Below are 57671 nucleotides of genomic sequence, written 5' to 3' on the forward strand. Positions count from 1 at the left end.
TGCTCGATGAAGCCAAGGATGTTATTGAATTCCTGTGCCAGTGCGGGCAACGCGTCTGGTTCAACCTTGATACGGGCCAGCTTGGCCACCCGTGCGGCGGTGGTCTCGTCAATGGACATGGGCGCTCCTTATCTCTTTGTCTGCCGTTTACCGCCCCCCGCAGCCCCCTGCAAGTCTGGGCGGGCGGTGATTGCCCCATTCCCCGCACTTCAGCTTCATTTTGCCAAATAAACTCCCGCCGGAGGCTCCCAAAATCTGCATCACACGCTACAGTCGGGTGAATCAACCAAAGGGAAGACACATGAATATCATCTGGCTCGGCCACGGCAGCTTTCGCATCGAAATCGAAGATCAGGTCCTGCTGATAGATCCTTGGCTGACCGGCAATCCAATGCTTGAGGAAAGCCAACACAGCGCGGCACTGAACGGGGCCACTGAGATTCTTGTGACCCATGCGCATTTCGACCATATCGGCGACGTGCCTCAGATATCCAAGGATCTGAACGTTCCGGTCTCTGGGATGTATGAACTGGCCCAGTACCTTGAGACCCAAGGTGCCGTTGTAGGTGACAGCTTCAACATGGGCGGCACAATCACGCGCGGCAATGTCAGCGTCTCAATGGTGCCAGCGTCGCATTCCTCAAGCGTGAATATGGACGGCATGCCGAACTACATGGGCAGCGAAGCCGGACTTGTGATCAAGGGCGAAGGCCATTCAATCTATGTATCGGGCGACACAGGCATCATGGCCGACATGGATTGGATCGGTGATTTTCACAAACCTGACATTGGCATTCTGTCAGCAGGCGGGCATTTCACCATGGGCATGGCCGAAGCCGCCTATGCTGCGAAACGTTACTTCGATTTCAAGACTGTGATCCCTTGCCATTACCGCACCATGCCGCTCTTGGAACAATCCGCACAGGTCTTGGATGACGGCCTGCCGGGCGTCAACGTGATCGAACCGCAAGTGATGCAAGCGATCACGTTTTAGCCGCTATGGGTGTCATCCTCGTGGCGCGCGATGCAGACAATATTACCCCCGCGTAGGATTAGATCGTTTCGATACGGCAGCGTCCTGCGCGCGGTTTCCGGGTCAATGGCCAGCTCTGCGCAGACCTCAAAGCTGTTTGGGTCTAGGCGGGTATAGCCATAAGGTTCCTTGGTCACCAGATCATGTTGTTGTGCATCCTGATATCCCGGGCAAGGTACCACATCTGCAAGGCTCTCTGGCAACTCGCGCTCTGACTGGCCCTTACACGCGATCCGGTCCGCTAAAGCTCCAAGATCAGATACCCGTTGGCGGTCCTGCTCGACCATGCGGGCGTAGCCCGGCCCGCCAACCACCCAAAGCCCTGCACCGATTGCCACAGCGACCATCAGACAAAACCCGATAAGCAACACGCGGTTCATTCAGCGTCCTCTTGCCGTATCGCGTTATAATAGAACAGGAATATCCCACCGGCCACCAACCCGACGATCCCCGCCTTTAGCATGAATTGCGCGGTGAAATCGCCGGTCAGCAGGGCATAGATCGTCGCGATCAAATCCCCCAGCAACGTTCCAGCCGCCAGCAAAAGCGCGATATATGTCAGCCATTTGCGGATTGCCGACCGGTGCAGCGCAGGGTCACGGGCCAACCTGCCACGTTCGCGCAGGGTCAGCCACAGGTACAACGGGGCCGTGACGATTAGAACCGAAACGCCAAAGCGAAACCGCCCGAACGCTGCATAGCCGTCCTCCTCGAACAGCAAATCGACAAGCACCTGCAACACGATCACCAGATTGACGGCACCGACCAGCAATATGCCAAAGGTCAGCGCATAGACAAAGAAATCGCGCGCGGACACGGTTTGCACGGGGCGCGGTACCGGCGGGGTGAATGCCGTTTCGGCCCATGCGCCCAACGCGTCGGTGATCTCGGCCTCGCTCCACCCCGCGTGGATCAACGCGCCGGTAATATCCGCGCGGCTTTTGCCCGCGACCAGCGCGTCACGGATGAAAAGGCTCAACTCGTCTCGGCTTGCCATCGGCTATCCTTTTCTTTTGCCTGCGAAAAAATCGGTCAGCATGGCTTGGGCCTCTTGGCCTGCGATGTCGTCATAGACTTCGGGCACATGGTGGCATTGCGGATGGCTAAACACCCGCGCCCCTTGGGCCACGCCGCCCGATTTGGGGTCGCTGGCCCCGTAATACAGCCGCGCAATCCGCGCCGCCGAAATCGCACCCGCACACATCGCGCAGGGTTCCAGCGTTACATAAAGCGCATGCCCGCCCAACCGTTCGGACCCGACGGTTTCGCAGGCGGCGCGGATCACCAGCATCTCGGCATGGGCGGTCGGATCGTTCAATTCACGCGTTCTATTGCCCGCCGCCGCCACGATCTGCCCTTGTGGTCCAACGACCACAGCACCCACCGGCACCTCGCCGCGCAAGGCGGCGGCGCGGGCTTGTTCCAACGCGGCAGACATATATGAAGTAAAGGCCATCCCCGCACTTGGCCGCAAATGCAGGCCTTTCGCAAGGGCATGAAACAAGGTAAGCGCTGAATTATGAGCCAAGATAAACCCACACAGCCCCCCCAATCCGGCACACCCGCCGGTGACCGTATCGCCAAAGTCTTGGCCCGCGCTGGCCTTGCCAGCCGCAGGGAAGCCGAGCGCATGATCGAAGCGGGGCGCGTACGCGTCAACGGCGTGCAAATCGATTCGCCCGCGTTGAACGTGACGGCGGCCGATCAGATCAGCGTTGATGGCAAACCTGTGGGCGACCCAGAACCGCCGCGCATGTGGCTGTATCACAAGCCGACAGGCATTGTGACAACCAACCGCGACGAAAAAGGCCGCGGCACGATCTTTGATGATCTGCCCGAGGACATGCCCCGCGTGATGAGCGTGGGACGGCTCGATCTGAACTCCGAAGGGTTGCTGTTGCTGACCAATGACGGCGAGGTGAAGCGTAAGCTTGAGCTGCCGTCCAACGGCTGGTTGCGCCGCTACCGTGTCCGCGTGAATGGCCGCCCTTCCGACGAAGTGCTTGAGCCCTTGCGCAAGGGCATCACCGTCGACGGCGAAGAATTCCAACCGATGACAGTCACACTGGACCGCCAGCAGGGTGCGAACGCGTGGCTGACCGTCGGCCTGCGCGAAGGTAAAAACCGCGAGATTCGCCGCGCCATGGAAGCGGTGCATCTGTCCGTGAACCGCTTGATCCGCACCAGCTATGGCCCGTTTCAGCTGGGTGAATTGAAACCCGGCGAAGTTGAAGAGCTGAAGCGCAAGGTCGTGCGCGACCAGTTGGGCCTTGAGATCGAGGACAACACCGGCACCGCCGTCAAGAAAAAGCCGAGCCATATTGTGAAGCGCAAGCCGCGCAAGCCCGGCGTTCCCGGCCCCGGTCGCCCCGGCCTGCCCAAAGAACCGGGCGAAAAGACCGCGACAGGTAAAACCATCCCCGGCAAGCCCAAGCCCGGTTACGGCAAATCCAAGCCCGCGCGCCCCGCATCTGACGGCCCAGCCCCGCGCAAGTTCGGCACCCGTGTGAAAAGCACGCGCAAACCCTGAATTCTGCACATAGGGGCACGTTGGGATCCCTGTTCCCGCAGAATCCCTAGCGGCCCGCCGCCTGAGCCCCTATATATGGGACAGAAGGAAATTTAGATGGGTCGATTGTTTCTATTTGCCGCGCTGTTTACGCTAATCCTTGTGATTGGCTACGTACTGTTAACAATTATGGCGCGGATTTTGGGTGCAGGGCAGAATATGTTGCGAGCCCCTTACGGACTAAACAAAGAGGGCCAGATGGTACCCACATCGTTTCAAAAGATCACTTATGCCGCGTTGATTGTGCTGTTGTTCGGCGTGGCGACGGGCTGGCTGGGGGGCCTGTAATGGCGAAACGGTACGGCGGTAAATACAGCCAAGAAAGCGACACAGCGCAATCAGATGGCCAGCCGACCCAGCACCGCTCCGGTGCAAAACGGGTCGAGGTTGATCCCGTGGGCGGTCGTGCGAATGTTCTGTTCATCCCCGCGATCCCGCTGGTTTTCATGTCCCTGAATGATGGTGCGCAAGGGTTGGCCTTGGGCCTGATCGCGGCCGGGTCGCTGACCGGCGCAGCGCTTATGCTGCGCGAGGGGCTCAAGGCCGAAGCCGCGTATATTGCCCGCAAAGTCGCCGAACGCCCCGCCCTGCCCCGCAAGATGATCGCGAGCGTTCTGACCGGATTTGGCGTTGGCTTGGCCGCGTATAAAAATGACCCCGGCATTGCGGCTGCTGTGATCTACGGGCTGGCGGCCTTGGGCCTGCATGTATCGGCCTTTGGCATTGATCCGCTAACCTCCAAGGGGATGGAGGGGATCGACAGTTTTCAAAAAGGCCGCGTTGCCCGTGTGGTTGAAGAAGCCGAAAAGCATCTGAACGCGATGAGCACTGCCATCGCACGCGCGGGCGACCGTCAGGCCACGGACCGGCTGGCAGACTTCCAGACAACCGCCCGCACCCTGATCCGCACCGTCGAGGAAGACCCACGTGATCTGACCGGCGCGCGAAAATACCTGTCGGTTTATCTGCAAGGTGCGCGCGATGCGACGCTCAAGTTTGCTGATATCTATGCCAATACCCGTGATGCGCAGGCGCGCGCCGACTATCTGGCCCTGCTGGATGATCTGGACAAAAACTTTGCCGCGCGCACGCAAAAATCGCTATTGGAAGACAAGACAGACCTGAACATTGAGATTGATGTGCTGCGCGAGCGGCTTTCCCGAGAAGGCGTGCGCCTGAAGTAACGCGCCTTGACCACAGCAAAGAGAGATATACCCACATGTCCGACATCGTTCGCGAAAAAGCCGCCCAAACAGAAGCCTTGGTCGAAGAGGTCAACGCGCTTGTGCTGGCCGAACCCGCGCCCGCCGACGCCATTGTGCCGCTGGACAAGGCAAAAGGCAAAGTGAGCAAGGAAATCAAAACCCGCATGGCCGAGATCGACATGACCGAGACCCAGTCGATTATCGCGTTCGGCTCCGCCGCACAGGCCGAATTGCAAGAAATCAGCCAAGCGATGCTGCAAGACGTGCGCAACAAGGATGTCGGCCCCGCCGGTGACAGCCTGCGCAACATCGTCACCACCATCCGTGGCTTTTCCGTATCCGAATTAGACGTCCGCCGTGACCGCAGCTGGTGGGAACGCCTGCTGGGCCGCGCAGCACCCTTCGCCAAATTCACAGCCCGGTTTGAAAAGGTCCAAGGCCAGATCGACCGCGTCACGGACGAATTGCTGAGCCACGAGCACACTCTGCTCAAAGACATCAAATCCCTTGATCTGCTCTATGAAAAGACGTTGCAGTTCTATGATGAACTGGCGCTTTATATCGCAGCGGGCGAGGCCAAGATGGCCGAACTGGACGCCAAGGATATTCCTGCAATGGAAGCCGCGGTAGAGGCCGCAGATGAAAACGATCAGGTGATCAAAGCGCAGGAATTGCGCGATATGCGCGCCGCCCGCGATGATCTGGAACGCCGCGTGCATGATCTGAAACTGACGCGTCAGGTGACCATGCAGTCGCTTCCGTCGATCCGTCTGGTTCAGGAAAACGACAAATCCCTGGTGACCAAGATCAATTCGACCCTCGTGAACACCGTACCGCTGTGGGAAACGCAACTGGCGCAGGCCGTGACGATCCAGCGGTCGCGCGAGGCGGCTGTCGCCGTGCGCGAAGCCAATGACCTGACCAATGAATTGCTGACCTCGAACGCCAAGAACCTGCGCGAAAGCAACAAGATCATCCGCACCGAGATGGAGCGCGGCGTGTTCGATATCGAAGCGGTCAAGCAGGCCAATGCAGACCTGATCGGCACCATCGAGGAATCGCTGCAAATCGCGGATGAAGGCAAAGCCAAACGTGCCGCTGCGGAAAAAGACCTGCAAGAAATGGAAGCAAACCTGCGCGATACACTCGCTGCGGCCTCGGCTTCCAAAGCTGCGGTATAATTCAAGGGCGCTTAGATGGCATTGAAGGGCGGTCAGTTCAAACGCTGGATGGTGACAGGTGCGGCAGCATTACTGCTAAGCGCCTGCGCCTTTCAAACAGGCGTGAACCCGACCCTGAAACCCATTGGGCGGCCCGACGCGGCCGCCCTGCCCCTTCCGGATGTGGCCCAGCCCACATCACAAGAAAGCGCGCGCCTGCGCAGCTATTTCAATCAAGTCCAGCAAGCACAGTTAAGCCAAGGTTTGCTGCGCAGTGACGGTGGGGGCCCCGACACGCCCTATACCGCTGAAATGCTGGCGCGCAACTTTGAACAGATCGCGTTTTACAACGAATATAACGCCAGCTTTTCCGGGCGCGGTGAAAAGACGTTGATGCGCCGTTGGGATCAACCCGTGCGCATGGCCGTTGTATTTGGCGACAGTGTCCCGCCATCCACCCGCGAAACCGACGGTGCCGCGGTGCGCGCTTATGCGGGGCGGCTGTCAGGGATCACCGGCCATCCGATCACCCTGCGTGGTGATCCCAATTTCATGGTGATCATTGCGGGCGAAGATGACCGCGATGCGGCACTGGTTCAAGCAGCCCAGCGCATTCCCGGTGTCACCCCCGCCAGCCTAAGCGCGCTGCGCAACCTGCGCCGCGACACCTATTGCATCGTTGCGGCCTATGCGGGCGGGCCCGATCCCAGCACCTATACCGCCGCTGTCGCGGTGATCCGCGCCGAAAATCCGTCGCTGATGCGCCTGTCGTGCATTCACGAAGAGCTGGCCCAAGGTTTGGGCTTGGCCAATGACAGCCCCACCGCGCGCCCGTCAATCTTTAACGATGACGATGAATTTGCATTGCTGACCCGTCACGACGAAGACCTGCTGAAAATCCTATACGATCCCCGCCTCAACGCGGGGATGAGCGCCGAACAAGCCGCGCCAATCGTCCGCACCATCTCCCGTGAATTAACGGGCGGCCCCCTTTAGACTGCTGCCACCTTACCGAAAGGACCAACCCTATGGGTATTCTCGATTTCCTATCTGGCCAATTCATCGACGTCATTCACTGGACCGATGACACCCGCGATACCATGGTCTGGCGGTTCGAACGCGAAGGCCACGAAATCAAATACGGGGCCAAGCTGACCGTGCGCGAAGGTCAGGCCGCCGTGTTTGTCCACGAAGGGCAGATTGCCGATGTCTTCACCCCCGGTCTTTATATGCTTGAGACCAACAACATGCCGATCATGACATCGCTTCAGCATTGGGATCACGGTTTTAAAAGCCCCTTCAAATCCGAGATTTATTTCGTCAACACCACGCGTTTCAATGATCTGAAATGGGGCACCAAGAACCCCATTATCCTGCGTGATCCGGAATTTGGCCCGGTGCGCCTGCGCGCCTTTGGCACCTATTCGGTCAAAGTATCCGATCCCGCGCATTTCCTGACCGAGATTGTGGGAACCGACGGCGAATTCACCATGGACGAGATCAGCTATCAGATCCGCAACATCATCGTGCAGGAATTCTCGCGCAGCATTGCCATGTCGAAAATCCCGATCCTTGATATGGCCGCCAACACCCGCGAGCTGGGCAAGCTGATCAGCGGCGAAATATCGGCAACCGTCGGCGAATATGGTTTATCGATTCCCGAACTATATGTCGAAAACGTCTCTCTCCCGCCCGCCGTCGAACAGGTGCTCGATAAACGGTCGTCCATGGGGATGATTGGCGATCTGAACCAATACACCCAATTCCAAGCCGCTGAGGCGCTTGGCCGTGATGGCGGTGCCGGTGCGGCGATGCAGGCAGGTCTGGGTGCCGGGTTGGGCATGCAGATCGGTGCCGCAGCGGCCCAAGCCGGCCCTTGGGGCCCGCGCCCGACCGCCGCACATACCCCGCCGCCCCCGCCGGTTGCCGACAAGGTCTGGCATCTGGCCGAGAATGGCCAAACCAAGGGACCGTTTTCAAAGGCAGCTCTTGGCCGTATGGCGGCAGATGGCGCAATGACCCGCGAAACATTCGTGTGGACACCGGGCCAAGACGGCTGGATGAAAGCCGATGATGTGGATGAGCTGGCCCAGCTCTTCACCGTCATGCCGCCCCCACCACCCCCGGCCGGATAAGGCACCCGTTATGACGCGGCAGGTTATCTCTCCCCCCGAACTGGCCCAGCTTGTTGCGGCAACTGGGTTCTCACCTGCTGTGCGCGCGGGGGATTTCCTGTTCCTGACCGGTGCAACAGGCGGCGATGCAAAGGGCGTGATGCCGTCCGACATTGCAGCGCAGGTGCGAAATGCCTTGGGCAAGGCGCTGCATATCATTGGCGCGGCTGGTGGCACCGCCGACAGCATTGTCGAACTCACCAGCTATCACATCGGGTTGAAATATCATTTCGATCAGGTCGACCATGTCATGCGTGACATGCTGGGCCTGCCCCTTCCCGCATGGACAGCGGTTGAGGTCGCAGATTTGCGCCGCCCCGGTGCCTTGATCGAATGTCGCATTGTGGCCCATCTGCCGCCCGCCAAACCTGACCGTAAATGACCCACGCACCATGGCCCCGCTTAATATTCGCACCCGGCAGACCTAAAGGATGCAGTGATGTCTGACACCCCATCCTTTGCCGCGCCGCCCCCACCGCCAGCCCCGGTGGAAGAACATCGTTTTCCCTGCGACAGATGCGGATCGGACCTGCGGTTTGATCCGGCAGAATATAAGCTGGTCTGTGACCATTGCGGCAATTCCGAACCCATAGCGGGCAAGCGGTCGTATCAAACGATTGACGAATTGGATTTTAGCGCCGCGCTGGCGCATGCCCTGCCCCAAACCGAGATGGAGCAGACCCGCGTCACGACCTGCCCCAATTGCGCGGCACAAGTCGAATTTGACCAGGATAAACACGCCACCGAATGCCCCTTCTGCGCGACCCCCGTCGTGGTCGACACCGGCCTGAACCGCCATATAAAGCCGCGCGGCGTCTTGCCTTTTGCGCTAACAGAAACGGTGGCCAAGGACGCGATGACAAACTGGCTGGGCAACCTGTGGTTCGCGCCCAACGGTCTAAAGGACTATGCCCGCAAGGGCCGCCGGATGCAGGGCATCTATGTCCCCTATTGGACCTACGACGCCGATACCAAATCCAGCTACACGGGCGAGCGTGGCACGGTCTATTACGTGACAGTCACCGTGATGCGCGATGGCAAACGCGAACAGCGGCAGGTGCCCAAAGTGCGCTGGCGGTCAGCCTCGGGTCGGGTGGCGCGGTTCTTTGACGACGTTCTGGTACTGGCCTCAAAATCCCTGCCCAAAAAGTTTACCGATGCACTGGCACCTTGGGACCTGTCCGCGTTGGAACCCTATGCCCCTGAATACTTGGCCGGTTTCCGCGCCGAGGCGTATTCCGTTCCCCTCGAAGACGGCTATGCCGAGGCGCGCCAGTATATGGATGCGATGATCGAACGCGACGTGCGGTTTGACATCGGCGGTGACCGGCAGCGCATCCACAATGTGCAAACCCAAGTGAGCGATGTCACGTTCAAACATATCCTGCTGCCCGTCTGGCTGGCCGCCTATAAATACCGCGGCAAGACATACCGCTTCGTGGTCAATGGCCGCACCGGAAATGTCCAAGGCGAACGCCCCTATTCCGCAATCAAGATAACCCTTGCCGTGATCCTTGGCCTTTTGGTCGCCGGGGTGGTTGGCTATTTTATGGCGCTGCAAAAATGACCCAAATCGACACGCTCACCGACATCTTGCAGGCACGTTATTCCTGCCGCGCCTTCAAGCCTGATCCCGTCCCCGATGATGTGATTACGCAGATCATCGCCACCGCCCGCCACGTCCCCAGCTGGTGCAACGCGCAACCATGGCAGGTCACCATCACCAAAGGGGCCGCAACCGACAGGTTTCGCACCGCGCTGACGGAGGCCGCTGGCCAGGGGACGCCCCCCGACCCCGACCTGGATTGGCCTAAGGGATACTCGGGTGTGTACGCCGAGCGCCGCCGCACCTGCGGCTTTCAGCTATACGATGCAGTGGGCATCGACAAATCGGACCGCGAAGGCCGCAGCGCACAGATGCTGCGCAACTATGCCCTGTTTGACGCACCGCATGTGGCGATCATCTCTGCCCCGGCTGAACTTGGCCCTTATGGCGCAATGGACAGCGGCGGTTTTGTAACCGCCTTTACCTTGGCCGCGACTGCGCTTGGCGTGGCCACCATAGCCCAAGCCGCCATTGCCGCCTATGCGCCGCTGGTGCGCGATCACCTCAATATTCCGGATGACCGGTTGATCCTCTGCGCCATCTCCTTTGGCTATGCCGACCAAGACGCCCCCATCAACCAGTTCCGCACTGAACGGGCGGACCCGGCTGACATTATCGATTGGAAATCCTGACATGCGCGCTGTGCTTCAACGGGCCAAAGATGCCTCTGTCACTGTCGACGGGCAGATCATCGGTAAAATCGACGCCGGCCTGCTGATCTTTGTCTGCGCCATGCCTGATGACACCCCTGCCACCGCCGCTGCGCTTGCCGCCAAAATCGCCAAGCTGCGCCTGTTCAAAGATGAAGCGGGCAAGATGAACCTAAGCCTTGCACAAACAGGCGGCAGCGCGTTGATCGTTAGCCAGTTCACCCTTGCTGCCGACACATCGCGGGGCACACGCCCCGGTTTTTCACGCGCCGCAAAACCGGACCAAGCCAACGCGCTTTACGAACACTTCATCGCCGCTATGAAAGCCCTCGATATACCCGTTCAAACCGGACAATTCGGCGCGGACATGTCGGTGGCCCTCACCAATGACGGCCCCGTCACACTTTGGATAGACACAGCCAACCCCTAATTTCCAAATGGACTAAAATCCTCGGGGGTCCGGGGGCAGACAGCCCCCGTTCCGACCTCAAGGCTCGCGAAACGCCTCTTTGGATTTATAAAGCGGCTTCAACAAATACTGCAAAACCGTCTTCGATCCGGTATGCAGCTCAACACTCGCCTGCATCCCTGGCCGTATCTGCAAAGACGCCTGACGCGCTGTCAGATGGTCCGTATCCACCTGCAACGTGACCTTGTAATGCGGGTCGCCATCCGGGCTGCGCGACCGGTCATCTTTGAACGTATCTGCGGAAATCAACGTTACCGTGCCCTTCAGCGTTCCATAAATCGTATAGTCATAGGCCGACAGCTTGATCGTGGCCTCTTGGCCCGGGCGCACCCCTGCTATGTTTTCGGGCTTTACGCGGGCCTCGACAAACAGCTCTTCATCTATCGGGATGATCTGCAAAATCTCTTCACCGGGGCGCACGACGCCGCCGATGGTTGTCACGTTCAGCGTGTTCACAATACCGCGAAGCGGGCTGGTCAGGATCGTCCGGTTCAACTGGTCCATGCTGGACCTCAGGTTCTGCTTTAGGGTGGCGAGCTCTTTCAGCACGTCCGAATATTCCTGCGCGCGGTCCAGCTCGGTGCCCGTGGTAATCTCGTCCAGCTTGATCCGCGCATCCGCATGCACCTTGCGGGCGCGGGTGACTTCGATCAGGGAAACGATCTTTCTCTTCAGCATGTTTTCCAGCAGCTCGCGTTCTTTGGCGGCTTGGGTCAACACCCGCTGCGCCCCGTCTGAGCGTGAGGTGAAATCGGCTTGCCGCGCTTTCAGTAATACCTGCTCAGACGCCACAATGTCTGGGGAGCGCTGCGCGAACCTATCTGGCACCTCAAACTCGGACAGCCCTGCCATCTCGGCCTCAAGACGCAGACGGCGAATTTCAAAGGCGCTGATCTGATCTTCTAGATCATCGACCGAGGATTGGAACTGTGTCCCATGTAGCCGCGCCAGAACATCGCCTTTTTCAACGATATCGCCCTCACCCACGGCCAGCTCGGCCAAAATGCCCCCTTCGAGGTTTTGAATGATCTGCGGGCGCGAGCTTGAGATCATCGACCCTTCTGCGCGCACGATTTCGTCTATCCAGGCAAAGGCGGCCCATAGCACAAAGATCAGCACCGTGGCACCGCACAGCCAGACCACCATTGATGGCCCCCGCAGCGTCTCGTTCATCTGTGCGCCCAGAGTGGTGGTGCTGCGGCTGCTCATGACAGATGCCCTGTTTTGCCAGCCAGATGCGCGAGTACTTTTTCCTTGGGTCCGTCCACGGTCATGCGGCCATCTTGCAAAACCAGCGTGCGGGTCGTCAGGGCCAATATAGGCGCGCGGTGCGTGGCGATCACCGCGGTGCGCCCTTCCATCCAGGTTTGCAAGCGTGAGACCAGTGCCGCCTCAAGCCGTTGATCCAAGGCCGCAGTCGGTTCGTCCAGCAGGCAAATTGCGGGGTCTTGCAGCCACAGCCGCGCCCAGCCGATGGACTGGCGCTGGCCAACAGACAGACCTGCGCCTGCGTCTTTAATCTCGAGGTCCAGACCCTTGTGATGGTTTTTCACGAACGGCCCAAGCCCTGCAAAATCAAGTGCTGCCAGCAGCCTGTCGTCATCCCGTTCCAACAGGGTCAGGTTCAGGTTATCCCGCAAGCTGCCCGAAAACAGGCGCACGTCTTGGCCCAGATAGCCGATCAAACGGCGCAGGTCGCGGGGTTCAATTTGGGCCATCTCGGTGCCGTCAATCAGCACGCGCCCGTCGGTCGGGGCGTATAACCCGCTGAGCATTTTCAGCAGTGATGATTTACCCGACCCGTTGGCCCCCAGCACGGCCACATGTTGGCCCGCCGGGATCATCAAACCTTTGATATCAAGCGTCGGCGCGCCATCATCGTCATAGCGGAATGTCACATCGCGCACTTCGAACTGACCGCGAAGCTTTTCGCGGCGCAGGTATGTGCGGCCTTCTGCGGTGTCTTGGGGGGCCGCGACGATGGCATCCAGCCCGTCCAGCGCCCCTTTGACATTGCCCCAGCGCGCCATCGTTCCCGACAGCTGCGTGAGCGGCCCCAAGGTGCGCCCCGTCAGGATACCCACCGCAATAATCGAGCCGACAGTGAACTGCCCGGCAAACACCAGATAGGTCCCAACGATAACGGCTGCGACATAGGTGGCCTGCTGGATGCCTTGGCTCCAGAACGTCAGAAAAGATGCCAGTTTGCGTTGCTCGGATGATTTGACCGCCGACAACGTGTTCAGCTCGGTCCACAAACGCAAGGTGCGGTCCTCGGCGCGTTGGGTTTTGACGGTATCGAGTTCAAAGATCGCCTCGTGCAGCAGCCGCGATGATTTTGCGGATGCACCTTGGGTTTCCTGCGTCAGTTTGATCGCTTTCTTTTGCAGAAAGAACCCCGGCACCAGCATCAAGATACCGCCCAGAACCAGCACCCAAACCACGTTGCCCGCAATGCTGGCCACGAGAAACAGAAAGACAAAGATAAAAGGGATGTCGGCAATCGTGCCGATGGTCGCTGCGGTAAAGAATTCGCGGACCGACCCAAATTCGCGCATCGCGGAAAACAGCTGGTTCGGCGCCTGGCCGCGCGCGTCTGACCGCATGCCCAAAAGCCGCTTCATCAAGGTGTCTTGGACGGCCAATTCAATCTGCCGCCCAGCCCCGTCCATCAGCCGCGCCCGCGCCATTTTTAGGAAAGCTTCCATGAGCAGCGCCAGACCCGCACCAATCGCCAGCACCCACAAGGTCGCTTCGGACTGGTGGGGGATTACACGATCATAGACCTGCAAGGAAAACAACGCCACCGCGACGGCCAGCAGGTTGGCCACAAACGACCCCATCGCGACCTCGATCAGCTGGCGGCGATAGCGGGGAAATTGCCCCCAAAACCAATGCGCACGGATGCTGTCGGTTTTATGGGTGTTCGCGACGGTCTTTAGGGATGCTTCGGCCCGCACGACCAGCCCCGCAAAGAACGGTTCAAAATCGCTGATTGGGACCATGGCGCGGTTGTCGGTGCAGGTGGTATCGAACACGATCAGATCGCCGCGCGATTGCCCCAGCACCAGCAGCACCTGACCGGATGTCATATAGGCAAGCGCAGGCCACAAGTTTTTGGTCAGCCCTGTCACGCGGCTAACTTGCGTCAGAAAACCTACGCTTTGCAGGGCCTTGGCGATTGCATCTGCTTCGCGGTCGGCTTGCGTGCCCGTGGCGGGATGTGCGGCAATGGTTTCGAACAGATCACGGGCGGTGATTTCAACGCCCAACACCCCTGCGTATGTCGCCGCCAAAGACGCACGCGCCATCAAGCGGTCTTTGGGCCGATTGACGTTTTGCGCCTTGGGCTGCGGGGCATCCGCAGCTTTCAGGCGGCCCTGATTGCCGTTGGTGATCGTCAAGGTAAAGCGCGGGTTGCTGGTCAAATCGCGCTCCCGTCTGCCAGAACGCCCTGAATTTGCGCCATCTCGATACGCAGGCGGATCACGTCATATTTCAACGCCACCTGCGACTGCTGTTGACGGGCATAGGTCTCGTAGACGCCAACGACATCCATGACCTGCCGCTGCCCCGCGTCATATTGTTCCTGAAAGACATCAAGGTTCCGCTTGGCCTGCGCGGCAAGGGTGGCGGCCTCGGCGGCTTGGCGTGATTTGGCGCTGATCTGCCTTTCCAAGCGGCGCAGGTCGCGGTTTGAATCCTCGACCGATTGGCGCAGCTTACGGGTCGCGGTCTCATCGGCCAGCGCGGTGGCGTCCAGCGACGCTTTGGTGCCCAGCCCTAGCAGTTGATCTGAACCGATGTTCAAGCCGAATGTGCTGCCTTCACCGAGTGTGCCGCCTGCGGATAACCCCGGCAATTTGCCAGCACGTTCGACCTTGGCAGCGGCGATGCTGCGGGTCTTTTCGGCCTTGGCGCGCACCACGATCAAAGGTTCGCCTGCAAAGGCGGTCACGGGAATATCGGGCAAGCCACGCAGATCGGTCAGTGGATGGATCGACATGGCGTTTAGTTCAGACAGCGATGTTGCCTCACGCTCGACCGCGGCGGCATACCTCGCGCGGATCTCGGACAGTTTTTGACCCAGAATGGTCAGGTCAGACATGTCCGACACACCGCCCTTGACCCGTTCGCGCATGACCCATTCGAAATGCGACATATCCTTGAGCGTTGCCTGCCCAAGACGCGCATTCTCGCGGGCTTCAGCGGCCGTCGTGTAAAGGGTCAGCGCTGTGGCCACGCGTTTATTGGTATCTTGCGCCAGCGACACGGCGGCCACTTCGACGTCAGCAACCGCGAATTCACGTTCACCTTTGCGGCGACCATTGTCGAACAACACCTGATCCACGACCAGATTGGCGGCGACCGAGCCCAAGGAGGTCAGGCTGATCTGCGGCCCAATCTGGGGCAGCCAATTCTTGCTGGCGGCCTCGGATCGCAATGTCGCTGCGCGCAATTCGGCCTCGGCCGTGCGGCTGTTCGCCGCCAGAACCGACGACGCGACCATGTCCGCAACACTGCCCTTGGGCAATACCGACGACCGCTGCGCCAGCCCTTGGATGATCTGGCTGTCTGCGGTCATTTGTTCTGCGTATGTCGGTTTGACGGATTGCGAGGCATCGGGCGTTTTGAACCGCGCCACCATATCGGCCGGGGCAAGGCGGCCCCCGATGCCGGGCGCGCAGCCGGACAGGGCCAGCGCCAGCGCGCATATGCCTCCTGCCCTTAGTCGTTTTTGCCCCATGCGCCTGCCCTTAACGTGCCGGTTTATTATTGTATCGGCGTGGGATGGTCGTTGCCCCCGCGCCCTGCCTTGACGGCTTAGACGACCACGTTGATATCGTCATCGATCATCAACGTCCCTTCGGTGCCCAGCGTATAGATGTCGTAGGTCTGGCTGTCTTTCGCCTCGGTTCCCGTGCGCGTCGCGCCGGTGATCGTAACGGTATCGTCAGTATGACCATTCACAATCACAGCGTTGGTGTTGCTGGATAGATTGACCAACGCGGCTTCTGTGATGCTCAACTGCGCTTCTTCAGCGAATTGAAGGTCAATCGTTTCGATATTGTGGTTGGACAGGTTGGGATTGGTCAGCTCAAGCATGGTGTTGGCGCTTTCATCGTCCAACGCAAGATATGTGCCTGATGAATTGCCCGCCGCATCGGTCGCGGTCACGACCAGATCGGACCCGTCCGGTACATCCGAGCTGAAGTAGAAATTCATCTCGTTCAGAGCATCGTTTTCCAGCGTACTGGCCGCGACCTCGGTGATGGTTGTATCAGACTGAATCTGATGCACGGCCAAAGCATCCTCGCTTTGCTCGACCGAGATTGCCCGAATGCCGTCACCGTCACGGGTGTAGGATTCGATCACGGGGCCATCGGGCGCATAGGTGTCGATTGCCAGCGAATCGCTGATTGCATCAACATTGCCCACATGGTCCGTCGCCCTGACAGAAATATCCGCATCATAGGTGCCGCTGCGAATGTCGTCGGCCGGGATGGTCACATCCCAATTACCTGCCCCGTCCACGTTGGCGTTATAACGCGTACCGTCAAAGCTAACCTCGACCCTCGATCCGGCCTCGACCTGACCATTCAGATCAATACCCGATGCCGCTTCACGCGCGCTGATAACATCGTCACCGCCGCCGGGTTCGTTCAAGCTTACGGGGTCAACAACCGTGTCGATCAGAACCGCCTGGCGCGTTGTGGCTGTATTGCCCGCAGCATCCGTGGCCTCGACCACGGCTGTTGTGTTGGTGGTACCCTCTGGCACCTGATCGGGTGCAAAGGTCACGGCCCAGTTGCCGCCCGCATCAACCGCGCCATTGGCCGAGCTGTCGCCAAGTGTGACTGATACGGACCCGCCGGTTTCCGAGGTGCCAGTGACCAGCACACCGCCATTGGTCAGGCGTTCTGCCCCGCTAATGATATTGTCGCCTTCGACCGTGTTCAAGGACAGACCATCGACACGGGTATCAACCCGCACGCTATCGGTCTCCGTGCGGGTATTGCCCACAGCATCCGTAATCGTCGCGGTGATATCGGCAGTATAGACACCTTGCGCCACGTCCCCTGCGGCGTATTGGGATGTCCACTGGCCATTCTCATCCGCGCGGGTTGTGGTCACCGCACCGGCAAGGGTCACTGTCACCACCGCACCTGCATCCGCAGTGCCGGAAATAGCGACGCCGTCGCTTGCCTCCACCGCGTTGACCACATCGTCGCCTTCGACGGGATCGGCGCTGATCGTCAAATTGCCAGCTTCGGTATCGATCCACACAGATTGCGTAATGCTGCGGGTATTGCCTGCTGTATCCGTCGCGGTTGCCACCATGGCGCTGGCATAGGTGCCCGCGGGAATGTCGCCCGCCGCAAAGACCGCCGACCAGTTGCCATCAGCGTCAACCGTCGCTTCGCGCACCACATCGCCCAGCGCGACCGAAACGGTCGAACCCGCCTCGACCGTACCGGTCATCACGACGCCGTCGGCGGCCTCGACAGCATTTACGGTCGCGTCTGATCCGCCCGCCTGATTGCGAAAGGCCAATTCGTTGACCAAGGTATCGACAACCAAACGATCCGTTGCGGTGACGAGGTTTCCGTCCTGGTCGACGGACGTGGCCCTGACCTCGGTCTCGTACTCGCCGTTTCTGAACGTGCCTGCCGCATAGCTCACGGCCCATGTGCCATTTGCGTCAACGGTTGATGTCCGGCTCACGCCCTCAACGGTGACGTCGACGATTGATCCAGCCTCGCCCGTGCCAGTGATCGTGGCCTGCTCGTCCCCGCCGCCCTCGGCAAGGGTCACCGCAATAGCAGGTGTGGCCGCAGCCCCGCCGCCAGAGCCGCCGCCGCCGAGGATCGCAGCACCGCCAGCAACCACCGCAGCGGTCACAGCACCGCCGCCACCAATCATGCCCGCCCCCAGCAACGGGGCCGCAAGCATTGAGACTTCGTTTTCGTCAGTCATCATTGCGCCGGTGATCGTGGCCGTGTCCGTGCGGCCGAAATAGATCAGATCGTCTGAGGGGCTCCATTTGCCCCATTGCTCTGTCGGGCCGTATTGCGCGTGCAGATCGCCGCCCCCTGCCACGACAAAACCCATTTCGTTCAGGTATCCATCGGACGAAATGAACAGGCGGTTTGGCACCCCTGAATCATTGAAATAGTTATCAATCGTGATGACTGTTCCATCGACCAGCGTCAGAACCAGATCATCGCCATCGCGTTGGTGCGACAGGAAATCTGCCTGACGCAAGTTAAGGGAAATCTCTTGACCGGTTTGCGCGCGTATAACGTGGGATGTGGAGCCTTCGGAGACCATACCACGTTGCACTGCGCCCGCCTGATCGCGAACGACGAATTCTATCGTCTTCATAATACTACCGCTCTACCTCGGTGTCCGTTCTGTGCGGATCACTTGGTTATTCTTGTTGCCCACCGGGTCGTTAAACCGGCCCGTGTGGAGTATTTTTAAGGCTCTCCTTAAAGGTGAATAAGGTGATAGTGGCCACGCTACATTTATAACGAATGTAAATTCAACGCTAAACGCAATCGCCTCATTGCTGCCTTATTGTACCTATGCATCGGCGCCACAGTTTGACCAAAGCCCAGATGGTTTCGCCTGCGATCAACGCGCCGATGGCGTCAAAAACGGGCGGTTCTATTTACGCGTGTATCAAACAGCATCGCGCACCGTAGCATTCTGTTGACAAGCCGCGGCACCCCCGCAACGTTGCCACTATGACATCCAGCCCAAATGCCCCGCTCGCGATACTCGAAGACCCTGATCTGGGGATCACACTTTCTGACGGATGCAGGCTTTCTGCGCGGATTTGGCGGCCTGAAAATTCGGGCGACGCCCCCGTGCCGGTGATCCTGGAATATCTGCCCTACCGCAAACGCGATGGCACCACGGCACGCGACGCGCTGACCCACCCGTGGTTTGCCGAACGTGGCTATGCCTGCGTGCGGGTCGATATGCGCGGCAATGGCGACAGCCAAGGCCTGATGGAGGACGAATACACCCCGCAAGAACAGGCCGATTGCATCGAAGTGATCGACTGGCTGGCGGCGCAAGACTGGTGCAATGGCCGTGTTGGCATGATGGGGATCAGTTGGGGTGGCTTTAACGGTTTGCAGGTCGCGGCACATGGGCCTGACCCGCTTAAGGCGGTGATCACGCTATGTTCGACCGTGGACCGTTTCGCCGATGACATTCACTACAAGGGCGGCTGCCTGCTGAATGAAAACCTTGGCTGGGGGGCGACGATGTGGGCCTATTCCAGCCGCGCGCCCGACCCTGCCCTGCGTCCCGACTGGCGCGAGATGTGGTTGGAGCGTCTAGAGGCCGAACCGTTTCTTGCGTCCCTATGGCTGCGCCACCAATCGCGCGATGCCTATTGGAAGCAAGGGTCGGTGATCGAAGATTATACCGCGATCAAGGCCAAGGTTCTGGCCGTAGGCGGTTGGGGCGATGCCTATAAAAACGCAGTTCCGCAATTGGTCGAGGCGCTGCCGGGGGCCAAGGGCATCGTCGGGCCTTGGGTGCATAAATACCCGCATTTCGCTATTCCCGAACCGCGCATTGGTTTCCTGCAAGAGGCGCTGCGCTGGTGGGACCGCTGGCTGAAAGACATCGACACAGGCGTCGAAGACGACCCTGATTATCGCGCCTATCTGATGGACGGCATGCGCCCTGCAACGTGGGTGCTGGAACGCCCCGGCCGCTGGATCGCCGAAGACACCGGTGCCACATCGCATTTGCCCACCCAATCGCTGTATTTGACGGATGCCGGGCTTGCCCCCGCACCCGCCCCCCTAAATGCCACCGTCGCGTCGCCTGCCCATTGCGGGGCCAGCGCGGGGGAATACTGCGCCATCTGGTTGGGGCCGGAAATGCCCGGCGATCAGCGTCAGGATGATGCGCTATCGACCACCTTTGACAGCGGACCGCTGAGCGAAGACATGGATATCGTCGGCGCGCCGCGCATCACATTGCGTCTGTCCAGCGACAAACCGCAGGGGCAAATCGCCGTGCGGCTGAACCACATCCACCCCGACGGGGCCAGCGCCCGCATTACCTATGGTGTGCTGAATCTCAGCCACCGCGAAAGCGCCGAGCACCCGAAATCAATGGTGCCGGGAGAGCCCGAGGAGATCGCCTTTGATCTTGATCACATCGCCTACCGCGTGCCAGCGGGGCACCGTTTGCGGGTGTCGATTTCGACCGCGTATTGGCCGCTGATCTGGCCTGCGCCTGCGGCTGCAACGCTTGCCATCACGGCGGGCGATATCGCACTGCCCCAACGGCCCACCCATGGGGGCGACGAATATAAATTCGCCCCGCCCACCGCCGCGGAGCCTTGGCAAACCGAAACCCTGCGCGCCGAAAACCACATCAGACGTCAAGAAACCGACATGGTTACCGGCGACATATCTTTGGTTATCGAAGATGATTTCGGCAAGCTTCGCGACAGCGATCACGGGCTGATCAGCGGGGCGGTTGCGCGCGAACGCTGGACCATCAATCCCGACGACCCGCTCAGCGCGAGGGGCGTTTGTCACTGGACCGAAGAACTAGACCGCGACGAGATCAAATTGCGCACCGAAACCCATTCGAAAATGTGGTCGGATGCGACCCATTTTCATCTGACCGGACGGATCGAGGCATACGAAGACGAAACCCTGATCTACGAACGCGACGTCGCGGATAGCATTAAGCGACACTTCATGTAATAAAGACGGCAAGGTCGCCGGGGTATTAACCCTTGCGACATAAAGGAAAATGCGCAAACTTTAATGTGGGAAAAACAAAATGCCGCAAGATCGGCGCATAAATAATATCACCAATAAACGACCAACAGGGAGACATGATCATGAATGATCAACTTGAATATATGACGGGCCAAGTGGCCAAGGGCACAATGACGCGCCGCGAATTTGTAGGCCGCGCTGCTGCTTTGGGTGTGACGGCTGCGGTCGCAAACACCATGCTGGCAAACAATGCCCAAGCGGCATCGCATGGCACGCCGATTCGGGGCGGCTCGATCAAAATCGGTTCCTCGGGTGGTGAATCCACCAACACGCTGGACCCGGCACTGACCGCATCCTCTGTGCCACTCGATAACCTGCGCCACCTGTATGAATCGCTGGTTGAAGTCAGCGCCGAAGGTGACATCGTTCCTCGCATGGCCGAAAGCTTTGAAGCCTCTGCCGACGCGAAAACATGGGCGTTCAAAATCCGTAAGGGCATTCAGTTCCACAACGGCAAAGACATGACCCCCGATGACGTGCTGAAAACCATGCAGCGTCACTCGGACGAGAACAGCAAATCCGGTGCTTTGGGCATTATGCGCGGCATCGAGAACATGAAAATCGATGGCGACAATCTGATTGTCGAACTGGGTGTTGGCAACGCTGACCTTCCCTATCTGTTGGCCGATTACCACTTGATGATCCAGCCCGGTGGCGGCATCGACAACCCAGGTGCAGGTATCGGTACCGGCCCCTACACGCTTGAAGTTGACGAACCTGGCGTGCGCCACGGCTTTACCCGCAACGAAAACTACTGGGATGCCGACAACCGCGGCTTTACCGACTATAACGAAGTGTTGGTTCTGAACGACGCCACAGCCCGTACAGCGGCGCTGCAATCCGGTCAGGTTCAAATGATCAACCGCGTTGACCCCAAGGTTGCGTCCTTGCTGAACCGTGCGCCTAACCTAAGCGTACAGTCCGTCGCTGGCCGTGGGCACTATGTGTTCATTGCACACGTCGATACCACGCCATTTGACAACAACGACCTGCGTCTGGCGCTGAAATATGCGATCAACCGCGAAGAAATGGTGGACAAAATCCTGCGCGGCTATGGCTCGATCGGGAACGACATGCCGATCAACGCGGCTTATCCGTTGTTTGACGAAACCATCGAACAGCGCGAATTCTCGATCGAAAAAGCGCGCGAGCATTACGCAAAATCCGGCCATGACGGCAGCCCAATCGTTCTGCGCGTCGCTGATGGCGCGTTTGCAGGCGCTGTGGATGCAGCATCGCTGTTCCTGGAAACAGCCAAAGCCGCCGGCATCCCGCTGGAAATCAAGCGCGAGCCCAACGATGGTTACTGGTCCGAAGTTTGGAACAAGCAGCCGTTCTGTGCATCCTACTGGGGTGGCCGTCCGGTACAGGACCAGATGTATTCGACAGCGTATCTGTCGACCGCAGACTGGAACGACACCCGCTGGAAACGCCCGGAATTCGACGCGATGCTGCTTGAGGCACGTGCCGAGCTGGACGACGGCAAGCGCAAGGCCATCTACTCGAAAATGGGTACCATGCTGCGTGACGAAGGCGGCTTGATCCTGCCAATGTTCAACGACTTTGTGGACGGTGTTGCCAACAACGTTGGCGGTTGGTCCGCAGACCCGAACGCCGAGTTGATGAACAACAAAGCGCCGATCAAATGCTGGATCAAAGACGCTTAAGGGTACACGCAGATGCACCCGATATTAAAACTGATCGCCCAACGCTTAGCGTTGGGCCTTCTTCTCCTCCTTGCCGCGTCGGTTTTGATCTTCGTAGGCACTTCGATTTTGCCCGGCGACGTGGCACAATCCATATTAGGCCAATCTGCCACGCCCGAAGCGCTGGCAAACTTGCGCCGCGAACTTGGGCTGAATGACCCCGCCGTCACCCGCTATTTTGCATGGCTTGGTGGTGTGTTGCAGGGCGATCTGGGTACCGCCCTGACCAATGGCCGCGACATCGCAGAAAGCCTTGGCGGACGTCTCAAAAATACTCTTTTCCTTGCCTTCTGGGCGGCCGCAATCTCGGTCCCGTTGGCAATCTTCCTTGGCCTGCTGGCCGTACGGTATAAAGACCGCTGGCCGGATAAGCTGATTTCGGCTGTGACGTTGACCACCATTTCGATCCCCGAATTTATGATCGGCTACGTGTTGATCTATTGGGTCGCGATCAAATGGCGCATGTTTCCATCTGTCTCGATCATCAATGAAAGCATGACCCTTGGGGCCAAGCTGAACGCAATTGCCATCCCGGTGATGGTGCTGACGCTGGTGGTGTTGGCGCATATGATGCGCATGACCCGCGCCGCGATCCTGAACGTGATGCAATCGGCCTATATCGAAACGGCCGAGCTGAAGGGTCTGGGCATGCTCAAGATCATTCGCAAGCACGCGTTTCCGAATGCAATCGCGCCAATCGTCAATGTGGTGATGTTGAACCTTGCCTATCTGGTGGTCGGGGTTGTCGTGGTCGAGGTGGTCTTCGCCTACCCCGGCATGGGCCAATATCTGGTGGACCACGTCAGCAAACGTGACGTGCCGGTTGTTCAGGCCTGCGGTCTGATCTTTGCCGCCGTCTATATCGGGCTGAACCTGGTCGCCGACATTGTGTCGATCCTAGCCAATCCGCGGCTAAGGCATCCCAAATGAGTTCAGCACATTTTACCCCGAAAAAATGCGCTGTGCGCGACCAAGCGTTTTTGCAAAGCAAAAGCGCGGGGAGACGCCCGGTCGCCGCATCGCCACTGAACTTTAAAACCCTGTCATCGAAAGGGTTTCGCCCATGAAAAATATTCCCATCTCTGCAATGATCGGTCTTTTCTTCACCGGCATCTATTTCGTCATGGCAATCCTCGCCCCTTGGATTGCCCCATATGGCATGGCTGAAATCGTCGGCGATGTGTGGGAGCCCTCTTCCTCCGAGTTCCTGCTGGGTACCGATAGCATTGGCCGCGATCTGCTCAGCCGGATGATTTATGGCGGGCGCACGACGATCTTTATCGCCACTGCCGCGACCATCCTTAGCTTTACGCTGGGATCCATCATGGGGTTCTTTGCCGCCGTATCGGGCGGTTGGGTCGATCAGGTGCTGTCGCGCTTTGTTGATCTGATCATGTCGATCCCGTCGCTGATCTTTGCACTGGTTGTTTTGTCGGTCATGCCGACCACTGTCCCGATCCTGATTATCCTGATGGGTCTGCTGGACAGCACCCGCGTTTACCGGTTGGCCCGTGCTGTCGCCGTTGACATCACGGTAATGGATTACGTCGAAGCCGCCCGCCTGCGTGGCGAGAAAATCGGCTGGATCATCTTCCGCGAGACCCTGCCCAACGCCCTGTCACCACTGGTCGCTGAAATGGGCCTACGCTTTATCTTTGCGGTTCTGTTCGTCTCGACCCTGTCGTTCCTCGGCTTGGGCGTTCAACCGCCACAGGCTGACTGGGGCGGCATCGTGAAAGAGAACAAAGAAGGCATCAACTACGGCATCCAAGCGGCCCTGTATCCGGCCTATGCGATTGCCACCTTGTGCATCTCCATCAACCTTGTTGCGGACTGGATTTTGAACCGCACCACATCGCTGAAAGGGGGCCGGGGATGACCGAACCACTGCTGAAAGTACGCGGCCTGAAAATCGGCGCGACGGCCTATCCCCCCGGTGAAAAGCCCGTTGCGATCAAGATCGTGCATGGCGTGGATTTCGATCTTGAGGCCGGCAAAGTGCTGGGCCTGATCGGTGAATCCGGTGCTGGTAAATCCACCATCGGTTTGGCCGCAATGGCCTATGGCCGTGGCGGTGTTGAGATCACCGGCGGCGAGGTATGGGTAAACGGGCGTAACATCCTCAAGGAAAACCTGCGCAGCCTGCGTCGTTTGCGCGGGGCCGAAGTGACCTATGTCTCGCAATCTGCTGCGGCATCGTTCAACCCCGCGAAAAAGATCATGGAGCAGGTGACGGAAGCCGCCATCTTCCAGAACAAGTTCTCAAAGTCCGAGGCCGAAGCCCGCGCGGTTGAGCTGTTTGCCAAGCTCGGCCTGCCCGACCCCGAAAACATCGGCAACCGCTATCCGCATCAGGTGTCCGGTGGCCAGTTGCAACGCTGCATGACGGCGCTGGCGCTTTGCCCGGAACCCGATCTGGTCGTCTTTGACGAACCGACGACCGCGCTGGATGTGACAACGCAAATCGACGTGTTGGCGGCGATCAAAGAAGCCATTGCCGCAACAGGTGTGGCCGCATTGTACATCACCCACGATCTGGCCGTTGTGGCACAGGTCAGCGACCACATTATGGTGCTGCAACAGGGCGACATGGTCGAATACGGGACCGTTGATCAGATCATCAACAACCCAAAAGAAGACTATACCAAAGCATTGGTATCCGTCCGGTCGATCAAGCACGAAGAAAAAACGCCAACCGATAATCCCGTGCTGCGCGTCGAAAACGTGACCGCGCGGTACAAGGGCACCAACTTTGACGTGTTGAAAAACATCAACGTGGATATCCACCCCGGCCAGACCTTGGCGGTTGTCGGGGAATCCGGGTCCGGCAAATCAACGCTGGCGCGCGTTATCACAGGGCTGCTCCCCCCCGGAGAGGGACAAATTACATTTGACGGGCGCGTGCTAAGCCCGGACCTCCCCACACGCCCCATCGAAGATCTGCGCGAAATGCAAATGATCTATCAGATGGCCGACACGGCGATGAACCCGCGCCAGACTGTGGGCACCATTATCGGTCGCCCGCTGGAATTTTATTTCGGCCTCAAAGGCAAAGCCAAGCAAAAGCGTATTCAGGAATTGCTGGACGAGATCGAGCTGGGCGACGGTTTTCAAGACCGCTATCCGGCGGAACTGTCTGGCGGTCAAAAGCAACGTGTCTGCATCGCGCGCGCATTGGCAGCCAAACCCAAGCTGATCATCTGTGACGAGGTGACTTCGGCCCTTGATCCGTTAGTGGCCGATGGCATTCTCAAGCTGCTGCTGAACCTGCAAAAGATCGAAGGCGTCGCCTATCTGTTCATCACCCACGATCTGGCAACGGTCCGCGCCATCGCCGATAGCATCGCCGTGATGTACCAAGGCGAAGTAGTGCGGTACGGCCCGAAAAGCCAGGTTCTGTCACCGCCCTTTGATGATTATACCGATCTGCTGCTCAGCTCTGTTCCGGAAATGAAAATCGGCTGGCTGGAAGAAACGATTGAACACCGCCGCATGGAAAGCGCCGGGAATTGAGGGGAACGGATTTTTTCAAAAAATCCGGCTCGGAAAATTTGAAATTTTCCGTCTCGCTCCGCAACTTTAGGACAAGACCATGAAGAACAAACTGCTGTTGATCATCCTTGACGGTGTCCCCTACCGCAATTTCCGCCGCTTGTTTGGAAATCTCGAAGGTTGGGTCGACAGCGGCGATGCCCGCGTCTGGACACAGCGCGCCGTGCTGCCGTCGATATCGGCCTCGTGCTATGCGTCGATCCACACTGGCGTGGCCCCTGCGCAGCATGGCTGTACCGGCAATGGCAATGTTTTCCGTCTCAAGCACAAGGACGTCTTTTCCCAGACCCGTTCGGCTGGCGGTGTGACAGGCGCTGTCGCCCATTCATTCTGGTCTCAGTTCTTTAACCGCGATCCCTTCGACTATGTCCGCGACGTCGAATATGATGAACCGGACAGCGACACGATCAACCATGGGCGATTTCACACCATGACCGGCTATGGCCAAGCCAACCAGATGACGCCGTCTGATGTTGATCTGTTCGGTACGCTGACCAATCTGGCAGGTCGGTTCGGCCTGAATTACGGCATGCTGCACACCTGCACGCTGGACAGTATGGGCCACCGTTTCTTTCACGACTGTCAGGAAATGGACCATGCCTGCTTTGTGATGGATGAGATGTTGGCCCCTTTCATCCCCCAATGGCGCGCCATGGGGTACGAGGTGATTGTGACCGCTGATCACGGCCAAGATGAACGCGGCCACCACGGCGGACGCGGGGCGTTGCAGCAAGAAACAGCGCTCTATTATTTCGGCGATGCAAATGGCCCGTCCGAAGATACCGTGATTGACCAGCTTCAGCTTGCACCGACGATTTTGGGGCGTCTGGGCGCACCTGTGGCCGATACGATGCTGGCGAAATCGTTTCTAAGCTAGGACAGTTCCGCAGGCCAATCCCCTGCCCCCATCGCGGAAATCGCGCCCACAATGCGGTCAAAGCTGGCCGCCGCTTTTTGCGACATCACACGGGCGCGCAAATACCCATGCACCAGCCCCGGTTCTTCGACCCAAACCGCCTGACCGCCTGCGGCCAGAATGGCATCGCGATAGGCCTGGCCGTCACTAGATAGCGGATCGCATTCAGCGGTGATCATGACACTGGGTGGCAGGTCGGAGAAATCCGTATCATGCAGCGGCGCATAGCGCGGATCGCCTTTGGGTGGCTCCCCTCCCGACCGGACCCGCTGATAAAACGCCATATCCGCGACTGTCAACTGGGGCGCGTTGGCATGGCGGATATAACTGCCTTGCTCTGGGTTTCCACCAAGTCCCGGATAAATCAGCACCTGCCCTTTGATACGGCCGTCGATGCGCCCGCGTGCATGATGTGCGACCGCCGCGGCAAGGTTGCCACCGGCGCTGTCCCCGGCCAACAGAATGCCACCGGCATATTCGGCTGCAATCGCCTGAAACGCGCCGTAGGCGTCATTGAAACAGCCGGGAAAGGTGACCTCGGGGGCCAAGCGGTAATCGACCGAGATTACCCTATATCCGCTGCGTGCGCAGATTTCGGCGCAAACGTCGTCATGGCTGTCTAACCCGCCGACGACAAAGCCGCCGCCGTGGTAATAGATGACCGTGATATCGGATGCGCCGACCTCATAACGGCGACATGGGACGCCACCAAAGGTGACGTCCCATGTTTGCACCCCATCAGGATGTGTTTGGTGAAAAGCAGCGCACATCTTATTATAGACCGCGCGCTGGTCTTCGATGCTTAACCCGACCGCGTCAGGTGGATAGAATTCGTCCGATCGCCGCATATAGGCCCAGATTTCATCATCCAGCAAAACGCCATAGTCGGGTTGGTTCATGCAGCTTCCCAGCCAAAGGTGAACGCATTCAGTGTTGCACCGACATCCGCATCAGACGCGCCGTTCATGGTAACTCGCGCCACCAAACCGCGTTTTTTATCGTCAACAACCGATGCCACACGTGCGGGCGAGCCGGCTTTCTCAAGCGATTCATTAAAGATGCGGGTGATCGCCATTTTGCGCAAATCAGGCTTAAAGATTTTGCCAACTGCCGTTTTAGGCAGTTCGGGCATGATCGTCATGTGCTTGGGCTGTGCCGCGCGTTCCTGAACCATTTCCTTGCAGAAATCCATCAGTTCCTGCTCGGTCACCGATGCGCCGCCGACCAGTTCGACAAAGGCGCAAGGCACTTCGCCTGCGTGAGCGTCGGGCTGGCCAATGGCACCGGCAAAGGCAACGGCCTCGTGACCCAGCAGCGCTTCTTCGATCTCTGCGGGGTCGATGTTGTGACCACCGCGGATAATCAGGTCTTTGGCGCGGCCCGTGATCCAGAGGTATTTGTCTTCGTCGATGCGGCCCAAATCGCCTGTGCGCAGGTACTTGTCAAAGTAATACAGGTCTTTGTTCTTCTCGGCTTCGGTATAGGTGTTGCCCTCAAAGATGCCCGGGTTCGAGATACAGATTTCGCCGATCTCGTCTATATTGGCCTCGACAGGTCCACCGGCGGTGCCCTTGATGATCTTCACATCCGTATAGGGGAAGGTGATGCCGATGCTGCCAACCTTGCGCACGCCATCCGGCGGGTTTGCAGATACAAGGCAGGTCGCCTCGGTCAGGCCATAGCCTTCGATCAGGGTAATACCCGTTGCCTTTTCAAACCGCTTGAACAGTTCCAGCGGCAACGGGGCAGAGCCGGAAAATGCCCGTTTCACGGTCGAGATATCAGCATCAATCGGGCGCTGCATCTTGGCCGAAATCGCGGTCGGTACGGTGATGATAAAGGTGATTTTCCAACGCTCGACCAGCTTCCAGAAGTTGTCGAACACGCCATCGCCCCGATACCCTTGAGGCGTCGGGAACACGACATGCGCTCCGGATGTCACCGCTGCCATCAAGATGACGTGGCAGGCGAAAACGTGGAACAACGGCAGCGGACACATGATGTTGTCCTCTTCCGTATAAAGCAGCCGGCCACCCAGCCAGCCGTTATAAACCATGCCGGAGTATTTATGCTGTGCGACCTTGGGCATGCCCGTGGTCCCGCCGGTGTGGAAGTAGAACGCCACCCGGTCTTCTTGCGGATCGTCAAAGGTCAGCTCAACCGGCTGTTTGGCGATCTCGGCATTGAAATTGTGATAGGTCGCTTGGTTGCCACCTGTCTGCTTGGGACGGATCAACGGGACGATCCACGATTTGGGCGCGGTCAGATAGCGGCACAGATCGACCTCAAGCACATGTTTCACATTGGGTGCGAGCGCGACCGCCTCGGCGGTTTTCTGTGCCACATCTGTTTTCGGGAAGGGCCGCAAAGTCACGACAACCTTGGCGTTGGTTTCGCGCAGGATGGCACCGATTTGCTCTGCCTCGAGCAGCGGGTTGATCGGGTTCGCGATACCGGCAACCGCGCCGCCCAGCAATGTGATAACCGTCTCGTTACAGTTGGGCAGCACATAGGCCACGACATCCGTCGGCCCGACACCCAAAGACCGGAACAGGTTCGCCGTCCGCCCGACCTGACCGCGCAGTTGCGACCATGTCAGCGTTTCAGCGTAATCTTTCGGGCCGGAAAATAGTTGATAGCTGATCGCGTTGTGATCCGGGAATTTGCCTGCCGTATTGCTCAGCAATCCCCACATTGTTTTGGCGACGTCGCGGTCCGCCCACGGCATCTCTGCCTCGATTGCATTACGGTCTTCGATCCCGGCAAATGACATAATATTCCTCCCTATGGTGCGGTTTTCCCGCATTCATTTATTCCCCGTCGCAAGGATGATGGCAAAATTCAAAATTCGCAAGCGTCTGAGGGAATATTGAACGTGGCGTCAGCCTAGTTTCACCATGCAAAATGCAAAAAGAGCGGCAGATTGGTTCTGCCGCTCTTGATAATGACGTAATTTGGCGTGCCCGTTGGGCGACGCGCAGTGATTATTTTGCTGGAATGCGCAGCATTTGACCCGGATAGATTTTGTCTGGGTGTGTCAGCATCGGGCGGTTGGCCTCGAAAATCTCTTCGTAGCGCGCGCCATTGCCAAGGGTCTTGGCAGAAATGGCCCACAACGTGTCGCCCTTTTCAACGGTGTGGAACGTGCCGTCGCCGTCACCGCCGCTGATGTCTTCTTCGACGGCTGCAACGCCTTCGACGTTGCCAACGGCCAGAATGACTTTTTCTTTCATCTCTTGGCTGACTGCTTTGCCGCTCACGGTAACTTTGTCACCATCGACCTGAATATCCAGACCTTCAGCATCAAGGCCAAGCTCTTTCAATTCATCCTGCAGGACCGCGCCTGTTACTTCTTTCTCATCGCCGCCGCCGAATACTTTTTTACCGGCGTCCTTAACGAAACTCCACAAACCCATGTTTATCTCCCTGTGGTTATTATTTCGCTTGTTAGTTTCCACCTTAGGCAGAGATAAACAAGCGTTTTATTCAGCAGCAATGCCATCGGTGAACTGTAAGCGTGCCAAACGCGCATAAAGCCCGCCCTGCCCCACCAGTTCGTCATGGGTGCCGGTGTCAACAATACGCCCCGCTTCCAGCACCACGATACGGTCCGCCTTTTTGACGGTCGCCAAGCGGTGCGCGACGATCAAAGTCGTCCGATCCGCGCTTAGCTTATCCACCGCCTGCTGCACCGCGCGTTCGCTTTCCGCGTCCAGCGCGCTGGTGGCTTCGTCCAGCAGCAACACAGGCGCGTCCCGCAAAATCGCGCGCGCAATGGCGATGCGCTGTTTTTGCCCGCCCGACAGCATCACGCCGCGTTCGCCCAGATAGCTGTCATAGCCATCGGGCAAGTCGCTGATAAACTGATGTGCCGCCGCCGCCTGGGCCGCTGCGACAATTTCAGAGTCAGACGCATCGGGCCGGCCAAAGCGGATGTTTTCACGCGCCGAGGTGGCAAAGATAACCGGGTCTTGGGGGACGAGTGCAACCGACTGCCGGAATGCGTCACGCGACACGTTGCGCAGATCGATCCCGTCCAAGGTAATGCGCCCCGATTGCGGATCATAAAACCGCAGGATCATCTGGATGATCGTTGTCTTACCCGCCCCTGACGGGCCGACAAAGGCAACAGTTTCGCCCGGATTGATTGTCAGGTCCACGCCGTCCAGCGCTTGCACGCCCGGCCGCGCGGGGTAGGAAAATTGTACGTCTTCGAACACGATCCGTCCCGCGACGGGGTTCGGCAGTTCAGCAGATGTGTCGGGATCATGTACGTCGTCATTGGTTTGCAACAGCTCCACCAGACGCTCAGTCGCACCGGCTGCCCGCTGTAATTCGCCCCAGATTTCCGACAATGCGGCTACGCCGCCTGCCACCATCACCGCGTAGATCACGAATTGGACCAAGGCACCGGGGGTCATATCACCGGCCCGCACATCGCGCGCGCCCATCCACAACACACCAACAACACCGGCAAAGACCAAAAAGATCACGATGACCGTCATTAGCGCCCGCGTCTTGATCCGGCGGCGCGCGGCGTCATAGGACGCTTCGGTCATCTGTGCGAATTGAGCCCGGCTTGCCGCCTCGTGGGTAAAGGCCTGCACGGTCTGCACAGCGCTTAGGCTTTCGGACGCATTACCTGAACTGGCCGCGATCCAGTCTTGATTTTCACGGCTGATCACACGCAGCTTACGCCCCAGTACAAGGATCGGCACGATCACGGCGGGCACCAGCAGCAACACCATCCCCGTCAGCTTGGCCGAGGTGAACAACATCAAGATCAAACCGCCTGTGAAAATCAGCACATTGCGCAGCGCGATCGACACGGACGACCCGATAACCGACAGAATAAGCGTGGTATCCGTGGTGATCCGGCTCAAAACCTCTCCGGTCATGATACGCTCATAGAAAGACGGGCTCATCCCGATAACGCGGTCGAACACAGCTTTGCGAATATCCGCGACCACCCGTTCGCCAAACCGCGTGACCAGCGCGTAGCGCAGCCCGGTCCCGATTGCCAAAAACCCGGCGATAATCAGGGCGGCAATAAAATACTGATCCAGCAATTCTTCGCCACTGCCAAAGTTATCGATCACACGGCGCACCGCCAGCGGCAGCATCAGCGAAATCATCGCCGTCGAGATCAACGCCAGAACCGCTGCAATCATCAACCCGCGATAAGGCCGAACAAAGGGCACGAGCGCACGCAAAGCGCCAAGCTGTTTGGATTTCTCGCGTTCTTCTTGTGCCGGTGCGGGCGTGGGCGTGCGGGCCATCAGAATTCCTTTTCAAACACAGGTGTCATCGCCTGCACCGCGCATGGGGTCAAGCCCGACAAAAGATCACGGCTTGCGGCAAATCATAGCAGTTTGAATTATGGGAAGAATTTGTTGGAGCGGGCGGAGGGAATCGAACCCTCATCTTCAGTTTGGAAAACTGAGGTCTTAACCATTACACAACGCCCGCTCAACAAAAGGGTTAGTATTTCATACCTGTATGGGCGTCAAGTAAGCCATGAGGCATAAGCAAAAAAGATCTCCGACCCGACAATCTCTTCGGGACCATTCCAGCCACTGTGCAGCAACAGCGCATACAGAATGATCTGCTGAAGGAAGCCCTTAGAAGATAGCGTAAGGTCGCCTCAGAGGCGAGAACCTCTCGGGGCATTGCTACGTCGGTCAATGGATGGCCATGAATGCGGTGGCAGTCCAAAGCCGAAAAGCGCTTTGTTCTACGTTTGATTGCTTAATGGTTCTGTGCATCAATCTGAGGGCCTTTTAGGACTTCCGCTCGTATTTGCATCCATGTCGGTGCCTGCTTGTACACCCCAGAATCCAATGGAAGAGCCAGAAGCAAATTTCTTTCACCCACAAGGACGCCTGTATCAATAAGTTGGTTAATTGAGTTGGCAATCTGTTCACGCGAAAAACTCGGCAACAACGCATCTATGACGCTATCCTTTGCTGTAATGCATGTGCAAAGGCGAACGATATCTGTCTCTAACAGGCTCAGGCGGACCCGTTTTTTTTCTCCGTTTGAACGACTGTCGATCAGAGTCATCTGAGTAGAGCCGCCGTTGTCGATGTAGAATTCGGCATTCGAATGGGAAGAGCGCCACCGTTTTACGGCTTCACCTGCAGAACGCGTGTAGTCCTGAGCATTGTCGATCCCAGCTCCAAACATGAGATGATGATAGCTAAATTTCGTTAGTTCATCGCCAATACCGGCATAGATGTATTGATAGGGTTTGGAGGGTGCCAATTGTATTTGGTAGTCTTCTGGTCTGGTGAAATACGGACTGAATCGATCTGCGCGCACTGGCGCAAACGCAGTTGGGGGCTGTAGATGGTGTAGCGAAGGCATTAGTTCGGCCATGTCATCATAGCTTTGCGGATTTTCGCCCGGAAAGCCGAAAATGAATCCCCAATCGACGAAAATGCCCGCTTGAGCACAAAGCTTCAATGTTTGGATGTTTTGCAAGGCAGAAACACCCTTTTTCATTAGTTTAAGAATGCCGCTATCTAGTGTCTCGATACCCGGTTGGATCTTACGTACCCCGGCCTCAGCCATAGCTTTGATGTGCTTTGGGAAAAGATTTGATTTCACTTCAAAGTGCATCAGGAAAGGCGTTGGATCGTCGCGTAGCATTGGTAAGAGACTGTCGAAGTACGTGTAGTCAAGTATGTTATCAACGACGACAAAGTCTGATCCATACTTTTGCGCTTGGCTTTGAAATTCCGCGAAGGCCCGCTTTGGTGATTTACTACGATATGTCATAGCGTTGCCATTAAGACCGCAAAACGTGCAATGGTTCTTGGCACCCCACCAACACCCGCGTGACGTCTCGATCGTAGGCGCAGGCTGTAACAAATCACTTAGTCCGGGCGTAAGCTCAAACCGTTTATAGAAGTCTGAAAAATCTGGTACTGGCAGATCATCAAGCGCTGTGATCATCGCACCGGGTGCTTTGGAAGGCAGGCTGTTACGCGTCGTAATTCCGGGTACTTCCGGCAGCGGTTTTGAGCGGCAAAAGGCCTCAACAAATGTAGGAAAGGACACATCCCCTTCCCCACTGCATACGGCATCTATGCATTCAAAACGCTCCAGTAAATTTTGCCCGAGCTCTGCTTCGCAATTAGCCCCGCCAAAAACAATAACTGTATCTGGCGCGTATTTCTTGAGTGCTTGGGCAAAAGCAATTGATGCCATATTCTGTTGAAAAGATGTCGTTACACCAATCAGCGACGGTTGTTTTGCTGCGATGTCCTTCGCACATGTGTCGATGAAACCTCTAACTACTTTTCGGGCCTTCAAAGCCAAGTCCGTGATCAAAAGCGACTCTAAAGGCTCGGTAAAATCAGGCAATACGTTCGTCAGATATTCTATATCCAACGTCTCGTTACGTTCAAAAACCAGTTCAGAAAATATCCATTCGCCCAAGAAGGCTTGGTAGAACTTTTCGTGCGACAGCAACAGGTATGCATCCAACCCGATTTTTTCGGCAAAATCAAAGGCAAGATAGCTAATTTCACAAGTCCGCCCACGCGCCCTAATGCCGGTTGCGAGAAGGCTCGCACCCAGGTTGGGATATTGTAGCGATGTGAACGGCAGTGAAACGATGTGAACGTCTTTTGGATCGGCCACCATCATCAGTTTTTCACCGACACATCCCTATTAACCACAGTGAGGACGAATGATGCCGTCCGTGGATTCTAGATAGGAATCTCTGATATTTTTCAGTGCATCCTGTAGCGTTCCACCAGTATTATCTTCCCTCAGCGCTTCGGCGATTGCGTTGATCAAAGCCACTGACTTTTCGTCTACAGTGTCACCGATCTTTGTGCTGATCCTTAGTTTTTCCAAAGTTGCTTCTGGATTGCTCGTGAACTCGCTACGAAATCTTTCATCAACCATTGCGCGACCAATGATCATTTGAATATCGTCTAATGTGAGGTGTTTATTACCATGAGTATGTTCGTTGTCCGCCATGTTTTTCCCCTACTGCAATCAAAATTAAAGATTATAATGAACAGTTAAAAGTCATGACCTCCTCTTGGTCAATAGTGCTTTCGTTCGTCAAAGAAACTGGTACCCTCACATAGATTGCAGTATTAGGGCCTCAAACTGACCGTTTTGTTGAGATACACCTTTCCTGAGACAGTGCTTTGTGATGAGTGAGGCTAATGACCTAGAGGCATTTTGAATTTGGGTGAAATTTCTGGTTCGGAGGAATACCTTGCCCTACCGCTCTAAAAGACCAGGTCAACGTAAGCGCAGCATTCAAATTGAAGCGCGCGAACGAAAAATTTGCACAATTGCATTCATCGACATTGTGCAATCCACGGCACTGATCGAGGATCTTGACCCGGAAGATGCCCTTGATCGGCTGGGCCCCTCTGTCGAGCTGATTATGGACACATGCGAGGAATTCGGTGCTTCGGTGCGATTTGTCGGCGATGGTGCTTTGGCAGTTTTCGGGTTTCCTCATGCTGATGAAAACCATTGTATCCGAGCTGTCGAGGCCGGGTTGGCTGCCATCGAACGAGTGGCTGGAATGGCAACTGATCGTGTTGATATTCGAGTTGGCATTCACAGTGGTCCGGTCTTGTTCGGAAGCTTGTCGCATTCCGATTTCGATGAACTTACTGCAACAGGCCCGGTCGTGCATTTGGCGGATAAAATACAATCCGCAGCGCGAACCAATTCAGTAACGGTATCAAGTGCTGTTGTGGAAACCGTAGGGGAAATGTTTCACACGCAACGCGTACAAAATATCCAAGTGGGCGGAATGGACCAGCCTATAGAACTGTTTGAAATCGTTGGCCGAGATCAAACGATGTCACGCTGGAATGTCCGAATTGGGCGTGGGTTGTCCCCGTTCATGGGGCGCTATCATGACCTTGGAACTCTCGATCAAGCGTGGTCATCTTGCTTGAAGGGAAAAGGGGCAGCGGTTGCGGTGATTGGCGAAGCTGGTATTGGGAAATCCAGGCTGCTGCATGAATTCACCGGTGCAATAGATAATACGAATGCACAGGTTCTTGGGATCAGTGCGACCGCTCTTGACAAACAAGTTGCATATGGTCCGGTTATTCGCGCGATCAAGCAATTCTTGGATATGCTGCCATCTGCCGAGCTTCCTGAAATCACCAAAAAACTGGGTGAATATCTGGACGTCGGATCGGAGAATTATCAGCAAGATATAGTCGCTCTGCAGTCGGTTTTTCACTCGGAGAGCGATGACCCTGTTTGGAGGGCAATGGGCCCAAAGGTACGGCAGGACGCAATTGTTAGGGCCATGATCGCCGTCATCGTCAAAATTGCCGAACAAAAGCCTCTGGTAGTCATCTTTGAGGATATGCATTGGGCCGACAAATACACGCATAAATTGCATCTAGACTTGGTCCAGACGGTGTCTGATAAAACGATGCTGGTCATTTCGACATCCCGAACGGCGGACAGCTTGCCAATCGGAACGGACAGTGATGTTCATCACTTACACCTTGGTCCTTTAGACACCACGTCGAGCCGCGGCTTGATTAATGAATTATTAGGTGAAGATGGAAAACAGGCGGATTTAGGTTCATTCATTGAAAAGATCTGCGGGCAAACACCTCTTTTTATTGAAGAAATTATACTTAATTTAAAAAGGGTTGGTGTTTCTGCGGGTGGCATGGTTGGGCAAAGTTTCAAGGTACCTGATAGTGTGCAACCGTTGATCGCCCAACGTATTGATGCTCTGTCTCCCACCGACAGACAAACCTTGCAGATTGCCGCCGTCATCGGGTCAGAGTTTTCAACGGATCTCTTGAAAAAGCTGTTGCGTCAAGAAGGGTTGGAGATTTCACAATCGCTGCCGTCTCTCGCCAAGCTGGAGCTACTAGAAAATATCGACGGACCATTAGCGAAGTTTAGACATGCTCTAATCCAGCAGGTCGCATATTTGACCCTGCCAAAACGCCGGCTGCGATACCTTCATGGTCAGTGTTTTGAAATCATTAAAGACATGAAACTTAACTCTAATCTGTCAGCAATGAGTTCTCTCGCTTTTCACGCCGAGCGGTCCCAACGCTGGATCGAAGCAGCGAACGCATTCATGATCTGCGGACATCTTGCGCTGAAACGCGCTGCATTTGATGATGGGATACTGCATTTTGAAAAGTCGATCGAATGTGCGGAAAAGGTCGACACGAAGTCTCTCGAGATTACAAAGCTTACTATGCAAGCGCTTCAAGGCTCGCGTGTTGCCCATGTTCCCAAGGCAAATTTTTCCAGAATTCTTGAGATGACCAGTGAAGTCGAAAGCCTTGCACGTAAACTCGGCGATGATGCATCTGTGCTGGGGGCCGGAATTGATCAAGTTATAATGGGGACAATTTTAGCGGATCTCTCCGATGTAATTCCCTCAGGTGAAGAGAAGCTTAAAGCAGCTATCGCGTGGGGTGCGCCAGGCCGGATAGCAACGGCAGCCTTTGCTCTCAGTCAGGCGTATTGGTTTCAGGGAAACTTCGAAAAAGCCGTTCAAGTTTCGACGAAATATGGACACCTTTATGTTCTAGATAACGACCGTCTTACGACTGGAACCACAGGAACCGTTTCAGTCTTAGGAACCGGTACACATGCAAATTCACTTAGCCTAATGGGAAAGTTTGACGAAGCCGCGCTGGTTTGTGACCGGATGAAGGAATTGGCGACACATACGGGCAAACCATACGATATTTCATTTCACGCGATATCGGTCGGTATACGCGCATTGCAAATGGGTGATTTGAAAACCAGTGTCGATAGCCTCGTATTTGCGATGGAGACGAGTGAAACAGCCAATATCGACGTACTGCGCGCATTTTTATCGGCACCATTGGCTAGAGGCTATGCAGGCCTAGGTGACATGAATGCCGCGCAGAACACACTGGATATGGGGCAGAATATCGCCGGTCCAGCAGGCATGTCTGCGTTTCTTGCGCAATTGCTAGCAGCAGAGCTTGCAATTTTTGGCGCACCGGAGAACCAGAGCCGCAATGAAAATCTAAGAATACGCTTAGTCGATTTATGCCGGAGCAACAGCTATGATGGGCTCTTAGCCCAGATCGACAATACCGTTGCGGGCGGAGCGATTAGCGGATGCGTTTAAGGGTCGTTGTTGCTCAAACCCCAGCCTAATTGATATCAGTTACGGGCCGTTACAATCAGGGTGCTGTCGCTGCCGCATAAATTCAACGACGATCGTCGTGACAAAATCCCAAAGCAAGAAACATCGGTTAAAGAATTGAACCAAATTCAATGAGACTGCAGTGTTTGGATTTACGAAGAGGCCCTCGGCTTGTGGTCTGCGGAACGCAGGACGACGCCGAGTGAGCAGCCTGTTTAGTTGGATTTGGCGATTGTGACGTGTCTGTATTGGGCATCCTTTTTCGGCAGTCGCTGCGCCAGCCCTCTCTTAGTTTCCGCCGCTCTTGGACCCAGAACCCTGCCGACAGACGTTCGGCCTTTTGTCGGGTACATCCTGATATGGCAGCAACATCAGGATGATGTTTGCAACATAGAATAAAATGAAGTTATACGGTTAAGGGTAATACACGACGGGGTGCCACTTGGAATACTTACTTGGAAAACTGAGGTCGCAACCATTACACAACGCACACACACACGTCTGAGGTATACCACCATCGTCAAGTGGATCAATAACCAGCAATTTTTGCAAATGTATCAATTTTTCGCTGGGTCGGTGCTATCCGCTCACGATGGCAAAGCTGCCGCCGATTGCCCCAGCCGGCCCGGTATCCGCGCGGTGATCCCTGCGGCCTGCGCCATATGCCACGCCAAAACCTGATTGCTGGAGAGGCACGGCAGCCCCGTTTTCCCCTCGATTTTGTTAATCACACTAAGCGTGCGCAAGTTGGTGCAGCTTAGGAAAATCGCCTCTGCCCCGCCTTGTGATGCCAGATCAACAGCCGCCCCGACGATCGATGCGGCATCAATGCGTACGACTTTGGCTTCCTCTGCCTCGTCAAAGCTGCCGAACACCGGCGTTTCAATGCCCTCGCGGGCAAGGGCATCGCGCAGTTTGGCGGACACCTGCGCGACATAGGGCGACAACAGTGCAAGCCGCGTTATCCCCAGATGCTGACACGCCGCAATCAGCGCGCTTAGCGGGTTGGTCACATGTGGGCTGTCTGTCCCCGCGCGGATGAGACCCGCCACACGGTCAGACCCAATTTCGGCGGCACCGGATGTGCAGCCGTACCCTATGCTGGCGAAACGGGCCGCGTGGGGCAACAGACCTGCCGCCCCCGTAAGATGCGCGGCCATTTCGGCCAAAGTATCAGGGGTCACAGCATCGCCACTGGGCACGCGGCTGACGTAGAGGGCTGTTTCCAGCGGCATCATCGCGCGCATGTCCCCCTCAAGGGTTTCATCCGCCTGTAAGACGATCAAGCCAAGGGCGGGGGCGAGCGTCGGGACCGATTGATAGGGATATCTCATTCAATCACCACCATGTCTGGCCCCGCACGCGGGCTTAGGAACCGGCAGCCATCTTGGGTGATCACGATGTTTTCCTCGTGCACCATGATGCGGCCATCCACGGTATCAATCCCCGGCTCGAGTGTCAGAACCATTCCGGCGGCCAGCACTGTCTGGTCTGCCGCGATCAGCGACATGCCTTCGGTCAGTTGCATGCCCAACCCGTGCCCCAGCCGCCCCGCGTCCGATCCGCCTGCCCCGCCGGTCACGACCTTGTCCATCGCGTGAAACAGCTGCGCCGCCGTTGCGCCGGGGCGCGCGATGTCCGCCGCCGCATTCACCGCGTCGATCAACTGTGCATGTGCATTGCGTGCGGTGGGCGATACAGATCCGATGGCAAAATTCCGGTCGTAGTCGCAGAAATAGCCGTCGAACACCGCGCCCGTATCCAGCATCAATATATCGCCCTGCGCCAACGGCCTGTCTGATGCGGGCGAAATCACATCGCCATAACCATCACGATCCGCGCCGCCTGCCAGATAGGGCACCCAATCGGCCCCTTCCTCAAGCAGCAAGCGTTGAAAATCGCGAAAGACCGCAGACAGCGCGCGACCTTGCGCCGCGATCTGTGGCACACGGGCAAAGGCACGCCCAGCGATGCCGCAGGCGGTTTCTATCTTGGCCACCTCGGCGTCGGATTTGATCGCACGCAAACGGGCCGTGATCCCGTAATCCGATACGAATGTCCCGAAGGTGCCGGACTTGATCCACCCCCAATCAGACTGGGGAACCCGCAAATAAGTTTCGGGGCCGGATGGGATGCCAATGCGCCCCGCCCCCGCCATTTCGTTCAGCGTGTCGGACAACAGGCTGACCCCATCATCAGCAGGATCGGGTGCGCGCCAGGTGCGGATGTCGTCGACCCAAGTTTGCGCCATCAATGCCGCGCCGATGGACGGTATGACGGCAACCGGTTTGCCCATAGCAGGCACCACCAGATACCAAGGGCGGGACGGGCTTTCCCAAAACCGTGTCAAAAAGCCAGTGAAATACCTGATTTCGGCCTCGGTCGTCAGCAACATCGCAGACAGGTCATGGGCCGCCATAAGCGTTTGCGCGCGAGCAAGCCGTTCTTCGTATTCGCTTTGCCCAAAGCCGCGCATCAGCTTGCCGGACCTTCGCTTAGCACCGTCAGCACGACCGATGCTGCGGTGATCCCAAGATCGGCCTTTTGCGCATCCGACAGTGCCAAAAGCCCCGCGATCCCTGCGGCACCGGACGGGCTGGATGCCAAGCCTGCAACCATTGCGGCCCCTGCACCTGCCTGTCCTTCGGCCTCGGATATCAGGGCAAATGCGTCGGCGTCTTGCGCCAGACCTTTCAGCGCGATCAGCGATGGCATCTTGCAATCCAGCCGCCCCATGTCGCTAACCGGTCCGCTGCTTTCCGTAGGTGCGCCCGCCTTAATGGACCCGTGCAATGCCGGGGCCGCATCAGGTTCGACCACAATGATACGCGGCCCGTCGCCCCACGCCTGACGCGCCAAAGCGGCACACGCCCCCGCCAGACCGCCGACGCCGGCTTGCAAGAATATATGTGTGGGCGCGGCGGGCATCTGCGCAATCGCCTCGGCCATTAGAACCAAATACCCTTCCATCAAACGGTGTGGGCGCTCGGTGTATCCGGGCCAAGAGCTGTCGGACAAAAGCGCCCAGCCATTCGCATCCGCAGCGGCCTGCGCAGCGGCCATGCTATCCTCGTATGTTGCCCCTTCACGGATCACCTGCGCGCCTTGTTCGGCCAGCCGCGCGGCAAAGCTTTCGGGGACGGGTTCAGCAATATAGACCACAGATGCCGCGCCAAAGGCCTGCGCCCCTGCGGCGACTGACATGCCGTGGTTTCCTGCGCTCGCCGTGACATAGGTGCGGCCGCGATGATCGCCGCGTTCTTTGTCGCAGGCGATGACATAGGCCGCGCCCAACGCCTTGAAACTGCCAAGCCCCATGCGGCCGCGTTCGTCCTTGACCCACAGTTCAGCAACGCCTGCCTCAACGGCCAAAGCTTCCGCCTGAACAAGCGGGGTTTCTGCCGCAACAGGGCAGCGGGCAACCAGTGTTTGGGCAGCATGTGCATCCACTGACGGCATCGGAATGTCATCAAGGCCGGTGACGGTGGCGGGACGGGTGATCTGTAAAATATCCATGGCCTACCGAACAAGCAGCGCGGTAATAGGTCAAGGGGTTTCGGCACTAGGGATCGTTTGCGCAAGGCGTGCCAGCAGCGGCCCACAGGTTTAGCGCCGTGATCATTTCATCCAGACCAATCGGCGGCGTGCTGCGCCCGGCACCGGGGTCAAAACCCCACGCCACAAAGGCCGAGGTTTCAAGATGCGCGGCCAGCTCATCCATTTCAAAACCATCGTTGGTTTCAGGGTCGCGCAGTTGCACGCAGACGTCTTCGCTGCTTTTCCCCAACCACGCCAATTCAGCCGGTGGCAACCGCCACGCGTCGTCGATCATTGGCGGGGCATGGGGTGTGTCGTTGGCCGATGCCACGCCGATATGACAGGTGCGGCACGGCATCGTTTCGGCCCCCACACGGCTGTCGCCTGCTTGCACATGCATGCCGTGAACCGCGTCTGTCCCATAGGTCAGGCCGTTCCACATCGGAATGCCGCCTTCGCCCACATGACAATTGGTGCAGCGCGGGTGCGAGGTAACAGAATACACATCATCCCAAGCCGCCAGCCCTTGTGCCTTGGTCGGCGTATTTTGGGCGGCCACCGGTCCGGCGATCAGCAATGCCATAACAAGGCCCCTCATACGAAATCAATCGATTTGGACAGGGGCAATTCGCGGATACGCTGACCTGTGGCGGCAAATATGGCATTGGCCAATGCGGGCGCTGCGGGCGGCACGGCAGGCTCGCCAATCCCCCTAAGTTTTTCGCCATTCTCAAGCCCGCGCACCGTGATTTGCGGTGTTTGATACAGGCGCATCCCCTCGTAGGCGTGGAAATTATCCTGCTCTGCAACGCCATCGCGATAGGTCAGCTCGCAATTCATCGCGTGACCTAGGCCAAAGATAACCCCGCCTTGTACCTGTGCCTCAAAATTCACGGGGTCCAGCACACGGCCCACATCGGCGGCGACGAATACCTTGTCGATGCGAATGCCATCGTCTGTGTTTGTGACCTCGACCACCTCGGCCACGGGCACCCCAAAGGCAAGGGTAAAGGCCAGCCCGCGTCCTCGGTTTGGCCCAAGGTCACTGCCCCAATCCGACATCTCGCCAACGGCCTCGAGCACTTTGCGGGACGGATCGTGCCAGCACAGGCGCAGCCGTTCTGCCAGCGGATCGACACCTGCGGCATGGCAGAGTTCATCCATGAAACTTTCGTGCAAGAACCCGTTGCCCGACGCGCCCACGGATCGCCAAGAGCTGATCGGCACCATCGCTGGCGTGCGGTATCCGGTCACGCGATAATTGGGGATCGCAAACGGCTGATCCCACGCGCCTGCGACAATCGCCACATCAGGGCCGATGGCAGGTTGGCCCAACCGCGCAAGCGAGGATTCAGCCACAGAGGGCGCTGCAATCGACAGATCAAACGCGTCCAGCGCACCGGATTTCACCGCCCCCTTTGCACGAGCCATGGCCAGCGGGCGGGGGAAATCATGGGTGAAGTCTTCTTCGCGCTGCCAGATCATCTTGATCGGGGTGTCGGGCAGTTGCATGGCGATTTCGACCGCTTGGGCGATGTAGTCATCTTCAAGCCGGCGGCCAAAACTGCCGCCCGACATCAACACATGCACATGGATGTTATCCGCGTCAAACCCCGTCAGCTTGGCCATATTGGCCTGCACGAAACGCGGGATTTGCGTGCCTGTCCAGATATCCAGACGGGCTTGCGACATCTTCACGACGACGCTCATGGGCTCCAGCGGGGCGTGGGCCAGATAGGGAATGCGGTATTCCGCCTCGATCACATCGGCACCGTCCAGGGCGGCATCAACGTCGCCTTCGTCCTTGAAACGGCTGTCTTGGTGATCGTCGGTCATGGAATTGGCAACCGCGTCAAACTGATCGGCCGTGTTGCCGATATAGGGTGACGGACCCCAATCGCATTCGACAGCTTGCGCCGCCTGAAAGGCCCGCCATGTATTATCGGCCACAACGGCAACACCGCCCGTAATCGGCAAAACACTGCGAACGCCGCGCATGTCTTGCGCCGCTTCTGCGTCAAAACCGATGAGACCACCGCCAAGCGCAGGATTGGTACGGGTCGTGGCATAGACCATCCCGTCCATCACCATATCGATGCCATAGGTCAGCGTACCGGTAGATTTGGCCACCATGTCGGTGCGCTTTTGCGGTTTGGTCAGATAGCGCCATTGCGACGGATCGCGCAGGGTGACATCCTGAACGGGTTCGATGTCTGCCGCAGCCACAGCCAGATCAAGGTATTCGATCTTCAGCCCGTCCGGCAGCACAACGCAGCCGTTTTCCGTGCGCAATTGATCACGCGGCAGACCGGTTTGCTTCATGGCGGCCCGGATTAATGTTTCGCGTGCAACGGCCCCTGCCATGCGCAGACGGTCGTACATATCGGGCACAGTCGATGACCCGCCAGTAATATGCAGCCCCATCAATTTACCCGCCACATCTACCGCACCGCGTCCGGCGCGGGCCAGCAAAGTTTCAGAGGTCGCGGCAATCGGCAGCCCCTCGGCCCCGACAACACCATTGTAATAGATCGCGCTGGCAGGCCCCGGTGACAGGGTCGCAGTCGCGGGATCAATATCCAACTCTTCAGCGATCATATGCGCCTGCATGGACCACGCCCCCTGCCCCACATCGGCACGCGGGGTGATCAGCGTGATCCCTTGGGCGTCAATCTTGACGTAAGGGTTCAGGGCGGTTTCACCGGGCCTAAGGTCTGCCAGCAGCGGGTTTTCACCCTCGCCTTTATAAAGATAGGTGCCAAAGGCAACGCCGCCTGCGATGGCCGCCGATCCGATCAAAAAGCTGCGGCGGGCAATGGTTTTCACGCGCCCCATTTCAAACCGCCCGCAGTTTGGTCGCAGCCGTTTTCACAGCCTCGCGTATGCGTGGATAGCTGCCACAGCGGCATAAATTCCCGCTCATCGCGGCGTCGATCTGATCATCTGTAGGCTCTGAATTCAGATCAAGGAATGACGCGGCCTGCATGATCTGACCGGCTTGACAGTACCCGCATTGCGCCACCTGTAGGTCGATCCACGCCTCTTGCACCGCGTGCAGAGCGTTCGGCGCACCCAATCCTTCGATGGTGGTAATCTCGCCCACGACATCGCTGGCCGCCAATTGGCACGAGCGCACGGCGACGCCATCCTCGTGCACCGTACAAGCCCCGCATTGCGCAATGCCGCAGCCATATTTGGGGCCGGTTATGCCCAGCTCGTCTCGCAGAACCCAAAGCAGCGGCATGTGGTCTTCGACATCAACCTCGTGCGTTTTGCCGTTTACGGTCAGTTTCATGAACGGCCTCCCGGGCGTGCAGAGCGATTGGGTATGACTCTGACATTACAGGTAGTGCCGAAGTCAGCAGAAGCAAAAGGTATCCTTGCGTCAACGTGGCGCGAAAATGGTTAACCAATTCCAAAGAATAACACCGCCCCCATCGGAAGCGGTGCCTTAGCTTACGTCGGTGCGGTTAAGCTCAAAACTCCACGACGGCGCGGATTGATTTGCCTTGGTGCATCAGATCGAAGCCGTGGTTGATTTCGTCCAGCGTCAGTTTGTGGGTGATCATCGGGTCGATCTCGATCTTGCCGTTCATGTACCAGTCCACGATCTTGGGCACGTCCGTGCGGCCCTTGGCACCGCCAAATGCAGTGCCCCGCCAGACGCGGCCGGTGACCAGCTGAAACGGCCGGGTCGAGATTTCTGCACCTGCGGGTGCTACCCCGATGATGATGCTTTCGCCCCAGCCTTTATGGGCCGCCTCAAGCGCTTGGCGCATGACCTTGGTGTTGCCAGTGGCGTCGAATGTGTAATCGGCACCGCCCTTGGTCAGTTCCACCAGATGGGCCACCATGTCGCCGTCGACCTTGGAGGGGTTCACGAAGTCGGTCATGCCGAAGTAGCGACCGGTTTCTTCCTTGTCGTCGTTCAGATCGACGCCCACGATTTGATCCGCGCCAGCCAGACGCAGCCCTTGGATCACGTTCAAGCCAATGCCACCCAGCCCGAACACAACGCAACGCGCGCCGATCTCGACTTTGGCGGTGTTGATGACCGCGCCAATGCCCGTGGTGACGCCGCAGCCGATATAGCAAATTTTATCGAACGGCGCGTCCTTGCGGACCTTGGCCAGCGCGATTTCAGGCACAACCGTGTGGTTGGCAAAGGTCGAACAGCCCATGTAATGGTGGATCGGCGTGCCATCGAGCATCGAAAACCGCGTGGTGCCATCGGGCAGCAGACCTTGGCCTTGGGTGACGCGAATGGCTTGGCAGAGGTTGGTTTTACCCGACAGGCAATATTCGCATTCGCGGCATTCAGGGGTGTAAAGCGGGATCACGTGATCGCCGACCTCAAGCGTGGTCACGCCCTCGCCGATCTCCATGACGATGCCTGCGCCCTCGTGGCCCAGAATGGCGGGAAAGATCCCTTCGGGATCATCGCCCGAGCGGGTGAATTCATCGGTGTGACACAGGCCCGTGGCCTTCATCTCAACCAAAACCTCGCCCCGCTTGGGACCCTCAAGGTTCACCTCCATGACCTCAAGCGGTTTACCCGCCTCAACAGCTACTGCCGCTCGTGTTCTCATCATCTGGAGTATCCTTTTTCTGTTTGCCGTGAGAGGCAGATATTGGCTGGTATTATTATCTAATGCACGTGGGGACCGGGGGCCAGCCCCCGTGGCCGCGCTGCGGCCCCTCCCCCGGGATTTAGGTCCATTTGGAAATATGGCACCAGAAAATATGGCGTCGTTACTGGGTCGTCGCAAATTGCAAAGCGTCAATCATCGCCGCGATTTCAGCGCTTTCGGGTAGGTTTTGGCGCAAGCTGATGCCGACTGGTCCCGCCATCATCGGCGCATTCAGGGGGATGGCGCGCAGGCTGCCCTGTGTCAGCTCTTGTGCGACAACACCGCGCGAGATGAACCAGATCGCATCTGTTTCAATCAATACCTGACGGCCAAAGGCAAGGGATACTGTTTCGAATGCCGGGGTCAGATCATCCTGGCCAATGCTGCGCAAATACGCCCGAACGAGCGGGCCGATCACGGCACCGGGCGGCGGCAGGATCAGGGGAAACCGGCCAAGGGCATCGGCATCAAAGTTATCCACCCAAGGGTGGCCAGCACGCACGACGGCGACGACGTCTTCGGTATAGAGCTGGCGAAAGCTTAGCCCCTCCATTCGTTCCGCATCCGCCATGCGGCCCACCACCAAATCCAGACGCCCCTCGCGCAGTTGCGATAGCAGCAGCCAGTTCGGCCCGGTGGACACCCGCACCAGGCATTGCGGCTGCACGGTACGAAAGCGGATTGCGGCGCGAGGCACCAGTTGGGTCGCCGCCGTTGGCAATGCACCGATGGCCAGCCGCGTTTGCGTGGCCCCATTCCCCTGCTGTGTGGCGCGCAGCAGCGTTGTCATGGCGGAGCCAGCAAGCTTTTGAAACGTCTGCCCGGCCATATTCAATCTAAGTTGCCGCAGAGAGCGGTCGAACAGTTGCTGGCCTAGGATATCCTCAAGCTCGCGCAGGGTTTTGGACACGGCGGGCTGGCTGACGCCAAGTTGATCCGCTGCCGCCACAATAGACCCGGCTTGGGCGATGTCTAAAAACGTTGAGATATGGCGCAAGCGCAGGCGGGGGTCTAGTTTCATAACTGTATGGTTATGCAAATTCCTGTGTTTCTCAATATCTTTAGGGTAAATGTTATGCGAAACCTACACCAATTCCAGAGGGAGCGGAGAATGTCAGACAAATACGAGACCGGAATGAAAACCCGCCGCAAGGTTTTGGGTGATGCACATGTCGACAAGGCCGAGGCCGCAAAGACCGCTTTTGACCAGCCGTTTCAGACGCTTATCACCGAAGGTGCTTGGGGGACTGTGTGGTCTAGCGACAATATAACCCATCGCGAACGGTCGATGCTGACGCTAGCGCTGTTGGCAGCAACCGGCAATTTTGAAGAAATCCCCATGCATATCCGCGCCACGGCGAACACCGGGGCCAGCATGACAGATGTGATGGAGGCGTTTCAACATGTCGCCATCTATGCGGGGGTGCCAAAGGCGAACCATGCGCTTAAACTGGCCAAACAGACCTATAGGGAAATGGGAGTAGACCTATGACCGATCAAAACGGCGCGTTCTTTCACCGCGACCGCAGCTGGCAGCCGCCGGCCTTTACCCCCAATTACAAAACCTCTGTCGTACGGTCGCCGCAAAAGGCGCTGATTTCGATGAACACGACCCTCAGCGAACAGACGGGGCCGGTATTTGGCCACAACATTCTAGGTGCCTTGGACAACGATCTGATCCTGAATTACGCCACTGAGGGCGAGATGGCGATTGGCGAGCGGATCATCGTGCATGGCCGCGTGCTGGACCAGAACGGTCGCGGTATTCCGGGGGTCCTGCTTGAGTTTTGGCAGGCCAATGCGGGCGGGCGGTATCGTCACAAGAAAGAGGGCTATCTGGCCCCGCTTGACCCCAACTTTGGCGGCTGCGGGCGTACGGTGACCGATGAAAACGGCCGCTATAGTTTCCGCACGATCAAGCCCGGTGCCTATCCCTGGCCCAACCGCGCGAACGACTGGCGCCCGGCGCATATCCACTTTTCGCTATTTGGCAGCGGCTTTGCCCAGCGTCTAATTACCCAGATGTATTTCGAAGGCGATCCACTGATCTGGAAATGCCCCATCGTGGAAACGATCCCGTCACGCGAGGCGATCGAACAGTTGATCGCGCCGCTGGATATGGAAAACACCGTGCCCATGGACGCGCGCGCCTATAAGTTTGATATGGTCCTGCGCGGCCGCAGATCGACCCTGTTCGAGAACCGCAAGGAGGGTAATTGATGCAAGAGCTAAACCACCTCAAGGAAAGCGCATCCCAGACCGCCGGCCCCTACGTGCATATCGGCTGCGTGCCGAATTTCTGTGACATCAAGGGTGTCTACCCCCATGATCTGGGCGATACCATGGTCAATGCCGATACAAAAGGCGAGCGGATCACGATCAAAGGCATCGTGTATGACGGTACAGGTACGCCGCTAAAGGATGCGATGGTCGAGATATGGCAAGCCGATGCCGATGGGATTTACCCCAACAATGACCCGCGTGGGGCTGCGGACCCGAACTTTACCGGATGGGGGCGCAAGGCGGGGGATTATGACACCGGCGAATGGGCGTTTGATACGATCCGCCCCGGTGCTGTGCCATTTCCAGACGGGCGGATGATGGCCCCGCATATCACCTTCTGGATCGTGGCGCGGGGTATCAATATTGGCCTGCACACCCGCATGTATTTCCCCGATGCCGACAACAGCGCCGACCCGCTGCTGATGCGCATTGAACATCAAAACCGCGTGCCGACCCTGATCGCGCGGCTGGAAACCGATGGCGTCTATCGGTTTGATATCCATCTTCAGGGCGAGAAAGAAACGGTATTTCTAGATGTCTGACCCTTGTATCCTTTGCGTGGCCATTACCGGCAGCGTCCCCACAAAAGCCGCAAACCCCAACGTGCCCATTTCAATAGCCGAACAGATTGAAAGCACCCACGAGGCGTTTGAAGCCGGGGCCAGCATCTGCCACGCCCATGTGCGCAATGACGATGAAACGCCATCATCGGACCCTGAGAAATTTGCGCGCCTCAAGGAAGGGCTGGAAAAGCATTGCCCCGGCATGATTATCCAGTTCTCGACCGGTGGCCGTTCCGGTGCCGGTAAAACCCGTGGCGGTATGCTGTCGCTCCGCCCTGATATGGCATCGCTGTCGGTGGGGTCGAATAACTTCCCCACCCGCGTTTACGAGAACCCGCCCGATCTGGTCGACTGGCTGGCCTCTGAAATGCGCAAATACGAGGTCGTGCCCGAGGTCGAGGCCTTTGACCTGAGCCACATCCTGCAGGCAATCCAGCACCACAAGGACGGCAAGCTGTTTGGGCGGCTTTATGTGCAATTCGTGATGGGTGTGAAAAACGCGATGCCTGCCGATAAGACCGTGTTCGATTTCTATGTTGAGCAGGTCAAGGCGCGCGCGCCAGATGCGGCATGGTGTGCTGCGGGCATTGGCCCCAATCAGATCGTTGTGAATGAATGGGCGATTGCGGCAGGCGGCCACACCCGCGCGGGCCTAGAGGATAACGTACGCCTGGATCGCAACACGCTGGCCCCGTCAAACGCAGCGCTGATCAAACGCGCCGCCGACCTGTGCGAGAAATACGAGCGCCCCGTCGCCACATGGCAACAGGCCCGCCAGATTTTGGGTCTGCGCAGCGTAACCGGCTAAGAAAACCGCCTGCCCGCTGTGTCAGTTCAGACGCACGGGCAGGTTCAACGGTCCGCGAAATCCAAAGCCGGACCAGACCACGCTTGCGGGGTCCACCAGCTCCATATTCGGGAAACGTTCAAACAGCATCGGCAACAGCACCTTGCCCACCGTGTGGCGCGAGATGTGGATGCCCATGCAGTGATGCGGCCCGTTACCAAACGACTGATGGGCCGAGGCATTGCGAAACGCATTATACAGGTGTCCGTCCTCGAACACGTCCTCATCGTGGTTGGCCGATGCTTGCGAAGTCATCACCACGTCGCCTTTGGGAATAGTGAAACCCCTGATTTCCGTATCCTCAATCGCCACGCGCGAGCTGACCTGAATGGGGGCCACCCAGCGCACGCCTTCTTCAAATGCGTCGCCCCATTTGCCTTTTGATTTAACCTCTTCCAGCTGATCGGGGTTGGTCAGCAAACCGTAAAGGATGGTCAGCAGCGCGTCACGGGGTTCGTTAATCCCACCGCCAATCGCAATTTTAATGTTCGCAATTATCTGGCTCATCTCTATAGGCTCATCCGCATTGACCATCACCGACAGCGCGGATTGATCGGGGTCGGCCTCGAGGCGATCCACCATGCGCGCGATCTCTGCATTCATCTCGATATTGGCGGCCGCTACCCGTTCAAACGGCTCGTCCGCCCAGCCAAAGTTGCCAGCCCCGTCAATCAACGCCTGCGACCAATGCTGCATGTCGGCGTCAGATGCGTCGGGCATGCCCAAAATCTCGGCTAGGATACGCGCCGCAAGCGGGCCGGCCAGCATCGGGAAGAGATCAATCACCTCGTCACGGGGTAGACGGTCCAGATAATCGCTAGCGTGGCGTTCATAGGATGGCACCCAGATCGTCTTGATATTGCGGGCCGAAAACGTCGGCACCATCGCCATACGTTCGCGCAAATGGGCATCGCCGTCCTTGCGCATCAGGGTATGCGCCTCGAACGCCTTTTCCATCGGGGTGTTGGGATCATTGGTGCTGAACAGCGCCGGGTTCCCTTTGACAGCGCGGGTATCCGCCGCCTTGGTCAACAACGTCCGCCCCAAGGATTTGACCCGCAACACAGGGCTTTGCGACCGCAACCGCGCATAGATCGGATAGGGATCACGTGTCAGATCGGCAATCGTTATTGCCTCGTCTAGCGGTGCTAACGGCATTGGTCCCCCTCCCAAGGTCAGTCCTGCACAGAATGTTCTAGAACCGAACGTTAGCGAGCAAGCCAAATTTAGGCAATCGGTAGTATCACGCCGTCAAAAATTTGTTTGCAAGATGCGGATCTGCACATGCCACGCTTTGCGACATCACCCTCAGAAACGTATCGGGGTTGAATCGCGAAACCCTAATTGCCCGTTTCATTTGGTGCCAAACGACGCACAAATTTTTCTCCGGTTAGCCGCTTGTGATTACGACGCGCCTCTCCAAGTTTTTCAATTTCGCGAAGAATATTCATATTTCGGTAATGAATTGTGTAGATTTCCTTATCGGAGGGCAAAGGTTGATTTCTCAACATCCCACCCAAAATAAAATGTTGCTCTTCGGGTAGTATATTCCACGACAGCCCAGCTCTCCGAATGGCTGCAGGTAATGTCATTTGATCTAAGTAAGGTCGGCGACGCTCTAACGTCTCGATCTTGTCAACGATTTGGGCGGTGTCATACCAAATATCCGGAAACCGCCCGTTTCCTGTTGTGTCACTCTCTGGAAAGGCCACCAATCCAGAACTGAAATATGGGATCACCGGCTCTTTGCTACGCCGCATCAAGTGATACCTTTCAACAGGGATATCCATTTCTAAAGCAGCATAAATGTCATCCCAGATTGATTGTTCGGCCCAGACCATCGACGCTGCAAGTGAACAGGAAACATGACCCGGCTTTATGATGTTCTCGGGCAGGTTATCGCGGATGAACAACACATCTGAATCAACAAACATTGACCATTCGGTTTCGCGCGGTTCAAGGCATGCCAGAATTTTATTGCCATGGGGGTATGCAGGGTCAAAACGCCCATCCGACTTAAACGTTCTGATCTCAGCCCCCATCTTCTCATGGGCAATATGCACGGCAGGGTGCAGTTCATCATACCGATGCTCAGGACAATAGCCGATTGCCTTTACGTCGCCTGGAAAACGGGTGCGGATCGAAGCAAGAAGATAGCTCGCCATGATCTCATATTCAGGCGGTTCAACTATGTAGAAAATAGTCAACGACGGGTCTGAATTACTCACATGTGGGTTCCTTGCTTCCAAAGGCAACTGCGCCCGAAGTTAGTGCTCAAACTCAATGCCAGTAACCAGCCGCTAGCATACAATGCTTGCGGGCCGGTTTTTCTAGCAGTGCAGCCGCTCATCTGCATCGAGAAAGACAAATTTGCATTTTTATATCAGTGGTGTGACGTGAAATAATAGTCAACCTGCCTGGGCTCCAAAACTAATTATGACAGGTACACGTCATTGCAGCATTCGCGCACAACGGCCGAGGTCACTTCCCTTAAAACCAATCGCGCTTGAGAAAACACAGGCAATGCTGCACAACATCACCATAGATACAGATACTTAGGGAAATTATGGGTATTAGCATTAACATTGCTGTCCAACTAGCATCCATCACGCCACTTCTTAAAGACTGTAAAAATGGCGTTATGTTGGGCCGGCAGAAGATGCATTTTAAGCCTACAGGCTGGACACCGAGGCTCATATCCGAGCTGGAGGAGCAGGGCATTTCGGCAACTCCAGAGGATCTATTTCAAGAGGATGGATTTTGCGAAACCTATCTGAATACGATCGGCTGGCCAAAATGCGAGAGCTTGGACTTCTCTGATATTGAAGGGGCTGAATATATCCATGATCTATCTGTACCAGTAGGCTCTGATCTCACCAACAAATTCGACCTCGTCTATGATGGCGGAACCACTGAGCATGTATTTGATATTGCTCAATCGTTCCGCAACGTTGACGCTATGCTTAAGGACCAAGGCATATTTGTATCTTGTGTCGGCACTGATGGGTGGTTCGGACATGGTTTTTACCAAGTCGGACCAGACATCCCTTGGCGTTATTGGGTCGCCAGCCTTGGATATAAAATGCTCGGGTGCTGGACCTTCAACAGAAAAGGAAGGGAAGCACCGCGTGAAATCCAAGACCCGACGGATAGTCGGCGCGGCATGGAACACCGCTATAACGACCCTCAGTTCATATTTTATGTCGTTCAGAAACAGCCGCGAGATGGTAAGCCGAAACAAGTAATTCAGAGTCATTATATTGACTACTAATAATGGCATAACGTTGGTGCGTGCAGACTGTGGTCAACCACCTTTAGGCTAATCGGTCTGTTGCTTCGTACGTTGTACAATCCTTTTTCGAATACGGCGGGCAAACGGGTATTCATGCTCAGCCCACATTAGATCGCACGCACGCCGCGCCAAGCGGGTGTCGCGTCGCGCAGATGCCACGTGCAAGAACGCCTTGGCCCAACGCGGGTCTTTGCGACGGTTGCGCATCTTACGCCAAAAAGCGGTGCTCAGCTCCCCCGTTTCAGCTAGCTCTTGTATCAAAAGCTCAAGCGCTCCGGATTTTGCGATCGTTCGAATAAGTGTATGGCCTGAAAACGGGATTTTGACATTCTTCAGCTTTGGCGCTGATAGCCTATGAGCGTGCTGTGCATCTTCGACGACATGTGGATCAAAGAGTATGTGACCTCCGGATATTGCCGCGGTATGTTCGGCGGCATCTAGGTAGGCTGGCGTATCCCAATCGAATTTTCTGTAGGGCCAAGGATACCGCCGCTCAAAAGGGGCGATGTCACGGTTGAGTGTGGATTGCGGGCTGAACGCCAAAACCCGTGCTTTGGGGACAAGATGCGCAAAGCAAAGCGCAGCAAAGCCACCCATTGATGCGCCGACAAAAAGCACACGGCTAAACTGCTCAAAATAGCCAAGCTTTTGCAGTGCCTTAATTTGCGCAGCGGCATCTGGCCTTCTGTACCAATCCTTATTATGGCTTTGCATGCCCAAAATACTGTAGCCAAGCGCCTCAGCGCGGTCGTTTAGCCATGGCTTCCACGGCGCATCTTTGGGTCGTTCATCAATAGATGCTAGATTATCAAACGTTACCAATAGGATATCTGACCGTTTGATCGCGGTTATATCACTGTGCTCGCCCTTAAAAACGAAACAATCCGACTTGATGGCTTCTTCGAGGCTTTGCTGGGCTTCATTTTCTATCATAGCGGGCTAATAATCAAAATTCTTCAATTTCTGCGCCACAATAACGCTAATAATAGATCATTCCGAAACCTATAGTCGGACAAAATCTTTACAATGAATATACGCAACTTTAAAGAAAAAGAACCCAATCCACATCCTAAAGGGTAGCAGAACTAAGCGCAAAGCAGGCTAGTAATGAAAAATCGTTTTGGTGGACTATCCGACACTTTCGTAAAATTACAAAATGCTGTCGTCTTTCCACATGCCCAAGACAACACCTGCGGGGTGCTGAACAGCGACGGTGAATTTTGCGAATTTTCGCGCGGGGTTATGGGGCCAAAACGCGCCTCGCTGGCACCGCAATTGCCCGTCGCCGAAAGCGAGATGCCACTGCTGAAAGGTAATTACCTGTATGGCGGGTGGCTGCGGGCGCATTTCGGGCATTTTCTTCTTGAATCAACGGCCCGCCTTTGGGCCCTGGATGAGCTTGCAGAAGACATAGACGGCATCATTTTTACGCCATTCAGAAACGGCGGCGTCGGACAGGCGCAAAAGCGGTACGGCCCGTTCTTGGACATCCTCAGCGGCTCTAAGCCGTTGCGCATTGTTCGGGAGCCAACACAGGTCGAAAATATCGTCGTCCCTGATCCCGGCTTTGGCCATCATGCCCGCATTCTTGGCTCTCAAAGGTACCGCGATTACACACGCGCGCAAGTTGCTGCCGCGGTCAAGCCCGAAGGCGCAGAACGGCTATATGTGTCACGCAGCGCGCTGATGGATAAGCGGGGCGGCGTTGTTGGTGAATTGCTGATCGAAGCCGTTATGCAAGCAAATGGGTATGAAATATTCCACCCCCAGAGGCACAGTATTCCAGATCAGCTTGCGCGATATAAAGCAGCACGAGAATTGGTCTGTCTGGACGGGTCTGCGCTGCATATGGCTGCTTACGCCCTTCAACCTGGTGCGCGTGTAGGAATGATATTACGTCGCCATGCAAACCTTCTGGACGGGTTGGCAAAACAAGTCGAACTGTTCGCAGGTGCGAAAGTGTTCAGCCTTGATGCTTTGCAGGCAAGCTGGGTGGATGAGGCGGCGAAACGTGTTGATTTCCGCTCAATGGGCGAACTTGATTTTGAAAAACTGCATAAATCACTCGTAGAGCACGGTTTTATTACGGACGGGCCTTCGCCGGAATATGCTGCAGATCCTATTCTCAACACTGTATTTGCTGAAATGCACGAGAAAAAAATGCGCCGCGTGCCTGTCGTTTAACGGCCGAAGGATTGAGTTTCTAACGTAAATCTCACTGCTGTGGAAAGGCGTTTGAATACGTGCCTAAGAAGAATTAGCGGACTTATTTTCAAGAATGATAAACTCCGGCATGCTCAACTCTTCCGACGGGATCAGGGCCGGGTTATCTATCTGCGGATACTCGCGCAGGAAAGTCCCGATCGCAGGGCCGGACAGAATGATCCGCTTGACGCTGCCCAATGTGACTGCGCTTAGCAGCTTTGCCCCGATCTGCGCATAGCTGGCGCGCAGTACGTCGGGCATTTCGTCTGCGATCACCTGATTGATCCGCGCGACCGTTTGGGCATCATCATCGGGAAAGATGACCTGATCCGTTGTCATATGCAGACGGTCGCCCAGCGCTAATTCGTTATGGGCGAGAATATTGCGCATGATGTGCATCCGCGATGCGTTATCCTCTTGGGCGATGACGGTGGCCAGTGGCATATGTTTGGTGGTGAAAATCGACAAAAAGCCGACCCCTGCCCCCAAGTCCAACAGCTTTTGACCGTCCTCGACCATCCGCCCGATCCTGCGGGCCAAGCGGCGCTGGTATTTGCCGCGTATCACAAGGTCGAGCGTATTTTGTGCGAAAATGCGCACGTCGGCGGGCAAGGCGATGCCGTGATTATCGACCCATTCAACGGCCGTCTCGACGCTTACATCAATATCACCGGGCACAAAGCCATCCCCGCCCTCGCCCACATCCGCAAAACCCGCCTCGGGTTTCGTGCGGCGCTCCTCAATCGGACGGTTGGCGTTAGATTTTTCGACCTGCGACATCAGCGCGGCGATCTCGGCGGGGTTGCGTGCCTTGGGTGGCTTGGCAACGATCTGGGTGATCGGCACCTTTGATGCTTCGATTAGCGACGCTTTCAGCGCGGCATAGGCATCCGTCTTGCGGTACTCATCCAGCCGCGCCTCGACGCGGTCAATCGCAGCCCAATGCAGACGCGCCAAAACAGGATCGGTCAGCAGTTCATCCATAATCTGTTTGCGCCGCTCGGTATAGCGCAGGATCTTGTCGTCATAGACCTCGTTACGATCCTGAAGCGACCAGTAGTCGGCGTTATACTTGTCTTTCTTATTGTTAACATTCCCGCGCAGCTTGCGGATCGCGTAGCTGTCGATGGATTTCACCGCATAGTGGTTCATCTGGGCCCATTGATACCCCACGGTGCGACGGATCGACCGCCAGCCGCGGAACTTGAAATAATCCTCCATCGGGAGGCCGGAGCCGTTCAGCCATTTGACCGTGTCAGGGAATCCGGTTTCAAGATGCTTGTTTTTGATCGACGGGCGGTGGATGCCGATCTTCCATGTATCGGGGTCGAACTTGAACAGCGTCTTGACGCCCCAGCCCTTGTTCCACGTGGGTGGTGCCGCATAAAGATATTGTTCTGACACCGGATCGCGCGACCAGTCCACCACATTGCCAGACCCGAAAATCCGCCATGTGATGACGATCCCGTTGGCATCGCCCGCCGCATCAAGCATCGGGTCCAACGTGCCATCGCCATAGTTGATGCACAAAAACTCGTCCGCATCGAACATCAAAATCCAGTCGGCTTCGGCAACTTTGGGCTCAACCTGTGCGTATTTCATCGCCGAAGGCTGCGGTTTGACCCCTTCGGGAATATCGTTGCGGCGATGATAGCCCAGGCCCAATTCTTCAAGACGGATCAACATGTCGTCGGTGCCGTCAGAGCAGTCGTTCGTATAGACAAGGATTTTGGTGAACCCCACGGCCAGATGATGGGCATACCATTCCAGCAGAAACGGCGCTTCGTCCTTCATCATCGAGATGGCCAGAAGCTTGCCGTGGGGGCTTATATGCGGTTTCAGATTGATGGCTTTGGGCCTTTGATCTGGCGGTTAGCGCAGCGCCTTGGATGGGTCGATACCTATCTTTTCGCACATCCGCGCAGCATATGATCCGGGCAGCGGTTCGTGCTTTTCCCACCACGGTTTCGTGCCATTGGTATACAGATGCACCGAAAGGGTTTTATCGGTGAAATGCCCCTCAACCCGGCCATGAGGGTCGTAAAAGATATCGTTCAGCTGGAACGGCACCGGATACAGCACCTCGCGTTCGCTGGCCTTTTCATACTGGCCAGTTTGCTTGGCGAAATAGGTAAATGCCTGCGGGCCGAATGCCGTGCGCTCGGCGTTATAAATCCGGTGGGCATGGGTCAATTTGGGGTCTTGGCGGTCGTATTTGCGGCGCTGGTTCTTGTTCCACCATGCAGGATAATCCGGCAGGTTGTCATAGTAATCCAGCAACTGATCCATCAGCTCGC

At 57.0% G+C, this 57671-nt stretch carries 51 protein-coding genes and 1 tRNA gene (2 of these 52 cut by a window edge); 24 read left to right on the forward strand and 28 right to left on the reverse strand.

The window, feature by feature from the left end; translation table 11 throughout:
* A protein-coding gene (gene gatC / locus AADJ11_RS13115) for an Asp-tRNA(Asn)/Glu-tRNA(Gln) amidotransferase subunit GatC (RefSeq protein WP_341234951.1) crosses the window boundary here: on the reverse strand, positions 1-119 show its 5' portion. Its footprint begins 169 nt before the window's first position; 119 of the gene's 288 nt are visible here — the first part of the coding sequence; its start codon is at positions 117-119; its stop codon lies beyond the left edge, outside the window.
* A gap of 182 nt (positions 120-301) precedes the next feature.
* Between gatC and AADJ11_RS13120 the strand changes: the two genes are divergently transcribed.
* Entirely contained in the window at positions 302-994 is a 693-nt protein-coding gene (locus AADJ11_RS13120; protein ID WP_341234952.1) for a metal-dependent hydrolase, read from the forward strand.
* On the opposite strand, the gene AADJ11_RS13125 is transcribed toward AADJ11_RS13120, so the two are convergent.
* From AADJ11_RS13125 to AADJ11_RS13135, 3 genes are read right to left on the reverse strand one after another with little or no spacing between them, the layout of a single operon-like run.
* Positions 991-1413, reverse strand: coding sequence for a hypothetical protein (locus tag AADJ11_RS13125; RefSeq protein ID WP_341234953.1), 423 nt, complete (start codon positions 1411-1413; stop codon positions 991-993). The two genes, AADJ11_RS13120 and AADJ11_RS13125, sit on opposite strands and share 4 nt — an antisense overlap.
* On the reverse strand, positions 1410-2030 hold the full coding sequence (locus AADJ11_RS13130; RefSeq protein ID WP_341234954.1) for a DUF5671 domain-containing protein: 621 nt from the start codon (positions 2028-2030) through the stop codon (positions 1410-1412). Before AADJ11_RS13130 ends, AADJ11_RS13125 begins: the two co-directional genes overlap by 4 nt.
* 3 nt (positions 2031-2033) lie before the next feature.
* Positions 2034-2489 (reverse strand): nucleoside deaminase, encoded by a 456-nt coding sequence (locus tag AADJ11_RS13135; protein WP_341234955.1) that lies wholly within the window; start codon positions 2487-2489, stop codon positions 2034-2036.
* 63 nt (positions 2490-2552) lie between these two features.
* Here AADJ11_RS13135 and AADJ11_RS13140 point away from each other — a divergent pair, with 63 nt between their 5' ends.
* The 10 genes from AADJ11_RS13140 (at position 2553) to dtd (ending at position 10827) form a co-directional block, all read left to right on the forward strand.
* Positions 2553-3563, forward strand: coding sequence for a pseudouridine synthase (locus AADJ11_RS13140; RefSeq protein ID WP_341234956.1), 1011 nt, complete (start codon positions 2553-2555; stop codon positions 3561-3563).
* Positions 3564-3659: 96 nt separating this feature from the next.
* Positions 3660-3890, forward strand: a complete 231-nt coding sequence (locus AADJ11_RS13145; protein WP_341234957.1) for a hypothetical protein — start codon at positions 3660-3662, stop codon at positions 3888-3890.
* Positions 3890-4786, forward strand: a complete 897-nt coding sequence (locus AADJ11_RS13150) for a 5-bromo-4-chloroindolyl phosphate hydrolysis family protein (RefSeq protein WP_341234958.1) — start codon at positions 3890-3892, stop codon at positions 4784-4786. The genes AADJ11_RS13145 and AADJ11_RS13150 overlap by 1 nt, the downstream gene beginning before the upstream one ends.
* Before the next feature lie 35 nt (positions 4787-4821).
* The gene (locus AADJ11_RS13155) at positions 4822-5988 is read left to right on the forward strand and encodes a toxic anion resistance protein (RefSeq protein WP_341234959.1); all 1167 of its coding nucleotides are present in this window, start codon (positions 4822-4824) and stop codon (positions 5986-5988) included.
* Positions 5989-6003: 15 nt separating this feature from the next.
* The gene (locus AADJ11_RS13160) at positions 6004-6963 is read left to right on the forward strand and encodes a DUF2927 domain-containing protein (protein WP_341234960.1); all 960 of its coding nucleotides are present in this window, start codon (positions 6004-6006) and stop codon (positions 6961-6963) included.
* A 32-nt stretch (positions 6964-6995) separates the two neighbouring features.
* Positions 6996-8102: an SPFH domain-containing protein gene (locus AADJ11_RS13165; RefSeq protein ID WP_341234961.1), complete on the forward strand. Its 1107-nt coding sequence runs from the start codon at positions 6996-6998 to the stop codon at positions 8100-8102.
* A gap of 10 nt (positions 8103-8112) precedes the next feature.
* Positions 8113-8523, forward strand: coding sequence for a Rid family hydrolase (locus tag AADJ11_RS13170; protein WP_341234962.1), 411 nt, complete (start codon positions 8113-8115; stop codon positions 8521-8523).
* Between the two features lie 57 nt (positions 8524-8580).
* Positions 8581-9708, forward strand: a complete 1128-nt coding sequence (locus AADJ11_RS13175) for a primosomal protein N' (replication factor Y) - superfamily II helicase (protein WP_341234963.1) — start codon at positions 8581-8583, stop codon at positions 9706-9708.
* Entirely contained in the window at positions 9705-10379 is a 675-nt protein-coding gene (locus AADJ11_RS13180; protein ID WP_341234964.1) for a nitroreductase, read from the forward strand. Before AADJ11_RS13175 ends, AADJ11_RS13180 begins: the two co-directional genes overlap by 4 nt.
* 1 nt (position 10380) lies before the next feature.
* Complete coding sequence (gene dtd / locus AADJ11_RS13185; RefSeq protein WP_341234965.1) at positions 10381-10827, forward strand: D-aminoacyl-tRNA deacylase; 447 nt, start codon at positions 10381-10383, stop codon at positions 10825-10827.
* A gap of 57 nt (positions 10828-10884) precedes the next feature.
* On the opposite strand, the gene AADJ11_RS13190 is transcribed toward dtd, so the two are convergent.
* From AADJ11_RS13190 to AADJ11_RS13205, 4 genes are all read right to left on the reverse strand, one after another.
* A complete protein-coding gene (locus tag AADJ11_RS13190) occupies positions 10885-12075 on the reverse strand; it encodes an HlyD family efflux transporter periplasmic adaptor subunit (protein ID WP_341234966.1) in 1191 nt (396 codons plus the stop codon).
* Entirely contained in the window at positions 12072-14294 is a 2223-nt protein-coding gene (locus AADJ11_RS13195) for an ATP-binding cassette domain-containing protein (RefSeq protein WP_341234967.1), read from the reverse strand. Before AADJ11_RS13195 ends, AADJ11_RS13190 begins: the two co-directional genes overlap by 4 nt.
* Entirely contained in the window at positions 14291-15613 is a 1323-nt protein-coding gene (locus AADJ11_RS13200; RefSeq protein ID WP_341234968.1) for a TolC family protein, read from the reverse strand. Before AADJ11_RS13200 ends, AADJ11_RS13195 begins: the two co-directional genes overlap by 4 nt.
* A gap of 77 nt (positions 15614-15690) precedes the next feature.
* Positions 15691-18252: a hypothetical protein gene (locus AADJ11_RS13205; RefSeq protein ID WP_341234969.1), complete on the reverse strand. Its 2562-nt coding sequence runs from the start codon at positions 18250-18252 to the stop codon at positions 15691-15693.
* 365 nt (positions 18253-18617) lie between these two features.
* On the opposite strand from AADJ11_RS13205, the gene AADJ11_RS13210 reads away from it, so the two are divergent.
* The 6 genes from AADJ11_RS13210 to AADJ11_RS13235 all read left to right on the forward strand — a co-directional run bounded on the left by AADJ11_RS13210 (position 18618) and on the right by AADJ11_RS13235 (position 26825).
* Positions 18618-20612: a CocE/NonD family hydrolase gene (locus AADJ11_RS13210; protein ID WP_341234970.1), complete on the forward strand. Its 1995-nt coding sequence runs from the start codon at positions 18618-18620 to the stop codon at positions 20610-20612.
* 140 nt (positions 20613-20752) lie between these two features.
* Positions 20753-22357 (forward strand): ABC transporter substrate-binding protein, encoded by a 1605-nt coding sequence (locus AADJ11_RS13215; protein ID WP_341234971.1) that lies wholly within the window; start codon positions 20753-20755, stop codon positions 22355-22357.
* A 12-nt stretch (positions 22358-22369) separates the two neighbouring features.
* Entirely contained in the window at positions 22370-23326 is a 957-nt protein-coding gene (locus AADJ11_RS13220; RefSeq protein WP_341234972.1) for an ABC transporter permease, read from the forward strand.
* A 133-nt stretch (positions 23327-23459) separates the two neighbouring features.
* A complete protein-coding gene (locus AADJ11_RS13225) occupies positions 23460-24275 on the forward strand; it encodes an ABC transporter permease (RefSeq protein WP_341234973.1) in 816 nt (271 codons plus the stop codon).
* The gene (locus AADJ11_RS13230; RefSeq protein ID WP_341234974.1) at positions 24272-25909 is read left to right on the forward strand and encodes an ABC transporter ATP-binding protein; all 1638 of its coding nucleotides are present in this window, start codon (positions 24272-24274) and stop codon (positions 25907-25909) included. Before AADJ11_RS13225 ends, AADJ11_RS13230 begins: the two co-directional genes overlap by 4 nt.
* 79 nt (positions 25910-25988) lie before the next feature.
* The gene (locus AADJ11_RS13235; RefSeq protein ID WP_341234975.1) at positions 25989-26825 is read left to right on the forward strand and encodes an alkaline phosphatase family protein; all 837 of its coding nucleotides are present in this window, start codon (positions 25989-25991) and stop codon (positions 26823-26825) included.
* Here the strand turns inward: AADJ11_RS13235 and AADJ11_RS13240 are convergent.
* The 7 genes from AADJ11_RS13240 to AADJ11_RS13270 form a co-directional block, all read right to left on the reverse strand.
* Entirely contained in the window at positions 26822-27763 is a 942-nt protein-coding gene (locus AADJ11_RS13240) for an alpha/beta hydrolase (protein ID WP_341234976.1), read from the reverse strand. The genes AADJ11_RS13235 and AADJ11_RS13240 overlap by 4 nt on opposite strands.
* Positions 27760-29637 carry an acyl-CoA synthetase gene (locus AADJ11_RS13245; protein WP_341234977.1) on the reverse strand — a complete coding sequence of 626 codons (1878 nt, stop codon included), beginning with the start codon at positions 29635-29637 and terminating at the stop codon, positions 27760-27762. Before AADJ11_RS13245 ends, AADJ11_RS13240 begins: the two co-directional genes overlap by 4 nt.
* Positions 29638-29848: 211 nt before the next feature.
* Positions 29849-30280: a peptidoglycan-binding protein LysM gene (lysM, locus tag AADJ11_RS13250; protein WP_341234978.1), complete on the reverse strand. Its 432-nt coding sequence runs from the start codon at positions 30278-30280 to the stop codon at positions 29849-29851.
* Between the two features lie 66 nt (positions 30281-30346).
* Complete coding sequence (locus tag AADJ11_RS13255; RefSeq protein ID WP_341234979.1) at positions 30347-32143, reverse strand: ABC transporter transmembrane domain-containing protein; 1797 nt, start codon at positions 32141-32143, stop codon at positions 30347-30349.
* A gap of 115 nt (positions 32144-32258) precedes the next feature.
* Positions 32259-32333, reverse strand: a tRNA-Gly gene (locus tag AADJ11_RS13260).
* 279 nt (positions 32334-32612) lie between these two features.
* Complete coding sequence (locus AADJ11_RS13265; protein ID WP_341234980.1) at positions 32613-34517, reverse strand: RiPP maturation radical SAM C-methyltransferase; 1905 nt, start codon at positions 34515-34517, stop codon at positions 32613-32615.
* 24 nt (positions 34518-34541) lie between these two features.
* On the reverse strand, positions 34542-34856 hold the full coding sequence (locus AADJ11_RS13270; protein WP_341234981.1) for a hypothetical protein: 315 nt from the start codon (positions 34854-34856) through the stop codon (positions 34542-34544).
* Between the two features lie 247 nt (positions 34857-35103).
* On the opposite strand from AADJ11_RS13270, the gene AADJ11_RS13275 reads away from it, so the two are divergent.
* Positions 35104-37998, forward strand: a complete 2895-nt coding sequence (locus AADJ11_RS13275; protein WP_341234982.1) for an adenylate/guanylate cyclase domain-containing protein — start codon at positions 35104-35106, stop codon at positions 37996-37998.
* Between the two features lie 605 nt (positions 37999-38603).
* Here the strand turns inward: AADJ11_RS13275 and AADJ11_RS13280 are convergent.
* From AADJ11_RS13280 to AADJ11_RS13315, 8 genes are all read right to left on the reverse strand, one after another.
* Entirely contained in the window at positions 38604-39350 is a 747-nt protein-coding gene (locus AADJ11_RS13280; RefSeq protein ID WP_341234983.1) for an aspartate/glutamate racemase family protein, read from the reverse strand.
* Entirely contained in the window at positions 39347-40492 is a 1146-nt protein-coding gene (locus tag AADJ11_RS13285) for a Xaa-Pro peptidase family protein (RefSeq protein WP_341234984.1), read from the reverse strand. The genes AADJ11_RS13280 and AADJ11_RS13285 overlap by 4 nt, the downstream gene beginning before the upstream one ends.
* On the reverse strand, positions 40492-41532 hold the full coding sequence (locus tag AADJ11_RS13290) for a pyridoxal-phosphate dependent enzyme (protein WP_341234985.1): 1041 nt from the start codon (positions 41530-41532) through the stop codon (positions 40492-40494). The genes AADJ11_RS13285 and AADJ11_RS13290 overlap by 1 nt, the downstream gene beginning before the upstream one ends.
* Positions 41533-41578: 46 nt before the next feature.
* On the reverse strand, positions 41579-42136 hold the full coding sequence (locus tag AADJ11_RS13295; RefSeq protein WP_341234986.1) for a hypothetical protein: 558 nt from the start codon (positions 42134-42136) through the stop codon (positions 41579-41581).
* 11 nt (positions 42137-42147) lie between these two features.
* On the reverse strand, positions 42148-44388 hold the full coding sequence (locus AADJ11_RS13300) for a molybdopterin cofactor-binding domain-containing protein (RefSeq protein WP_341234987.1): 2241 nt from the start codon (positions 44386-44388) through the stop codon (positions 42148-42150).
* Position 44389: 1 nt separating this feature from the next.
* On the reverse strand, positions 44390-44848 hold the full coding sequence (locus AADJ11_RS13305; RefSeq protein ID WP_341234988.1) for a (2Fe-2S)-binding protein: 459 nt from the start codon (positions 44846-44848) through the stop codon (positions 44390-44392).
* A 181-nt stretch (positions 44849-45029) separates the two neighbouring features.
* A complete protein-coding gene (locus AADJ11_RS13310) occupies positions 45030-46142 on the reverse strand; it encodes an S-(hydroxymethyl)glutathione dehydrogenase/class III alcohol dehydrogenase (protein WP_341235027.1) in 1113 nt (370 codons plus the stop codon).
* 163 nt (positions 46143-46305) lie between these two features.
* Positions 46306-47205, reverse strand: coding sequence for a LysR substrate-binding domain-containing protein (locus tag AADJ11_RS13315; protein WP_341234989.1), 900 nt, complete (start codon positions 47203-47205; stop codon positions 46306-46308).
* A 90-nt stretch (positions 47206-47295) separates the two neighbouring features.
* On the opposite strand from AADJ11_RS13315, the gene pcaC reads away from it, so the two are divergent.
* From pcaC to AADJ11_RS13335, 4 genes are read left to right on the forward strand one after another with little or no spacing between them, the layout of a single operon-like run.
* The gene (gene pcaC / locus AADJ11_RS13320) at positions 47296-47676 is read left to right on the forward strand and encodes a 4-carboxymuconolactone decarboxylase (RefSeq protein ID WP_341234990.1); all 381 of its coding nucleotides are present in this window, start codon (positions 47296-47298) and stop codon (positions 47674-47676) included.
* Positions 47673-48404, forward strand: coding sequence for a protocatechuate 3,4-dioxygenase subunit beta (gene pcaH / locus AADJ11_RS13325; RefSeq protein ID WP_341234991.1), 732 nt, complete (start codon positions 47673-47675; stop codon positions 48402-48404). Before pcaC ends, pcaH begins: the two co-directional genes overlap by 4 nt.
* Complete coding sequence (pcaG, locus tag AADJ11_RS13330) at positions 48404-49009, forward strand: protocatechuate 3,4-dioxygenase subunit alpha (RefSeq protein ID WP_341234992.1); 606 nt, start codon at positions 48404-48406, stop codon at positions 49007-49009. The genes pcaH and pcaG overlap by 1 nt, the downstream gene beginning before the upstream one ends.
* A complete protein-coding gene (locus AADJ11_RS13335; RefSeq protein WP_341234993.1) occupies positions 49002-49838 on the forward strand; it encodes a 3-keto-5-aminohexanoate cleavage protein in 837 nt (278 codons plus the stop codon). Before pcaG ends, AADJ11_RS13335 begins: the two co-directional genes overlap by 8 nt.
* A gap of 21 nt (positions 49839-49859) precedes the next feature.
* Here the strand turns inward: AADJ11_RS13335 and AADJ11_RS13340 are convergent, their stop codons facing one another.
* The gene (locus tag AADJ11_RS13340; protein WP_341234994.1) at positions 49860-51035 is read right to left on the reverse strand and encodes a cytochrome P450; all 1176 of its coding nucleotides are present in this window, start codon (positions 51033-51035) and stop codon (positions 49860-49862) included.
* A gap of 182 nt (positions 51036-51217) precedes the next feature.
* Positions 51218-52105 (reverse strand): hypothetical protein, encoded by an 888-nt coding sequence (locus AADJ11_RS13345; protein WP_341234995.1) that lies wholly within the window; start codon positions 52103-52105, stop codon positions 51218-51220.
* A gap of 338 nt (positions 52106-52443) precedes the next feature.
* Between AADJ11_RS13345 and AADJ11_RS13350 the strand changes: the two genes are divergently transcribed.
* Complete coding sequence (locus tag AADJ11_RS13350) at positions 52444-53148, forward strand: hypothetical protein (RefSeq protein ID WP_341234996.1); 705 nt, start codon at positions 52444-52446, stop codon at positions 53146-53148.
* A 48-nt stretch (positions 53149-53196) separates the two neighbouring features.
* Here AADJ11_RS13350 and AADJ11_RS13355 read toward each other — a convergent pair whose 3' ends face one another.
* Positions 53197-54102: an alpha/beta hydrolase gene (locus tag AADJ11_RS13355; RefSeq protein WP_341234997.1), complete on the reverse strand. Its 906-nt coding sequence runs from the start codon at positions 54100-54102 to the stop codon at positions 53197-53199.
* A gap of 363 nt (positions 54103-54465) precedes the next feature.
* Between AADJ11_RS13355 and AADJ11_RS13360 the strand changes: the two genes are divergently transcribed.
* Complete coding sequence (locus AADJ11_RS13360; RefSeq protein ID WP_341234998.1) at positions 54466-55353, forward strand: glycosyltransferase 61 family protein; 888 nt, start codon at positions 54466-54468, stop codon at positions 55351-55353.
* Positions 55354-55416: 63 nt separating this feature from the next.
* Here the strand turns inward: AADJ11_RS13360 and AADJ11_RS13365 are convergent, their stop codons facing one another.
* Complete coding sequence (locus AADJ11_RS13365) at positions 55417-57171, reverse strand: glycosyltransferase family 2 protein (RefSeq protein ID WP_341234999.1); 1755 nt, start codon at positions 57169-57171, stop codon at positions 55417-55419.
* Between the two features lie 75 nt (positions 57172-57246).
* On the reverse strand, positions 57247-57671 hold the 3' portion of the coding sequence (locus AADJ11_RS13370) for a hypothetical protein (RefSeq protein ID WP_341235000.1). The gene runs 382 nt beyond the window's last position; only the last 425 of its 807 coding nucleotides appear in the window; the start codon falls outside the window, past its right edge; its stop codon occupies positions 57247-57249.

The sequence above is a fragment of the uncultured Sulfitobacter sp. genome, from assembly GCF_964021855.1.
Classification (GTDB): Bacteria; Pseudomonadota; Alphaproteobacteria; order Rhodobacterales; family Rhodobacteraceae; genus Sulfitobacter.

Excerpts from the sequence above, each read along its gene's own strand:
- AADJ11_RS13120 (WP_341234952.1), top strand. The coding sequence starts at position 302 with ATGAATATCATCTGGCTCGGCCACGGCAGCTTTCGCATCGAAATCGAA.
- AADJ11_RS13125 (WP_341234953.1), bottom strand. The coding sequence starts at position 1,413 with ATGAACCGCGTGTTGCTTATCGGGTTTTGTCTGATGGTCGCTGTGGCA.
- AADJ11_RS13130 (WP_341234954.1), bottom strand. The coding sequence starts at position 2,030 with ATGGCAAGCCGAGACGAGTTGAGCCTTTTCATCCGTGACGCGCTGGTC.
- AADJ11_RS13135 (WP_341234955.1), bottom strand. The coding sequence starts at position 2,489 with ATGGCCTTTACTTCATATATGTCTGCCGCGTTGGAACAAGCCCGCGCC.
- AADJ11_RS13140 (WP_341234956.1), top strand. The coding sequence starts at position 2,553 with ATGAGCCAAGATAAACCCACACAGCCCCCCCAATCCGGCACACCCGCC.
- AADJ11_RS13145 (WP_341234957.1), top strand. The coding sequence starts at position 3,660 with ATGGGTCGATTGTTTCTATTTGCCGCGCTGTTTACGCTAATCCTTGTG.
- AADJ11_RS13150 (WP_341234958.1), top strand. The coding sequence starts at position 3,890 with ATGGCGAAACGGTACGGCGGTAAATACAGCCAAGAAAGCGACACAGCG.
- AADJ11_RS13155 (WP_341234959.1), top strand. The coding sequence starts at position 4,822 with ATGTCCGACATCGTTCGCGAAAAAGCCGCCCAAACAGAAGCCTTGGTC.
- AADJ11_RS13160 (WP_341234960.1), top strand. The coding sequence starts at position 6,004 with ATGGCATTGAAGGGCGGTCAGTTCAAACGCTGGATGGTGACAGGTGCG.
- AADJ11_RS13165 (WP_341234961.1), top strand. The coding sequence starts at position 6,996 with ATGGGTATTCTCGATTTCCTATCTGGCCAATTCATCGACGTCATTCAC.
- AADJ11_RS13170 (WP_341234962.1), top strand. The coding sequence starts at position 8,113 with ATGACGCGGCAGGTTATCTCTCCCCCCGAACTGGCCCAGCTTGTTGCG.
- AADJ11_RS13175 (WP_341234963.1), top strand. The coding sequence starts at position 8,581 with ATGTCTGACACCCCATCCTTTGCCGCGCCGCCCCCACCGCCAGCCCCG.
- AADJ11_RS13180 (WP_341234964.1), top strand. The coding sequence starts at position 9,705 with ATGACCCAAATCGACACGCTCACCGACATCTTGCAGGCACGTTATTCC.
- dtd (WP_341234965.1), top strand. The coding sequence starts at position 10,381 with ATGCGCGCTGTGCTTCAACGGGCCAAAGATGCCTCTGTCACTGTCGAC.
- AADJ11_RS13190 (WP_341234966.1), bottom strand. The coding sequence starts at position 12,075 with ATGAGCAGCCGCAGCACCACCACTCTGGGCGCACAGATGAACGAGACG.
- AADJ11_RS13200 (WP_341234968.1), bottom strand. The coding sequence starts at position 15,613 with ATGGGGCAAAAACGACTAAGGGCAGGAGGCATATGCGCGCTGGCGCTG.
- AADJ11_RS13205 (WP_341234969.1), bottom strand. The coding sequence starts at position 18,252 with ATGAAGACGATAGAATTCGTCGTTCGCGATCAGGCGGGCGCAGTGCAA.
- AADJ11_RS13210 (WP_341234970.1), top strand. The coding sequence starts at position 18,618 with ATGACATCCAGCCCAAATGCCCCGCTCGCGATACTCGAAGACCCTGAT.
- AADJ11_RS13215 (WP_341234971.1), top strand. The coding sequence starts at position 20,753 with ATGAATGATCAACTTGAATATATGACGGGCCAAGTGGCCAAGGGCACA.
- AADJ11_RS13220 (WP_341234972.1), top strand. The coding sequence starts at position 22,370 with ATGCACCCGATATTAAAACTGATCGCCCAACGCTTAGCGTTGGGCCTT.
- AADJ11_RS13225 (WP_341234973.1), top strand. The coding sequence starts at position 23,460 with ATGAAAAATATTCCCATCTCTGCAATGATCGGTCTTTTCTTCACCGGC.
- AADJ11_RS13230 (WP_341234974.1), top strand. The coding sequence starts at position 24,272 with ATGACCGAACCACTGCTGAAAGTACGCGGCCTGAAAATCGGCGCGACG.
- AADJ11_RS13235 (WP_341234975.1), top strand. The coding sequence starts at position 25,989 with ATGAAGAACAAACTGCTGTTGATCATCCTTGACGGTGTCCCCTACCGC.
- AADJ11_RS13240 (WP_341234976.1), bottom strand. The coding sequence starts at position 27,763 with ATGAACCAACCCGACTATGGCGTTTTGCTGGATGATGAAATCTGGGCC.
- AADJ11_RS13245 (WP_341234977.1), bottom strand. The coding sequence starts at position 29,637 with ATGTCATTTGCCGGGATCGAAGACCGTAATGCAATCGAGGCAGAGATG.
- lysM (WP_341234978.1), bottom strand. The coding sequence starts at position 30,280 with ATGGGTTTGTGGAGTTTCGTTAAGGACGCCGGTAAAAAAGTATTCGGC.
- AADJ11_RS13255 (WP_341234979.1), bottom strand. The coding sequence starts at position 32,143 with ATGGCCCGCACGCCCACGCCCGCACCGGCACAAGAAGAACGCGAGAAA.
- AADJ11_RS13265 (WP_341234980.1), bottom strand. The coding sequence starts at position 34,517 with ATGATGGTGGCCGATCCAAAAGACGTTCACATCGTTTCACTGCCGTTC.
- AADJ11_RS13270 (WP_341234981.1), bottom strand. The coding sequence starts at position 34,856 with ATGGCGGACAACGAACATACTCATGGTAATAAACACCTCACATTAGAC.
- AADJ11_RS13280 (WP_341234983.1), bottom strand. The coding sequence starts at position 39,350 with ATGAGATATCCCTATCAATCGGTCCCGACGCTCGCCCCCGCCCTTGGC.
- AADJ11_RS13285 (WP_341234984.1), bottom strand. The coding sequence starts at position 40,492 with ATGCGCGGCTTTGGGCAAAGCGAATACGAAGAACGGCTTGCTCGCGCG.
- AADJ11_RS13290 (WP_341234985.1), bottom strand. The coding sequence starts at position 41,532 with ATGGATATTTTACAGATCACCCGTCCCGCCACCGTCACCGGCCTTGAT.
- AADJ11_RS13295 (WP_341234986.1), bottom strand. The coding sequence starts at position 42,136 with ATGGCATTGCTGATCGCCGGACCGGTGGCCGCCCAAAATACGCCGACC.
- AADJ11_RS13300 (WP_341234987.1), bottom strand. The coding sequence starts at position 44,388 with ATGGGGCGCGTGAAAACCATTGCCCGCCGCAGCTTTTTGATCGGATCG.
- AADJ11_RS13305 (WP_341234988.1), bottom strand. The coding sequence starts at position 44,848 with ATGAAACTGACCGTAAACGGCAAAACGCACGAGGTTGATGTCGAAGAC.
- AADJ11_RS13310 (WP_341235027.1), bottom strand. The coding sequence starts at position 46,142 with ATGAGAACACGAGCGGCAGTAGCTGTTGAGGCGGGTAAACCGCTTGAG.
- AADJ11_RS13315 (WP_341234989.1), bottom strand. The coding sequence starts at position 47,205 with ATGAAACTAGACCCCCGCCTGCGCTTGCGCCATATCTCAACGTTTTTA.
- pcaC (WP_341234990.1), top strand. The coding sequence starts at position 47,296 with ATGTCAGACAAATACGAGACCGGAATGAAAACCCGCCGCAAGGTTTTG.
- pcaH (WP_341234991.1), top strand. The coding sequence starts at position 47,673 with ATGACCGATCAAAACGGCGCGTTCTTTCACCGCGACCGCAGCTGGCAG.
- pcaG (WP_341234992.1), top strand. The coding sequence starts at position 48,404 with ATGCAAGAGCTAAACCACCTCAAGGAAAGCGCATCCCAGACCGCCGGC.
- AADJ11_RS13335 (WP_341234993.1), top strand. The coding sequence starts at position 49,002 with ATGTCTGACCCTTGTATCCTTTGCGTGGCCATTACCGGCAGCGTCCCC.
- AADJ11_RS13340 (WP_341234994.1), bottom strand. The coding sequence starts at position 51,035 with ATGCCGTTAGCACCGCTAGACGAGGCAATAACGATTGCCGATCTGACA.
- AADJ11_RS13350 (WP_341234996.1), top strand. The coding sequence starts at position 52,444 with ATGGGTATTAGCATTAACATTGCTGTCCAACTAGCATCCATCACGCCA.
- AADJ11_RS13355 (WP_341234997.1), bottom strand. The coding sequence starts at position 54,102 with ATGATAGAAAATGAAGCCCAGCAAAGCCTCGAAGAAGCCATCAAGTCG.
- AADJ11_RS13360 (WP_341234998.1), top strand. The coding sequence starts at position 54,466 with ATGCCACTGCTGAAAGGTAATTACCTGTATGGCGGGTGGCTGCGGGCG.
- AADJ11_RS13365 (WP_341234999.1), bottom strand. The coding sequence starts at position 57,171 with ATGATGAAGGACGAAGCGCCGTTTCTGCTGGAATGGTATGCCCATCAT.